The sequence below is a fragment of the Kitasatospora sp. NPDC023176 genome, assembly GCF_055560495.1.
Map to the genome: position 1 here is coordinate 2126 of NZ_JBVHIP010000051.1, position 43763 is coordinate 45888.

The window sequence follows — 43763 nt, forward strand, 5'->3', positions numbered from 1 at the left end:
ACACCCCCCACCGGCCCCCCCTAACGCCCCCCCCCCCCCCCCCCCCCCCCCCCCCCCGCCCCGGGCCGGCCGTGTATGCCGTCCCCCGGAAACCCCCCCCACGTCCATGTCAGGGCCGACCCACCGAACCTCGGCGTCGACCCTGTGCTGCCTGCCGCGGGGCGGGGAGCGGGAGAGCCGGGATCGGCTACAGCGGGGATGGTCGTCTACGTTCGGACAATCCCATGCCGGCGACTGCTCACTCCACGGTGCCGTCGTCGTCCTCATTCAGCTCTGACGCGTCAGGGTCACGCAGCGTCCAGGGCGCCGCAGATGGGCTTGCAAGGAAGGGACACCGGCTCCGGCCAGGGCGCGTCTACCAGGCCACTCCGAGGGCTTCCAGCTGCCCGAGCTGCTCGGCGGACAGCTTGTCCCGGCGGGCCTTGGTGTTGTTGAGCCAGGCGCCCAGCGACAGCCCTTCGCCGGTCTTGTACGGGCGCGGAACCCGGGCGTGGCCCTCCCACTCGACGAACTCGGCCAGCGCCGCCAAGTGGAGCTGGAACCGGTCCGCACGGGACAGCTTCGGCTTCGCCGCGGCGGCGGCCTTCGCGGCCACCAGCTCGGCGTCCGGCTCGATGCCGATCGCCGCGAGGAGGTCTTGCGCCCGTTTGCGGGGAACTCCTCCAACCCGTCCGGAGCCCTTGCGCACTCGTGCTGGGACGAAGGCGACGACCTGGACGACGACGAACGGGCCGCGCTGCCGGGTCACAAGGCGGACACCGCCCGCTACGCTGCCCACTACGGTCTTCCACCGGCGGAGACGGTCGACGACGTGATCACGCTGCTGGTGGCCGCCGGTGTCCTCCACGAGATCAAGGACGCCGAAGGCCAACTGCGCCTGCACCCGGCTTTCCCCATGCCCGCGCCGGCCGACGTGTTCCCCCTCGACGAGGAAGAGCTCGCCGTACAGCGGAAGTTGCGGATGGACATGGCCTACTCCGGCGATTCCTTCCAGATCATCAACCTGTTCGAGCCCCGGGGACAGCGCCGAGAAGAGATCACGACCAGCCTCGAACGCCTCGCCCGCGTCATCGACGGGGACCCTCACGACGCCCGCCAGGCCGTCCTGCTGCTCCTGGAAGCAGGCGACTTCACCGCCAGCGCCGACGTCGCGGTAGTCGCGCCGCACAAGGTGTTCCGGCTACGGTGCGACTGGGCGGAGTTCGACCGGGGCAGGATCGGCATCCACGGCGTCAACGAGGACGGCCAGATCCTGGTGACCCTTCCGGAGGACTGATCACCCCAGAGCCGGACGGAGCCGCGGGCGCTGTTCGAGGACGGCTTGCCCGGAAGAGTGCCTGGCGGGGTCAGTGTGTGGCGTCGACGGCGATGCCGACGAGCTGGAGGATGGCGTGGCCCCAGGCGGTGGCGGCGATCAGGACGCCGAACACGACGGCGGTGAAGACCGTGAAGGCCTCATCGACGCGGCTGCGCGCGTGGGTGGTGCGCCGCAGGCGCGCGACGATGACGACGCCGTGCCCTCCACGACAAAGCGCTCCGCGCCGTCCCGCTGGGCCCGACCCGCCAGCCGATGCCCCTCACCGGTGCCGCGTGACCAGGACCCCTGCCCTCCGTCCCGCAGTATCCGCCTCCGGCGGGCTGGCGTCCCGTGCCGCTGCCGCCACCGGGCCGGTCGTCACCGCGAGCCTGAAGGCCTGGAGATGGCTCGCCTTCTGCCACTCGGCGGGAACGAACAGGCGCCAGGAGACCGGCACGGACGCGGTGTCGGAGGCGGCATGCAGACTCACCCCCACCTGGCAGTTCGACTGCTGCCCGCTCACGCTCACGGACCGCGACCAGTACCTCGTGCTCTACAGCGCGCCGCCGGGATCCCCTGACGCCGAGGCTCTGGCCTTCCTAAACGCTCTCGGATCCGAGAGGTTGACGCGGGCAGGTCGCTCTGACGAAGCCGGACACGAGCGGGCGGTCTCACCTCACGTTGCGCTCACCGTCAGATCCGTCAACGGGGCCTGAGACAGCGGCAACAGGGGCCGGGGGACCGTGTGGAGGATCCCGTCATGGCCGAGCACGGCGGGGACCGCCAGGCCTCCGGCCCCTTGCCGCCCTTCGACCGGTCGCTCACCGAGGCCACGGCGGCGAGCTGAGGACTCGCCAGGTGGTTCGCGAGAGCCTTCCGGTTCGCTACCCATACCCAGGAATCCGGCGGATGCCGGGCGGCGGGACGCGTGGGCGAAGCTATGCGGCTCCGTCCGGGTCGTAGCCGGCTCGGGGAAAGGCGCTGGCAGAACGGCGTGGGCCGGTTGGCGCGGCAAAGGTTTCCGGCCCGGCGGCACGTGAATTCGCCCGATTAATAGGTAGGTCCCCTCGTTGACCTGGAATCCGGGCACTTGCTTTGCTTCTGCTCGGGACGGACAGCCCGGTTCAACGAGCCGGGAATCCGGGTGATTTCCACTCAGTCTTCGTTGTCTGCCGATGCCATGGCGGGCCAACGGATATCCGGGTGTGGCCGGAAGAATTCGCCGTCCTGACGGTTTCCAGAGATCGAGGAGCAGAAATAGTGCGCATCAAGAAGACGGCCGGGATCGCCTCGGCACTGGCATTGTCCTGCCTGATTCCCGCAGTCACGGCCAGTGCCGCCGATGCCGCCCCCGGGCAGGCACCTCAGCACCACCAGCGGCACGGCCTGGGCTTCATCCCCGCGTCCGCGATGCACCCGGCGGCCGTCGACCAGGAGGCCGGAAGCAGCGCCCAGGCGCCGCTCGCGCAGCTGGCTGCGGTACCGGCCAGCGCGGATCTGACCCGGTACGCGCCGGTGCCGGGTGACCAGGGCGAGGTCAACTCGTGCGTGACCTGGGCCACCGGCTACACCGGTTACGGCATCCTGATGCACGAGCAGGGGATCGGCGGCGCACCGATGGCACCGATGTACATCTACTCGCAGGTCACCGGGGGCCATGACGAGGGCACCGGCACGGACGACGTCCTGTCGATGGAGAAGAAGCAGGGCATCGACACCAGGCGCGACTACTGGCAGGGCGATTTCGACTACCGCACCCAGCCGGACGCCAAGGAACGCGCGAACGCGGCGAAATTCAAGCTGTCCGGCTACAAGTCGCTGCCCGCCCAGGGCAGCGCGGCCAAGGCCGCGATCGAGAGCGCGATATCCCAGGGCATGCCCGTGCCGATCGGAATGAGCGTGCGCCAGAGTTTCATGGACCTGAACTCGCGAGCTGCCTCCAACTACAGCTACCTTCCGGGCGATTCCGCCAGTGATCCGGTGGTCGGCGGCCACGAGGTCACCGTCGTCGGCTACAACGCCAAGGGCGTGAAGATCGAGAACAGCTGGGGCACCGGCTGGGCGCCGGCGGCTTTGTCACCGTGCCGTGGAGCTTCTTCGATACCGGCGACGTCGACGAGGTCCACGCCATGGGCAAGCTCGTCCAGGGCTGACCGACACCGCGGCCCCTTCCCGGCGTTCACCGGCCGGGAAGGGGCCGCGTCCGTGCGTCGGGGCGACGGCCCGAGCGGCCCTGGGGCCGCCGATCGGGGGCGACGTGTCAGTCCTGCCCGGTGCCGGCGAGGTCCAGCCGGGAGACGATCCGCAGTTTGCGCATGGCCCGGGCGACGTGGTGTTCGACGGTTCGCGGGGACAGGTGCAGCTGCGTGGCGATCTCGCGGTTCGTCATGCCGGTCGCGGCCAGTGCCGCGACCTCCTTCTCCCGGGGCGAGAGCTGCTCGCCGTAGGACGGGCGGCCCGGCGGGCGGCGCTCGGCCGTCGTGCGGCGCAGCAGCGCGCGCACCCGGGCGGCGTCCCAGGATGCGCCGAGTTCGTCCAACTCCGCTGCCGCCGAGAGAAGTTCGTCGGCCCCGGCGGGGCAGAGGGGATCGGCTGCGAGGGCGGCGCGGCCGGCGTACTCGGCGAGCAGTGCGGCCTCGTGTGGGCGGGGCAGGGCGCGATAGGCGGCTCTGGCCTGACGGTAGTGGGTCACGGTGGTACTCGGGTCGCCGTCCGATTCGGCGAGCAGGCCCTGGCACCATTCGAGGGCCGCGTGCGCGAACGGGATGTCGCGGCCCTCGAGTCCGGCCGCCAGTTCGGCCACCATGGCGCGGGCCAGGTGCGGCCGGTCGGCGCGGATCGTGGCCTCCACCGCCCACGGCGCCGCGTGGGCCGCCCACGCCCACACGCCTTTGGTGCGCAGCGTGGCCCAGATCGCGGCCGCCTGTTCGGCGGCCTCGGCGGTCTCGTCGCGGGCCAGCGCGAGCCGGATCCGGGCCCCGGCGGACACCGCGCGATGCGGGATCTCGCGATCCGGCGGCTCCGGCCCGGTGAAGGAGACACCGAACTGTTCCCAGTCGCCCTTGGCGAGCGCGATGACGCCCAGGACCAGCTGGGCCTCGTTGACGATGCACGGCATCCGGTCGGCGTCCGCCATCAGCGCCCGGACCCGGTCGGGCAGGCCGGACCAGCGGCCGGTGGCCCAGTCCAGCACCGCCGAGCCCAACCGTACGACCTTGTCGACGTGCGGTGCGCCGCTCTGTGCCGCCAGATCCAGGGCCTCGCCTAGCAGGTCGGCCGACCGGTCGTAGCGGCCCTGCCAGAACGCGCCGTCGGCCGCGTTGCACAGGGCGCGGGTGCACTGGTAGAGGTGCCGTGGGTCGTCGCTGGTCCGTGGCAGGTCCGCCAGGAGCCGCCAGACGTCCGGGTCGCCCATGGACATCAGGAGCGGGATCCGGCTGGCCAGGATGGCTGTTCGGGCGGCCGGGTCGCCGGTCCGGACGACGGCGGCTTCGGCCTGGTCCAGCCAGGCACGGTTCTCCTCGGCCGAACTACCCGGCAGGTGGGGCGAGGCGAGGGCGGCGAGGGCGCGCGCCGCCTGCTCGGGACGGTCGGACAACTCGTCGCTAGCCAGGACGAGTTCACCGCGGGCTTCGGCGCTGCGGTCGAGGTGGTTGAGCAGCAGCAGCCCGAGGCTGAGCCGGATCTCCCCGCGGATCATCCGGGGCAACGCGCAGTCGGCGACCACCTGGCGCAGCATCGCGGCTGTCTGCTCCGAGCTGAGTCCGGCCACCGCGCTGCGGGCCAGGATCGCGCCGAGTCGGGCCCGGACCGCTCCGGGCGCGCTCGGCTCGGCGAGGGCCTCCTCGACGAGGGCGATGGCAATCTGGTGGGCGCCGGTCCCGGCCGCCTCCTCCGCAGCCTTGGCCAGGCTGTCCAGCCAGTCGGCCGCCTGGCCGGCGGCGTGGTGGTGGCCGGCCATCCGGGCCCACGGAACCGGCTGCCGACGGGCCAGGAGCTCAGCGGCGCGGCAGTGCAGCTCCTCCCGTGTCGGCCCGGGGATGGCGCAGCGGACGGCTGTCGCGGCCAGCGGGACGCGGAACCCGTAGCGGTCGGGGCCGAGTTGGTGCAGGGCGGCAGTGCGCACCGCGGCCAGCAGCGCAGTCCGTCCGCGGGCGCCAGGCAGTCCGGCGATCTGGGACAACTCTGCGGCGCAGGCAGGGTCTTCGAGGACCGCCGCGGCCCACACGATGCGGCGCTGGGCGGGGGGCAGGGCCGCGGTGCGGCCCAAGGCCAGCTCGGCTAACCGAACTGGGGGTGCCGGGGCGGCGGTACGGTCCGGCGTCTGCGCGAGGTCTGCCAGCACGTCGGCCACGACCTGGGGAGTTCCGCCGGAGCAGTGATGGAGTCGGGCGGCGAGGTGCGGCGGGCAGGGGCCACCGAGGGCCTGTTCGGCCAGGCGGCGTATCTCGCTTACGTCCAAGGGTTCGAGCCGGACCCGGACCACGGTCAGGTCGGGCGGGTAGTCCACCGTGGCGCCCAACGCCAGCCCGGGTTCGGGGAGTTCCTCCGGCCGGTAGGTCAGCACGGTGCACAGGCCCGCCGGCGGGTGCTCCAGCAGCCGGCGCAGTGCCCGGCGCTGGGACGGATCCGCGTGGTGGACGTCCTCGACGACCAGCAGTCCGCTGGGCCGGGCAGCGAGGAACCCGCCCCACTCCTCGACCGCGGCCGGCGCCGATCGGCCGGGATCGGGTGCCGGCGTGGCCGTGCCCGGCTCCCATGCGACCGCGGCGCCGCCGGCGGAGACCCGTAGCACCACGGCAGCGGTACGTGCGGCCTCCGGCAGGCTCAGCAGGCGGCGGACGAACGTGGTCCTGCCCATGCCGGCCTCCCCCTCGACCAGCACGAGCCCGCGGCGGCCCGCGGCGGCGGATGCCATCAGCTCCCGCAGCCGCCGCTCGTTCACACCCTCGCGCACATGGACTTCCCTTCGCCGTGCAGAGCCCGAAGACGGTCCGCGAACGTTGTGGCACAGGTCCGCGCAGGCCGGGCCGCAGCCCGCCGCGAGGCGAATCACGAACCTACGGCAGGGGCGTGGCCCGAGGCTCTGGATCCATGTTTCGTCACTGTTCCTGCACCTTGGGCCGGAATTGCGCGGATCTCGCATCCGTCCGCTCGGCGGCAGCCCAAACGCGTCACGGTCAAGGCCTGTGGAACGGTGGCCGCCGTCACCGTCTGCAAGCCGCAGGCTCCCTGTTGCGAGAGAACGGGCCCCCGGCCGGAGCCGGTGACGCCCACGACCCGGTCCGGCTCCTCCACCGTCATATCGATCCGCTGGCCGTGCCCGTTGCCGACCGGCGCTACCAGGCCTCGGGATGTCGCTTCACTGTCGGCGCCGACTGGGAAGCTGGCGTCATGGACGACGAGGCGCTGATGCGAGGCCGGGTCTACGGAGCCGACCACGACATCCCGACCCCGGCCCGCAGCCCGCAGCCCGGCCACGAGTACCGCGCCCCGGGCCACCGAGGCCGAGCATCATGACGCCTGCTGACCCGCCGCGCCGCAGGATCCGATACGGTGTCAGCGGCACGAAGCGCACGCCGTTCGCCGTTGCCGTCCTGCCCGCGCTGGGACGGCTGCGTCGGCCAAGGTCTCCCGGGGCCCGCTCACCTTCCGCACGCATCCTCTGCGGACAGGCGCGGGCTGTCCGGAGAGAGACGAGCGATGCCCAAGAAGCAGCCCACACCGGTAAGAAGGCCCGCGCCCTGCAGGCGTCGACCGGCGGGAAGTACACCACCGCCCTGCGCGCTCAGACCCAGGCCGGCGAGCAGAACCTGCAGATCCGGACCCTCGCCGCCGCGCTGCGGTCGGCCGGACTCACCGCCGACGCCCGGCGGCTGATCGGCATCGCCGAATGGGCGGAAGAGCGCACCCGCCTGCTCGGCTTCTCCAACGTCGCCAACGAGGCATCCCACTGCGGGCGGAGGATCCCGGCGGCCGTGATGCGGCAGCTGCAGCGCATCGAGGATCAGACCAGCGCCGCCCTCGACGCGCACATCGATGGTGACTATCTCCGCGACGACCGCGAGGTTCTGCGGGCCGCGGCCCTGCTCCTGGCGGTCATCGCCGAAGGGGCGGAGCGCAGCGACTTCGCAGACGCGATCAGCGGCGCTCTCAACGGCTTCGAGCCGAAGATGGCCGCCGACGCCATCCGCGATCTGAAAGGTTCGCTGGCGGAACCGGCCGCCGAAGGCCCCGACACCCCGGCCGCGAACACCGCCCGGGCCGCCGCCTCCTTGCTCGCCCAGGCCGCCCGGATGCCATCCGGCGCAGATGAACACTGGCTGGCCTGCGCCACCCTTATGGAGGAGGCCTTCAGCCTGGTGAGGACGCTGGCCCGCACCCTGGCCATCGAGCCGGAAGAAGACATCGCGTGCTGCGACGTCGATGAGGAACTGCTGCTGAGCCTGCGCAAGCGGTTCGACCTGGCCACGCCGGCCGGTGTGAGCGAGGCACTGCGGGAGTTGACCGAGCGGGCATGGCAGGCCGATGGCGTCCACTGGACACGCGGGACTGTGCACGTCGTGTACCTGACCGCCGAGCGGATCTACGACCTCGCCAGGGCTGATCAGCGGTTCGACGCGCAGGATCGTGCGATCCTCACCGGCGCCTTCGTCATTTTTGAGCGTGAGGCGGAACAAGCCCAGCGGTACCACGACTGAAAGGCTCCTGGCCTGGATCGCGGCGTCTGACCGGCTGCGTCAGCCATAACCGCCTGCTGCGCTGCGCCGGGATGACGTCCCGTCGCCGCGCAGCAGGAAGCGGTCCAGGCCGCTCGTAGTCGCGGCCCGACGCCGGACAGGTCGGACATCGGGCCGCGACCGGCGCCGACCGGTTGCACGGCCTCGATCGTGGCGGCCGGGAGAGGTCAGCCTGCGGCGCGGGCCATCTCGAGGTCGGCCCGAGAGAAGGCGCTCATCGTGTTCTCCGGCGCGTTGCGGACGAGCTTGACCAGCCCTTTGGGGGGAGTGTCCTGGTCGTACCGGACGGCAGGGGCGGTGATGTCGTCCAGGAGACGGTTGAGCAGCTGGGCCAGGGCCGACGTACCGCCGGTGCCGCCGCCCTGGCTGTAGCCCAGGCCCTCACCGGGGACCTGCGGCGCCAGCCAGAGGCCGCCGTCGTCGGTGCGCACCCACACTGTGCCGTAAGAGAAGATCACCTCGCTGAGACGCGACGTGGTGGGCAGCCGCTGGGAGGCGGGCGCAAAGAGCGTGACCCGGCCGCGGGCACTTTCGGTCCGCACGACCGGCAAGCCGGTCGCCGGGTCGTGCAGCAGCTCACCTTCGTCCCGGTCGGAGAGTACCCAGCGTTGCAGCACCGTCAACGGCCGATCGACGGGTGCCGGCTCCAGGCGCTTGGCGAACTCGGCCGCCGGCGCACTGCTCTGCGGGTACAGCTCGCAGATCTCTCCTGAGGGCCAGTCGGCGCCGCCGTCCCACCGCTGGGCGTACAACGCCGCCTGGTATGCCAGCTGGTCGGTCCGCTCGGTGATCTGCGCCCAGCCGGCTCGCCGGATCACCTCCGCCGGCTCCGGCTCGCGCTCGCGCCCCAGCGGTGCCGGGCGGGCCGCTACGACCAGGCCCTTGCACCCGTCGAACGGAGACTTGTCCTCGTCGATGGACTTCAGCATGCTCAACGCCGCGGCGGTGTCGCGGCGGTGTACCTCGCGGGCCAGCCACAGGCACACCTGACCGGCCGGGGAACCGTCCGGCTCGTACGCCGCCAGGCGCAGCAGCGCATCCTCCGCCGCCCGGGTCTGCGGGTACTGCGCGGCAACCACCGCCGCCGCCGCGCCCGGCCTCCAGGCCAGGATCGCCTTCTCGTCGCGCAGCGAGCCGTGCCAGTACGGCACCTCCGTGCCGAACAGCCTGGCCAGCTGCGCCCAGGACGGCTTGTAGGGCCTGCCGGTGTCGTCGGGCAGCAGGTCGCAGGCTTCCAGGTGCGGGGCGTCCAATCCCCACACGCTGTCGCTGACGACGACCGCCTGGTAGTGCTCGGCAGCCTTTCGGCCGTACTTCTCCCACAGGGCTGCGAGCAGCGCCCTGGGCGAGGAGTAGGCCGGGGAGAGCGCGTAGCCCATGGCGACCCGGCCGACCGCGGTGTCCCAGGACAATACGGCGAAGCGACCGATCAGCTCGGCGCCCTGGAAGGCCGCGGCCGCACCCGGACGCGGGGCGGTGGTGAGCAAGCCCTGCGGCTCTCCATCCGGCTCAGGCTGCGCGGCGCTGTTGCGACCGAAGTTCACGAAGTGCTCCCCTCCTGGTGATGCCCGGCCGATCCGGGCCAGTCCCCAGCCCTACCCACCGGGCCAGGTGGTCAGCCATCCGACGCGGAGCGCAGCGGCACACCGGGCGCCCCTGCGGTTGGCCGGCGCACTGGCCGCGCTGTCGGTGCCAGCTGCGATCGTGGTGACGCATCGTCATGCCATGCTCACTGGAGGTCGGCGTGGAGTACCGCAGGATGTCGCCGGAGGCGAAGGCTGCCTTCCTCGCCAAGCAGGGTCTCCAGGTCAGCCTGGCTGGTGCCGAGGAGAAGCTCAGCCAGCTCGATCGGGGTCACGGGCAGCATACGGCCGTGGACCTTGGCTTCCCCACCATGCGTGGTGATCGATGAATCCACGAGGGTGGACTGCCGCATGGTGCTCAACCAAGATCGAGAACCGATTCAAAGAAGCGTGCATCAAACGCCCTTCAGAACACGATCGAGCGCTGCCCGGCCAGCGGGCCCCCACGTCGGCTTGCCGCCCGGAAGGCTCCGATCTCCGGCCTGGCCCATAAGGATGAGGAAGAGGCTCTTCATGGCGGCCAGCCCGCGGGCACGCCGGATCGTCGCCTCGTCCGCATGCGCGTACACGTCGAAGAACCGAGAGGCGGCGCCCGAGGGAAGGAGCACCCATGCGGCCGCGAGGTCCCACGCCGGATCCCCGGCGAACAGGGCATCGAAATCGATCACGCCCGAGAGCGTCCCGTCCGAGACGACGACATTCGCGGGATGGAGGTCACCGTGCAGCCATACCGGCGGGCCCGCCCACTCGGGGGCCGCAACGGCATCGTCCCAGACGTCCCGGACAGCCCGAACGTCGGCGGCAATGCCGCCGGGGGCAATGCCCTGCAAGAACTCCTCGAAGCCGGCCGTGCACTCCTTAGGGTGAGCGCCGCGGTCCGACATGGTGGGCGCCTCGGCGGGCGCCTCCACATGGAGCGCCCTGAGGAAACCCGCCAGAGTGTCGGCCGCGTGGTCACCGCGGCTGATCGAGGTGCAGTCCAGCGGCTCGCCGGGAACCCACGTCATCACGGTCCAGTGCTTGGGGAAGCGCGCAGACGGTTCACCGGACCGCACCGGGGTCGGCACCGGGAGCGGCAGACGCGGGGCCAAGACAGGCAGCCATCGGCGCTCCTTGAGCTGGAGCTCCGGGGTGGGGGCCATGCGCTGCATGCGCACGGCCAACTCGTCCCCGAGGCGCCACATTTGGTTGCCCCAGCCGCCCGCCACCTCGCGGATGGCCAGCCTTGCAAGGTCTGGATGTTGCTCCCGCAGTAGGTCGCGGACCAGGTCTGCGGTGATCTCGATCTCGGTGTCGGTCATGCGAAGTCATAGTAGTAAGGCGGCAGACGGAGTTAGTTTGGAGGAGGGCCCCTGTGCGGCAGCTGCAACACCATGGAAGGCCAAGGCAAGGAGTTCCTCGCCCGCCAAGGCAGCGTGCAGCACCTCCTGAACTGCAACGGCTGCCGTACCCACCGCACCCTGCCACCGCACCACCGGCTCGCCGCACTGCGCCGCCATCTTCATCTCGAACGTGGCGTTCGTGACTGTGACTGGCCGATGCACATGTGCGTGTCCGTCACCGAGATCGACGGCGGCGGGTACGAGTGCAAGGTGAGATGCCCCGGGCAGAGACGCTCCTCGAACCTGCAAATGACGGAACCCGACGCTGACCACATCCTGTCGCTGATGATCGAGTCAGGGATGAAGCCCTGCGATCCGGGCCCGGGGACCCTGTAGACGGCACGCCTACGCGTCCCTGCTCACGTCCGCGAAGAGACCGGTTGGCAGGGCCCGGGGCAGTTCTCAGCGGCGTGTGGGGTTGAGGTGATCACATAGCCTGCGTTGGTGGTAGGCGCCGGCGACGCCGGTTCCGACGGCCGTCCAGAAGGGTTTGGCGGCGTGCATGTGGCCGCCGAGGGTGTGCCAGGCGAGGTCTGGGTGTTCGGTACGCAGCCGGGCGAGGCCGGCGGCGGCCAGGCCGAGTCGTTGGTAGGCCTCGTGGGTGTGCGGCTCCTCCACCCAGCCGACGCGGCAGCGGCTGCAAATCCGGTAGTCGACTTCGAAGACAGGTTCACCGTTGAGGTAGGCGCTGCGGCAGCGCCACGTGGAGCGCAGGGGCGAGGGAGTGTCCTGCCAAGGCGTGCCGAGCTCAGGAGCCGCATAGGGGCCATACCGACGCCCGAGCCGGCCTCGGGTGAGCCAGCGCAGGGCCGCCCGTAGTGGTTCGCGGCCGGAGTCCCGGCCAACCTCATCGATCTGGGAGAGGAGTTTCCTGGCTGCCTGCAGATCCTCTTCTAATGCCATGTGCTGCACCTTGCCCGGGCGCCTTCGATGCAACCTTCCGGCGCTGAACCGGCCGGACCGCAGAACTGGCTGCCGCTCCCGGCCGGAGCGCTCCGCCTGACCTGACGCTCACGAGGCTGCGGCCGAGGACTCCAGCGGCGGCGACACACGAGCCTCATCCTTCTCTGCTGTGGCGGGTCTGCGCCGCGGTGGCCATTTCGGAACTGGAACAAGGCGGCCTCGACTTGGTGGTCGTCTCGGGCAGCATCGCCAAAGCCGTCTACTCTCGGCAGATGGACATACCATCCCAGCAACTGCCGGTGCTGCGTCGCTGGATGGGATCCGCACCAGGTCATCCGCTGCGCCGTCTCATGGAGCTGCCCAGCCCCGATCCGGAGGTGGTCTACGCCTGGTGGCGTGACCCAGTGCTGGTCGTCCTCGAAGAGATACTTACCGTCCTGGAACAGGCCCATCCGGTGGGTCTTGAGTCGATCGCGCGCACCTTTCGTGCCTTCGACGATCCCTCCTGGGACGGGATGGAGAAGTTCCTGCAACACCGTGCTGAGCTGGTCGTCGCCGCGCTCTTGGCCGAGTCCGGGGTGCCGTTCCGTTTCAACACAACGGCGGGTCCTGACCTGCTGTTGGACGGGGCTCCCACCTGCGCGATCGAGGTCAGCTCGCGAAGCCCGAAGAGCCTGTTCAACCTCAACCAGGTCCTCGGCGAAGGCCTACGGGCACGCGGGTTTCCCGACACCCTCACGATCACCGCCGAACCCATCCCGCCAGTGGAGATCCGCAGTCAGGTCCGGGACGCCATCGTGCAGCAGTTCCTTCCACCAGACGGAAGCCCCGGCGTGGGACGGCTGCGGGCGATGGCGGCACCGTCCCGCCCCGACGACGGTATCCCGGCATCGTGGGTGACCGTCACCCGTGGCGGCTCCGGAATCACCTCCTACTCGGCGCCGTACGACAGCCCGCACATGACCGCCCTGGCCCAGTCCGTCGCGACGAACGTGCTCCGCGACAAGCGGAAGACCTTCGAACGCATCTGGAAGCCGCACGACGCCTTCCTCGGCCTGGCCGCGCTGGTCGCGGACCCCAACCAGCGCACCCCCACCCTCACCTTCTCCATCAACCCCTACGCCGATCCGGAGCACGTTGCCCACCTCGCCTCCGGAGTGAGCGGGTGCCCTGCCTTCGGAGTACTGCAGGACCTGATCTGACTGGCACCGCCGGTGTCGGCTGTCGAGGCCGAGGGCGATGGTTCCGGCTGCGCTCGCCGCCCGCCGCGGGCAGGATCAAGGCGGTTACTGGTCCGCTGGGTAGGCCATCGTGAGGGAGTGCTGCAAGAACGCCATACGCTTGTCTTCCATTTGACCGAGCGCCTGGCTGACGTCGGCGCCCAGGTAGCCGCCCCATGTTGCGATGCCGGACTCAAGCGCGCCCATGACGACCATGACCGCGGTCATGACCGTGGCAGCCGACACCCGCCCGGCCCGAGCCCTGCCCTACGACCTCGTCGTCAACGAGGAGGAGACCGACACCCGCGGCCAGCTCCACCTCGACCTCGAAAACCGCGGCGAGGCCGGCGCCTGGCTCTACGTCTACGACCGCACCGCACCCGCGGCGGCCCCGCGCCGCTACGCCGTCTCCGGCGGCGACACCCTCACCGACTACTGGACCCTGCCCGGCTCCGGCCGCTACCACCTCGCCGTGCACGGCCCCAACGGCTCCCTGCAGGAGTTCGAGGGCGAGGCGGGCACCGAACTGGTCGCCCGCTTCGACCCCCGCGGCACCAGCGTCCACGTCCGCAACAACGGGCCCGCGCCCCGCACGGTGAGCGTCGCCGACGCCTACGCCAAGGGCTCCGCGAGGACCCGTACCCTGCGCCCGGGCGCCTCCGTCCAGCTCACCTTCGACGTCGACCCCCGCAGCCGCTGGTACGACGTCTCGGTCACCGTCCCGGGCACGCCCGTCTTCCGCCGCCGCTGGGCCGGCCACCTCGAGAGCGGCCGCCCCGGCACCAGCGACCCCGGCCCCCGCTGACCGGCCCCCGTCCTGTCCCGCCCCGGCGGGACGGGACAGGCCGCCGGGCCCACCGCGCCGGGCACGCGTCGCCCATCGCACGCATCGCCATCGCACCAATCGCATGCAGACGCATCGCGTGCAGATAATGTTCGCCGGCCGCACCGCGGAACGAAATTCAGCAGGAACCTGACACCCGGGCCGAATCCCCGCACCCGCGCGCGTGCGCGTTCGAGGAAAAGACCGCCACGATCACGGGTCAGCAAAGAATTCCAGCCAATGATTCCGCCACAGGACCGCATGCCCTAACGTGAACACGCCCTCCATGTAAGAAACATGAGGGGCCGTCATCTGCGCCCGGGCATGCGCCGCCGGCCACCCTGGCAGGACAGTCGATCGTTTCCGCGCCGAGGCCGAGCGCCTTCGGGGCATTGGGAGTCGGGCATGCCTATACGAGCCATCGCTGGGCCTCGGACCGGGGAATCCGGCCAGACTTTCGCGCGGGCAACCGTGGAGAACATCGAGATCGTCGAACGCTTCCAATACAAACAGGAGATCTCCAACAATCGCGGCCACGAGAACGCAGGCGTCCCCACCGGAAAGATCACGATCTCCATTCCGTACGACGGCGGCCAGTACTTCACCCGCGAGGCGATCGCCGACACCGAAAAGACCGCAGCCGCCCCGGGCCCCGACGCCACCGCCCTGGTCGGCCACCTGCTGCTGAGCGACTACGACAAGACCGACCTCGGCTCCGCATCCGGCCTGGACGGCAGCTACGGAGCCGTCCGCATCGAAGTGCCGATCCACGGGGGCAGGAAACGCCTCGCCGCCGACCGCCAGGAGTGCGTACTGGAACACGAGTACGCACCGGACCCGAACTGCCTGCACGCCGAACCGATCACGGTACTCGCCGAACTGTTCGACCCGGACGGGGTCACCCTGCTCCCCTTCGACAGCCAGACCGACGAAACATCGCGCGCGACGGGCCTGTCGACCGGAGACGAGGGAGCCGGCAGGCTCCTCCTCGACAAGCTGAAAAGGCTCCCGTCCCTGCCCTTCGAGGAACAGCAGAGGATCGCCGGCCTGGTCACCTACGCCGCCGAGAACATCGCCCAGCAGGCCAGCTTCCGCTCCTACCTGCAACTGCGGCTGCGCGTACGCCTGGTGCTCCCCAGACAGGACGACGGCAAGCACACCGACGCCCCGGTGCTGCGCCGGGTGTCGGTCGCCTGGCCGACCATCACCTCGCTGCGCGCGGTACACCTGCACCTGCTCGACGCCTCGGCCGACCCCAGCCCCGTCATCACCTACAACCCGGTCACCAAGTGCCTGGAGTGGCACGACATGCCGCTGCGCTCCAGCGCGATGGACTCGGAAGACAAGAGCCTGCAGGGTTACGAGAGCTCGACCATGGTCCTCACCATCGAGCAGCCCGGCGAGCTCTACCTCGCCCCCGAACTCCACGGACGCGTCGAGGTGGACGTGCCGGACCGGCTGCTCTCCGGCACCGACGCCCGCCTCTTCACCGCGACCGGCATGCAAGCGGCGCACGGCCCCCGGCTGAAGACCCAGATCGAATCGGAGTTCAAGCTCGTCCTCGGCGACGCGTTCACCAAACGCGTGCAGAGCCCGTGCCAGCACCTCTACTTCGACGAGGTGATCCCCGACCGCGCGCGGATCACCGACATCCAGGCCGCGCTCGAGACCCGCGGCTACGACGTGTTCCATTGCCACCTCGGCGGTGACGGCTCGGCCGGCGGGTCGGCCCTGCGCTCGTTCGTCCTCGCCTGCCGGACCGAGGGGCCGGACCAGATGGCGCTGTGGATCTACGTCGAGGGCCGCCACCTCACCACCGAGCGGCAGTCCCAAGTCGACGGCGGGACGACCTACACCACCCAGCTGAAGAGCGGCGACCTGCGGCTCTACGTGCGCGGCACACTCGCCGGCCACCGACGGGAACTCGTGCTGGAGATGAACGCCCTCCAGAAGGCGCTGCGGGACCAGTTCGCCCGCATCCGCCAGCTCACCTGAACCCCGCCGCAGCATCAGGAGCCCATCGTGCAGACCTACATCAGGGACCGTGCCCCCCGGCTTCGCTGCCGGGACTGCGGCGGACTGCGGAACATCAGAAACGTGTGCCACCACTGCGGCGGCGCGCTCTGCGACGAGCACGCCGTACGGTCCACGGACGCCGAAGGCCGCAACCTCACCTCCGAGTACGCCGACCTGGACCTCGACACCACCCCCGTCATCCACTGCCCGGCCGACCACCACGTGGTCAAGGGCCCGCTGAAGAAGTGGCTCTGGGGCGGCGCGGGCGGCGCGCTGCTCGGATTCCTCCTCGTCATCCTCGACGCCAACCCCTTCACGCTCCTGGTGTTCCTGGCAGGCGCCGGCACGGCCGCCTACGGCTACTACGGCGAACAGCACCGGATCCGGCGCATGCTGGAGAGTCGGCCGAAACTACCGCTCACCCCCGGCCTCGACTCCGTCGAGATCGCCGAACGACTCTCCGGCGAACTGCTGTTGAGCACCGAGGGCGTCTACACCTCGGCCGTCGACCCGGTGGACGGAGGCGTACAGCTGCGCCTCACCTTCGGGCAGAAGGACCGCGACCGGCTGAAGTGCTACCGCGCGAAGTACCAGCTCGGCCCGGCCGCCGAGGCCGACTTCTCGGCCGGATACGTCCTGCTCGCCGGAGAAGCCGGCCTGCGCTTCAAGGACCCCGCGCTCAACGGATGCGTGATCCCGCTGGTCGGGCGCGTGAGCGACCATCCCTTCCTCGACACGGCCGCAACCTCCGCCGGCGCCCAGTGGCAGGCCTCGTTCCCGTACGCGCTGGACGCCACCTCCCAGCCGGACCACCTGCCGCTCTGGCTCACGCCGTCGCTGGTGCCGGAGCAGGACCGGCGCACCTTGGAGCTGGAACTGCAGTGGGTGCCGTTCCGCAGCGGCGGCGAGGCGGACCTGCGGCTGGAGTCCGTCCACCTCCTGCGGCTGGAGGTGCCGGCTGCCTGGGGGAACGTGGAAAGCGTCTCCTCGCCGACCGCCGGGAACTCCATGCGCCACTACACGATCTCGGACGTGATCATGCCGGACGGCCGGCCCCCGTACCGGACGATCGAATGGGTCCAGGCCGCGACCAGCACGGAGGAGCGGACGAAGAAGCGGCTGGTCGTCTCGGTCCGCTTCGAGAAGCAGATCAAAACCACCGACGCGGTCAAGGGAAGGATCGAGGCCCGGTTCGGCGGCACGCTCTCCGGCCTCACCGGGGTGTCGATGGCGCACCCCCTGGGCGGCGGCGTCCAGCAGCCGGCCAGCGACCGGCGCGCGCACGCACAGCCCGGCCGGAAGACGACCGCCCGCACCGAGGTGGCGGCGGAGTTCACCCTGAACCTCGCACTCGTCCGCTACCAGGACGTGCGCAAGGTGCCGGACCGCAGGGTGGAGGACGACTCCGCGCGGGAGGAGAAGACCTCCTTCGGCGGGGTCATCCCGGACCACGAGACCGTCATCGCCCTGACGAACGCGCTGGCCGAGCACTACTACATCAAGCGGGTCCTGGAGAACCCGCCGCGGGGCAGCGGCCGGGCGAACACGGTGAACCGGTACTGGGACATCGCCGGCCGGCTCTACGACGGGGTGCTGCCCATCGACTTCCAGATCATCCTCACCGGCGTGGAGACCCGCCTGGGCGGGATCCGCGCGGAGCGGGGGGACGCCGAGGTGGGCGTCACGGTCACGGCCTCCTACGCCAACGAGGCGATGAAGGAGACCATCGGGTCGGCCTGGGACGGCCTCAACCACCGGGTCGGCGAGGCGCTGAAGCACGCGCTGGCGTCCCAGCCCCGCACCGTAGCGCAGCCGCCGCAGCGCGAGGAGGCCGTCCTCGACACCGGGAGCGTGCCCGGCCCCAGGCCACCGGCGGACCGGCCGGCCGCCGGCACCGACGCCGACGCCGCCGAAGCCAAGAAGAAGCGCCGACAGGACCTGACCGACGCACTGCTCGCCGGCCGGATCTCGGAGGCGATCTACCTGACCTTGCGCGCCGAGATCGACGAGGAGCCCTGAGCGATGACGTGGAAGTGCGTGGACTGCACGCAGGAGGAGAAACCCGACGGATCGGTCCGGATCGACAGGATCTGCCACCACTGCGGCAAGCCGCTGTGCGCCGAGGACCAGGTTCTCGTCCACGACCCCGGCTTCAGCCCGTCCGAGGACGGCCTCCTGCTCCCGCCGGCCGTCCACTGCAAGTCCTGCAAGCAGGCGCACCACCCGCGGGCCGCCGCGGTCGACCCCCCGGCGGCTAACAGGTGAGCGACATCCACGCTGAGATCACCCCGACCAGGCTGACCGAAGGGCGCATCGCCGAGCTGGTCGTGCGCCTGACCAACGACGGAGAGGGAGTCTGCACCGACATCGTCTTCGTCCTCAGCCTGCCGCCGCAGCTGAGCCTGCTGGCCGGCGGCTCCCGGATGGAGCTGGCCGAGCTCGCGCCGGGGGCCGGCGTCGACCACCGCATCCAGGTGCGCTCCTCGAAGCCAGGCGCCTGGACGGCGACCAGCCGGAACTTCTCCTACCGCGACCGCGCGTCCCGCCCGGTCCGGATCCCCGACTTCGCCGTCACCCTGGAAGTGCTGCCGAGCTCGGCGCTCCCGGAACCCGAGAAGCCGAAGCTGGCAGTCGAGGTGACGACGACGAACCTGCCGTGGAACGAGGCGACGGTGATCCGGGGACGGGTGGCCAACCGGGGGACCGTGGCGGTGCAGACCCTCGAAGTGGCCCTCGGCGGGCCCTTCCGGGTCGAAACCCGGGGCTCGACCGGCACACTGGGCGAGCTGCCGCCCGGCGCGTCCACCGAGTTCCTGTTCTACGCCAAGGCCCTCGACCGGGGGACGGCGGTCCCCCTCCACGTGGAACTCGACTACGCGGACCGCCACGGCCGCAGCTTCCACGTCGCCCACACCGTGGCGGTCGGCGTCAGCAGCGCACCGCTGCACCGGCCACGACCGCCGCGCCTGAAGATTCTCCACCTGGAGGCCCTTCCTGACCGCCACCGCCAGTCCTCGCGCCTCGACCACGAAGTGCGCGCCATCCGCGAGGAGATCCGGCTCTCCGGCCACCGCGAGTCCATCGAGGTCGAGAGCGAGCGGGCCGTGCGCGCGCGGGACATCACGCGCGCGCTGCTGCGGGAACGGCCCCGCATCGTGCACTTCTCCGGTTACGGCGACCCGAACGGGAACTACCTCGTCGAAACGGACGACGGCGGCGTCCACCCCCTGCCCCCCGCCTCCCTCGCAGGGCTGTTCGCCGCCGCTGGCCACGGCACCGAATGCGTCATCCTCAACTCCTGCGGCTCGGACGCGACCGCCGAGGCCGTCGTGGAGCACATCGGCCACGTCATCGGGATGCGGGAGGAGATCGGCGAGTCCTCCGCGATCGCGTTCAGTGTGGGCTTCTACCAAGCCCTGGCGGCCGGCTGCACGATCGCCGAGGCCTTCGAACTCGGATGCGTGCAGATCGCCATGACCGCGTCCAGGCCGGCCGAACACCTGGTCCCGGTGCTATGGATCCGAGCGAACAAGAGGTGAACGACGTGGCCGCGATCTTCGAACGCTACACCCAGGAGATGAGGAAGGAGTTCGGCTACCTGTCGGCATGGCTCCCGACGACGCGGATCGACGTCGGCGACGTCGGATACCTGGACCGCGCCCGCTTCGACCGGCACACCAGCCTGCCAGAACTCGGGATCGACGCGGCCACCCAGCCCGGCCGCACGCTGGCCGACCTGGACTACGCCTCCCGCGGCAGCGTCGCCGTCACCCTGGAGGAGTCCGCGCGCGGCCTTCCCGGCGGACAGGACGCGGAAGTCACCTTCAGCCGCGAGCACGGCGTCCTGTTCCAGGCCCGCAAGTGCCGCACCACCCGCATCGCCGACCTCCAGGCACTGGGACGCGCCGTGCTGGCACTCCACCGCGAGGGCAAGTGGGACGCCGCCGCGGTCGTGGTCACCGAAGTGGTCCACTCGGGACCGACGGTGATCCTCGTCTCGAACCAGCGCGGGGCCCGGATCGGCCTGCGAGCACACGCCGCCGCCCCGCTGGCCGGCGCGCTGGCCCTGGCCGACGCGGCAACAGGACTGAGGGTCGTCAGCACCCAGGGCATCGGCGTCAAGATCATCGAGCCGCGCGGGCTCACCCCGCTGTTCCGCGTGTGCGGCATCCGCCGCCGCCTGCTCGGCGACCCCGACTTCGAGCACCGCGGCGAGCCGACAGCCACAGCGGAGCACACCGGTGAGCAGTGGTACTTCTCGACACTGACCTACGAGGACCTGGGCGCCTAGGGGCTGTGTGATGTTGTGATCAGTCTTCGGGTTCCGCCTTCGTTCGGGGGCGGAACCCGGTAGGACTGTGCCTGTGACGCGCAGGCAACTCACCGATGATCAGTGGACGTTGATCGAGCCGTATCTGCCGGTGGGCAGGTTCGGTCCGTACCCCGAGCGGCTGCGGGAGCAGTTCGAGGGGGTGATCTGGCGGTTCCGCTCCAGTGCCCAGTGGCGGGAGATGCCTGCCGAGTTCGGGCCTTGGCCGACCGTCTACGGCCGTTTCCGGGTCTGGCGGGACGCCGGCGTCTTCACCGCCCTGCTTGAGGGTCTGATCGCGGAGGCCGCCCGCGTGGGGAAGGCGGACATGTCGCTGGTCAGTGTGGATTCCACGTCCGTGCGTGCTCACCAGGATGCCGCCGGGATGCTCCTCGACGAGGACGTCATGGAGGCCCTGGAGGAGGCCGCGCGCGAACAGGAGGAGGCCCGGAAAAAGGGGCGGCCCGCAGGAACAGAACGGACAGGACGAGCGGCGACGCGCCCGGCTCCGGCGCAAGCTCCGCCTGAAGGAAGCCCTGCTCGGCCGCTCCCGGGGCGGGCTGACCAGCAAGGTCCACCTCTCTGCCGACCGCAGGTGCCGACCGTTGTCGTTCGTCCTGACCGAGGGGCAGGCCGCCGGACAGTCCGCAGTTCATCCCCGTCCTCGCGAAGGTGCGCGTGCGCCTGCCCGTCGGCCGTCCCCGCACCAGGCCCGGCGCGGTCGCCGCGGACAGGGCCTACTCGTCCCGCGGCAACCGCGCCTACCTGCGCAAACGCCGAATCAAGGCCGTCATCCCGGAGAAGAAGGACCAGGCCGCCAGCCGGCAGAGGAAGGGCAGCATGGGTGGCCGGCCGGTCGGCCATGACGCCGAGCTCTACAAGGAGCGCAACACCGTCGAGCGCCTGATCAACCGGCTGAAGGCGTGGCGAGGCATCGCCACCCGCTGCGACAAGAAGCCCGAGAGCTACCTCGCGGGCCTCCACCTCCGCGCCTCGATGATCTGGATCGACGACCTCCTGCGGACAGCCGACTGATCACAACATCACACAGGCCCTAGTACGAGGACCTGGGCGCCTGGAACGACCGCGCCCCACCCGATCAGCCGGCGGCCCGACGGTCTTCCCACCGGGCGCGCCATCCGCCGTCCTCCCCGTCGCGGAGGATCAGGGCGACGCCGAAACAAATCGGTGGGCAGCCGCCCAAGGCTCGGCTACGGTCGGCGTGTTGGCGGCTCCGCGGCGAAGTGTGGAGCGATATCAACTGCCCGTGGTGCTACATCGGCAAGGCCCGGTTCGAGCAGGCCCTGGCGGTGTTCCCGCACCGCGCGGAGGTGGAGGTCGTGCACCGCTCGTTCGAGCTGGACCCGAACGCGCCCCGTACGGCCCGTCCCGTGATCCCGCTGCTCGCCGCGAAGTACGGGATGAGCCTGGAACAGGCCGAGGCGGCCGAGGCCCGGATCGCGGAGAACGCGTACGCGCAGGGGCTGCCGTACCTGGACAGCGGACGGGACGCGGCGAACTCCTTCGACATGCACCGGCTGCTGCACTTCGCCAAGGAGCACGGCCGGCAGGCCGAGCTGCTGGACGCGCTGTACCGGGCCAACTTCGCCGAGGAGCGCTCGGCGTTCGACGCGCAGCGGCTGGTCGAGCTGGCCGCCCGAGGCCGGGCTGGACAGCGGGGCGGCCGCCGCCGTGCTGGCCGATCCGCAGGCGTACGCGCAGGCGGTGCGCGAGGACGAGGCGACGGCGAGCGCCCTGGGAGCGACGGGCGTGCCGTTCTTCGTCCTCGACCGGCGACTCGGGGTCTCCGACACGCAGCCGGCGGAGACGTTCACCCGCGCGCTGGAGCAGGCCTGGGAGAGCCGGCTCCCGGCACCGCTCATCCCGGTCGGCGGGGCCGACGCGCAGGCCTGCGGACCGGACGGCTGCGAACTGACCCGGCGGTAGGGCCCGACGCCAGCCCGCCGCCCCCGCCGGCCACCTCGCGCCCGAAAGGCGAATCCGCGCGGTTCAGCGCCCGAATCCGGGCCGTCGCTGGATTCCGACAACCCTCTTTCTCCCTGCCTTTTGTCGGTTTGTGGTCGTTGTGGTTGCGGTCCGGGTGCGCTCGTTCGCGGGTTTCGCGGACGGAAGCACCCTGACCGCTTGACCCTTTCCCGTTGCGTCCGGCATGGCCGGCCGCACGCCCGCTCAAAGGCGGGCCGGGGTGGTGGTTGGAGAGGGAGCGGCGCGCGGATCCGGAACGGGCTTGGCGGCTGTTAGGAGCGCCGGATATCCCGAAGAGGCAGCAGCGGCCACGACACCGGTAGTAGCCCGCGAGCACCCCTCAGCGCCCCGCCCAGCCCGACAACCGCGACGGACCAGGCCGCCGCCGCCGACCAGCTCCGGCGCCCCGGCGTGGTGACGAACAAGGCCCGGACGCGGTGCTCCAGGCTTCGGAGATCGGGGTGCCGGTCCTGATGGTCGAGGTCGACCGTTCCACCATGGCGCCGCAGCGGGTCGCCGTGAAGTTCACCGCCTACCGCGAGCTGTTCCGAACCAGGGTGAAGAGCACCGACCCCGCGCTGGCCGAGCAGGACCCGGCCGACCGCACGGTGCATTGGTGGCGCCGTGCCTGGCCCGGCCACACCCGGGCCGGCTACCCGCCCGTCGCCCTGGTCGTCACCGGCGCCGGACCCGTCGCCCCTGGCAGGCCGCCAGGAGGCCGTGGCGGACCTGTCGGCCGAGTGCTGGCGCGGGCAGTGGTGGACCGTCCCGCAGGACGACAACGACGGCGACGGCTGGCGCGAGTACGACGACGCCGTGCCCATCCTCGCGACCACGCTGGAACTGCTGGCCGAGCACGGCCCCCTCGGCCCCGTCTGGTGGCGCTACGGCCGCCCCGGCCGGCACTCCCTGCTCGACGCGCTGGAGAACCCGAACAACCGCGCCGCCTACGACCAGCGCCAGAAGGCCCGGGAGAAGAAGGCCCGCCAGGACCACCGAGAGTGGATGCGCACCCTCGCCTGCGCCGACTGCGGCGACGTCCCCAAGCAGGAGAGCACCTGGCACTACGGCCCCGACGGACGACAGGTGGAGTGGACCCGCCAACCCGGCGGCCGCTGCTGGACCTGCCACCAGGAACACACCGAGCGCCTGGAACGGGAGGCCCAGGAACGGCTGGAGACAGCCCGCACGGCCAACGCCGCGCTGCGCCCGTGCTGGACGTGCCGGGGCTCGATCGGCGGGAAGGAGGGCTCGAAGCTGGAGCTGCGGGAGACGGCCGGCCCGGACCGGCTGGAGTGCCCACAGTGCGAACAGGACCGCGCCGTCAAGGACTTGGGCCCGCTGGTGCTGCCCGCCTTGACCAAACGCGAGCAGATGGCCGCACTGGTCTCCACCCCGGATGACCCCTGGTGGGAAGACCGGCTACTGCACGCAAAGCTCTACCCGGCGAGGGACCGTCGGGTGTGACCTGTTGTTGGTTGTGGTGGGGGTGGAATGGCTCTGGATGGCGGGTTGTCCGGACCTTTGGTCGTGCCTGTTAGTGGTGCGGGTCGTGGTTGTGGTCCGGGCTTGGTGACTGTGTGTGGTGACTGTGTGTGGTGACGGGGTGGGGTTGGGGGGTGGTGTGGGTTGTTTTTGGGGTGAATTCCGCTGGTTATTCCGTGTGATTGTTTTGGTGGATTGGCTTCCGGGCGGTGGTGTGGATTCGGGTTGGGATTGCGGTGGTGTGGTGGTGGCGGGGGCCTGAGGACGGCTCGTCAGCACCGGCCCCACCCGCTACGCCGACGCCTTGGCCGCCGTCGTGGTTGGCCGCCAGGCCGCCCGGCCGCTGCGCCCGTGCCCGCCCTGGCCGTCCGGTGGCGCGCCCCCTGGCCGGGCGGCCGCCCCGGCGGCCAGCAGCCCGAGTAGCGGCCACACCCCGACCGGGGAGTACACCGTGCTCGCCCCCGCTGCCTCGGCCGTCTCGGCCCACCTCCCGCCCAGCGCGTTCACGGCCCCGACCACTGCTCTGCTGCTCCTCTGCTCATCCCGCCCCCCAGCTCTGCCTGTCCCGAGTGCGCCGAGCCTACGGCCCTCGGCCGCTGCTCCGGCACTGCTTTTCCGCCGGGAGGCGGGCCCCCGGGCTACTTCTTGGGCAGCGCCACCAGGGCGTTGGGGAGGTGCCGCTCGTAAGGGGCGTTCTGGTCTGGGGTGCCCCAGCCGTTCATGGGGTTGTTGTAGAGGACCCCGTTGATGAACATCGCGGTGTCACCGCCGCAGCCCATCGACAGGGCCTCCTGCGCACCCAGGGCCTTCATCAGCTGGGCCGTCTCCAGGATGGACATCCCGATGCTGGTGTCCGCGTCGCGGCCGTCCACGGTGACCAGCATGAGCTTGTGCTTGCCCGTCTGCGGGTCCGGGGCCGTGACGCCGACCATCGTCCGGGGGTGGCGCTCGGCCGACTCGTTGTTGATGAAGCCGGGCAGGTTGTAGCCCCGCTCGTCCGCACCGAGGATGCCGTCCGCCTTCATGCTGAGGTAGACCCCTTCCTTGTCGAGCAAGGACGGTCCGCAACCGCCGGCGAGGACGCCCAGGTTGGCGTTGGTGATGGATTTCCCGGTCGGGGTGTCGGTGATGTCGGCGGAGGGCGAGAGTACGGTGCCGCGCTGCGCGTACTTCTTCAGCCAGGTCGCGCTGGCGCCGAGGCCCTGGAGCACGATCTGCCCCGGGGGGATGACGTCACCGGACGCATGGATGCCCTGGACCACCCAGTTGGCGTCCAGCAGGAGCTCGAAGGCGTCCGCGTTCAGCTTCGGGTCGACGGTCGGCGTCGTTGGGCCCCACTCCGACCGGAAGGCCGTGAGGTCGTTCTTGTCCTGACAGTCTCCGTAACGCATAACCGGGGCGTACTCGTCCGGCCCGTCGCCCTGGTACCCGCAGCCGACGATGTGGCCGGCCGGCCGGTCGACGCCGAGGATCGTGCGCGGGTCGGGCTGGTGGGTGGCAGGGTCGGTCGCGGTCACCTTGATCCGGGTGGAGACCTGACCGATCCGGACGTCGGTGATCGCGCCGTTCGGGTCCGCCGGGTCCCTGCCGTTCAGGATGAGGGCGCTGCGGCCGTTGTTGGCCTCGCTGAAGATGCCGTCGTTCCGCACCTGGACCCCTTGGACGTCACCGGTGTAACCGGCGTCAGCCGCGTCCTTGGCCACCACGCCTGGCTCCCTGCCGACCGGCACGCCCTCGGACGCATTGATCGCGACCGTGGCCCCGGTCACGCCGACCATGTCCCGTAGCTTGTCCGGGTTGGATATCGTCCCGCCGAAGGTGCTCTGGAGGTCATACTTGGCCGGGTCGACGGTGACCACGCGGATCGACCACGGACCGGTCGTTGGGGCGCCGTTGACGGCGTCGTAGATCACCTCGGCCGTCCAGGAAGCTGGCTTGCCGGTGACCTCGTCGATGTGCTGAGTGCCGTCGGCGTTGTGAACGAAGCCCAGCGTGTCGGCCGGGTAGTCCACATGGGCTGCGGCGTCCTTCTTGGCCGCGTCGGCCTCGGCCGTCTTCTTGGCCGCGTCGGCCTCGTCCTTCGTGTTGTAAGTCCCGAGCCGGAGGGCCCAGGCCACACCTTGGCCGGCGAAAGTGACGTCGGCCCTGGTGCCGCCGGCCGGTGCGTCGATCTCGTCGATGTGGGTCGGGTCCTTCAGCCCGGACAGGTCCTTGCCGAACTGCGTCTGCATGCTCTGCGCGTCCGTCAGTTGTCCCCGCTCGCCCGGGGTCGACCCGGCGAACAGCGCGAGCGTCCAGTGGTCGCCCTTCGCTGTGCCGAACGGCGCCTGCGAGCGGAAGCCCTGGGTGTACGTCTGGTAGGTGATGCCGTCGGCGATGGTCTGCGGGGCCGACCCGACGGTCCGGGTCCTCGGGCCTCCCGTGGCGTACTGGCCGATGGGTATCTGGACGTCCGAGGCGCTGGCCACGGCGGAGCTGGACGGTGCTGCTACGGGCACCAGGCCGAGCGCCAGGACGGCGGGCAGCAGGGGACGGATCTTGCGCATCTCGACTCTTCCCGATCTGAGCGGCAGCGGGCGGGTCTGCCCGGGCCACAGTGTTCGTCCAAGATCTTCTCATCGCTCTGACACGTACTCACCGCCTTTTGATCACTCCTCGCTGAAGTCGCCGCTACGGCGATCCGGCCGGCCGCCCGCGGCCCCCTCGGCCCCGTCTGGTGGCGCTACGGCCGCCCCGGCCGGAGTCGCGGCCCGGTGCGCGGTTCTGCTCGACGGCGTGTCGTGCCAGGCAGTGGCGGGTGGACCAGCGGCTGCGGAAGCGGGTGGCGGCAGAGCTGAGCGGGGCCGGGCGAGTGGAGTGCCCGGAGTGTGACGCGTGGTGGGCGGCCGGGGTGGACCGGCGTTCGAACGCCCGGTACTGCTCGCGGCGGTGCGTGATGAGGGCCTGGAGGGCCCGGAACGAACCGTTCGCTCAACGGTCACAGTGACCGTTGAGCGAACGCCGAGACGGTCGCGATTCGTTCAACTTCGTTCATTCGCAAGCTAGTTGTTGTAATCACCACATTCCGGGCCGGACTCTGCTGCGCGGAAGCGGACCGGTCCCGTCGCGGCCAACTGCCGTGCCCGGTAGGCGAGTTGGTGGTGAGATTCCACATGGCTCAGGAGACCGAGAAGGTCGGAAGTGTTAGCGTCAGCCGCTACGAGGAGATCGTGGCCAGGCTGCGCGAGGTGGTGGAGAGCCAGACCAGGGGCCAGTTCGTGATCGGCGACTACGCGCTGGAGATCGAGCCGATGCGGGAGGTGGGCGGCTCGGCGCCGGCGAATGAGATGTTCTCGGTGAAGGGTTCGCTGGTCCGGCTGGCGGAGGACATCGGCCTGTCCTACGCGTCGATCAAGGACACCCGGTGGACGGCCTCACGCTGGCCGAAGGAGCGCCAGCAGCGAAAGTGTCGTTCACGGTCCACCGCATCCTGGCGGGCATAGCCGATGAGAACGAGCGGTTCGCCGCGATCCTCACGCCGCCGGAGGGCAAGTCCCGCTGGACGGCGGACGGCGCGAACCGGCGGGTCGGCCGGCAGGTCGACGTCCCGGTGACCCCGCAGGAGAAGGTCAGCGCGATCCACACCCTCGCCCAGGACGAGGAAGTCGCCGCCACCGTGACGGGCGATCTCCTGCGGCGCCCGACCGTGGTCGCGCAGGTCAAGCCGGAGGACAAGGTCCGGGTGGTGGAGGAACTGACCCGCGACGACGACGTCGCCGCCGCGGTCGCTCCCAAGTTCCTGCACCGGCCGGCGGTGGTCGCCCGGGTCACGCCGGGGGAGAAGGTGAAGGTCGTCGAGGAGCTGACCCGCGACGACCACGTGGCGGCGGAGGTGACCACCGGCCTGCTGCGGCGTCCGGACGTCGCGGCCCGGGAGATGGCCGACGACACCGCCCGCCACCAGGTCAACCACGCCCAGGTCGAGCGGGGCCGCCAGGCCCGCGAGCACTTCGAGGAGAACAGCCCGCTCGCGCCGGCGGTCCGCAACATCGACCGGACGGTGGAGTTCCTGGACCTGGTGACCGCCTGCCACGCGTTCGTCGCCGCGGCCGGCCGGGTCGTTCCGAGCCTGCGCGACCGCGAGCTCGGCGACGACGAGCGCGTGATCGTCCACGAGAACGTCGCCCGGGTGCGGGCGACGCTCGACTGGATCGAGACCGCGGTCGACACCGGGAAGGTCGACATGGACGGCGAGCTGGCCCGCCTGCTCCAGGGTGAGTAGGCGATGCCTCGCGCCTCCGAGCGCAGGTCGGCGGCGGCCGAGCGGCACGCCGACACCGTCCGCAAGGTCCTCTTCGAGGCCCGCCCCGCCGGGCTGGCCTTCGACCAGCTCACCCGGGCCTCGGCGCTCAGCAAGAGCCAGGTCAGAGCGGGGCTTGCCTGCCTGCGCGACATCATCGCCGAGCGGAACTGGCCGCCGCTGATCTGGAGCCGGGCGGACGGCTACAAGTTCTGCTCCGACCCCGTCGAGCTCCAGGCATACGAGGTCGCGGTGATCCGCGAGAAGCTCACCGAGATCCGCCGGTTCATCACCGGCGTCGTCGCCCCGCACGCCGTCCTGCAGCCCAAGGGCCGCTGGATCAAGCACCTGAACACCCAGCTCAGCTCGGTGGAGTCCACGCTCGACGTGATCGCCGACTACATCGACGCCTGACCGACCCCGGGCCCGGCCGCCGGAGGCGGCCGGGCCCGCCAACTGCCTGCCCTGAGATACGAAGGGGGAGTTCGTGACGCGCCGCCGCTGCTACCCCTCGGACACCTTCGACGACGAGTGGGCGCTCATCGAGCCGCTACTGCCGACACCGGCCTGCGAGACGAAGGCCGGCGGGCGCCCGGAGAAGCATCCGCGCCGGGAGATCGTGGATGCGATCCGCTACATCGTGGACACGGGCTGCAAGTGGCGCGCGCTGCCGAAGGACTTCCCTCCCTGGCGGACCGTCTTCGGGTTCATGGCCCGCTGGGCGGCGGCCGGGGTGATCGGCCAGCTCCGCGCCCGGGTCCGCCGCGACATGGGCCGGGCCCCCGGCGCGGTCGCCACCGTCATCGACTCCCAGTCGGTGAAGGCCGCTGAGACGGTCGGCCGCGACTCGCGCGGCTACGACGCGGCGAAAAAGATCAACGGCAGGAAGCGGCACCTGGTGGTGGACACCAAGGGCCTGCCGCTGTTCGTCATGGTCACCCCCGCCGACATGACCGACCGCGACGCGGCGAAGGAGGTGTTGTTCCGACTGCGGCTGATGCACTCGGAAATCACGATCGTCTGGGCCGCCTCCGCCTACGCCGGGCAGTTGGTCGGCTGGGCGAAGAAGTACCTGAACCTCACGGTCAAGACGGTCAGCCGGCCTAAGTGGTCGGCTCCGCAGGTCCTTCGAGGGTTGACGTAGAGACAGGGCTTGTGCTGGGTGCCGGTTAGAGGTCGGTGGTGGTGAGGTAGAGCTCGCAGGCGCAGTCGAGGGCCCCTCGGTGCGCGGGGCTGCCGACCCGGGCTTAAGCCGCTGGTCGCGCCTGGTGTTCCCGCGAACGCGGACCTGACCCCCGATCAGCCCCGCGCGTGCTCCACGAGCGGCAGCACCGTGCGCGGGTCACCGCCCGCGAACCACACCCCGATCACGAACGCGGCGGTGGCTTCCACGTAGCCGGCCCGGTCCAGGCCGCCCGCGTCCAGCGGGATCGCGCCCAAGTCCGTCACCAGCGCGCGTACCAGGTCCAGGGCGCCGGCGTCTTCCCCGCACAGCGGTACCGCCAGGCCGTCCGGGTACCGGGCCCACACCTCGGCGGCACACACGTTGAACGCCTTGACCACGTGCGCGCCTGGCGCCGCGTCCGCGATCCGGCGGGCCGCGGACGGGCCGCCATCGGTGGTGAGCATGAGCCCGCCCGGCCCTGGCACGATCGGGTTCGAGCAGTCGATCACGGCCCGCCCCGCGAGCGCGTCGGCCAGCGACGCGACCACGTCGAGCATCGCGGTGTGCGGAAGCGCGGCGAGCACCGCGTCCCCGTGTGCGGCGGCCTCGGCGAAAGTGCCCGCGCGGGCCCCGATCCGGGCCGCGAGATCCGTCGCCCTGTCCGCGTCGCGCGCTCCGACCACAATGTCGTGCCCGGCCTTCGCCCAGCCCGTACCGAGGGCCTCGGCCATGGCGCCCGCACCCATAATTCCGATCCGCACATCGATCCCCTTTGCTTGACCTGCCGGTTCGTTCGAGTGAATCTAGACCGGCCGAAAGGAACCGTTCGGTTCCCGCCGGGGAACCATAATCGGGGGAGTGATGGGGCACAACGGCGAGTATCTGGCGGACTGTCGGGCGCGTGTGGGCTTCGACCTGTTGACCAATCGGTGGAACAGCGTGGTCGTGTTCGCGCTCGTGGACGGCCCGATGCGGCCCGGGCGACTGCGCGCGGCCATCGGCGGGATCAGCGCCAAGGTACTCAACGAGACGCTGCGCCGCCTGGAGTACGACGGGCTCGTCACGCGGCGGGCCTACCCGGAGGCGCCCCCGCGCGTCGAGTACGAACTGACCGACCTGGGCCACAGCTTCATGGTTCCGATCCGCGCGATGGGCGTGTGGTCGGCGGAACACGGCCATCGCGTCCTGGAGGCCCAGGACCGCGCCGACGAGGCGTCAGCCACGGGGTAGGCGGGTCTGGGCATGGCGGCCATCCTGCCGGATCGTCCCGGCCCGGATGCGGCAGGCTGCGACCCGTCGTGATCCACTTCTCCCGATCGGCCCGCCTGCCATGCCCGTTGCCCCGGCCCGCCCGATATTCCCGACCGCCGCCGAGCGCGAGCGATTGAAGAAGATGGCCTACGGTCACAAGACCCCGTACCAGCTCCGGCGACGGGCAGAGGTGGTGCTGCACGCGGCCCGCGGACGCTCCAATGCGCGCATCGCCCGCGAGACGGGCCTCCACCTGGACACGGTTCGTGCCTGGCGCGGCCGGTTCGCCGACGGTGGGCTGCCAGCCCTGGCCGATCGCAAGCGCTCAGGGCGCCCCGCCCGTTTCACCCCCGTGCAGGGCACCGAGGCCAAGGCGCTGGCCTGCCAGTTACCCGCCGAGACCGGCGTGCCGCTGTCGCGCTGGTCCTGCCGGGAGCTGGCTGCCGAACTGACCGCGCGCGGGATCACCGACAGCGTCTCCGCCTCCACGGTGCGCCGCTGGCTGCGCGAGGACGCGCTTAAGCCCTGGCAGTACCGGTCCTGGATCTTCATCCGAGACCCGGACTTCCGCGCCAAGGCCCAGCGTGTCCTGGACCTCTATGCCCGCACGTTCGAGGGCGTCCCGCTGGGCGAGGACGAGTTTGTGATCTCCAGCGACGAGAAGACCTCCGTCCAGGCCCGCTGCCGCTGCCATCCGACCTTGGCCCCGGGCCGGGCCCGGGCGATGCGCGTCAACCACGAGTACGGCCGCGGCGGAGCCCTGGCCTACCTCGCCGCCTACGACGTCCACCAGGCGAAGGTCTCCGGCCGCTGCGAGCCCACCACTGGCATCGTGCCGTTCATGAACCTGGTCACCCAGGTCATGACGCAGGAGCCCTACGCCGGCGCGAAACGCGTCTTCTGGATCGTCGACAACGGCTCCTCGCATCGCGGGAAGCGGGCCATCGACCGTCTGACCAAGGCGTTTCCGAACGCGGTCATGGTCCACACCCCCGTCCACGCCTCCTGGACGAACCAGATCGAGATCTTCTTCTCCATCGTCCAACGCAAGGTCGTCCAACCCAACGACTTCACAGACCTCGTCGAGGTCCGGGACCGGCTCCGAGCATTCGAAGACCGCTACAACGCCATGGCACAACCGTTCCAGTGGAAGTTCACCACCACCGACCTGGACGATCTGCTGGCCCGGCTCGACCAGCACACACTCACCGACCGACAAGAAGAATCCTCCAACGCACGGGCCGCTTGATCAACCCCCGAAGGACTTCGAAACTCGACCACTAAGGACGCGAAGGGGTTCGTGGTCCTGCCCCGCCGCTGGGTCGTCGAGCGAAGTCACGCCTGGGCGATGCACGCGCGTCGGCACGCCCGGGACTACGAGCGCCTCGTCCAGCACTCCGAGTCGCTGATCACCTGGGCCGCGATCACCTTGATGACCAGGCGCATCACCCAGCGGCAGTCCAAGCGGTCGGGACAGCCTGCCTCCCGCGAGGCCCAGCGGGACTGATCGTTCTCACGGTCACCGCCACCACCCTGGCCCGATCCCGCCCGGGGCGCCGTCCGGCAGTCACTCTCCCACGGCCGCCGACTACCCGTCAGCTTTCAGGCTGCTGTGCCCAGAACAGGATATGGCCGCCATCGCCCTCGGGGACGAACTCCTCGCGCGACACCTCCAAGCCGGCTTGCAACAGCCAGGACCGGTTCGTGTCCGCGTCCGCGTGACTCCACCACATCGCGGCTCCGCCTCCAAGCCAGTTCTCGTCGGTCCCGGTCCAGGCCCGATACCCGGTGGTGACCAGGAACCAGCCTCCCGGCCGCAGCCACGATGCGATCCGTTTCAGCAGGGCCGGCTGTTCTTCGACAGGAATGTGGATCAGCGCGTACAGGCAGATCACAGCGTCGAAGGTTCCCGACGGGAACGCCAGGGTCGTGGCGTCCGCTCGAATGAACTCGGCCTCCGGCACCAGTTCCCGAGCCCGCTGGACCTGGACGTCGCTGATGTCGACGCCAGTGACACGGTGCCCCGCTGCGGCGAGCGACCGGACCACGGGGACTCCGGTCCCGCACCCTACGTCCAGCACGGTGCCCGCCTCCGGGAGACGCCCGAGCAGCTCTTCGATCCACGATCCGTACTTCGTCTCGCTGTTGAACACTCGCTCGTAGTGCACGGACAGCAGGTCGTACCCACGCCGGACCAAGTCCTTCGGATCTCCAACATCCACAACGGCGCACCGTACCGGTCAATGACTGGTGGAGCGACACCTTTTCCGGCTGCCTCTGGCGGCTATCACCGGCCCAACAGATCATCGGGCTGGCTCGCCAGCCGACCCTGACCCCGGCGTTCGATTTTTGACCTGGGCAAATGCCACTGGGAGCTTTAGGAACAGGTACTCAGCTTGTGCTTTAACCAACGGTCGCATCGCAGCCTGCCCCGGGCGGTTCGGCCCCATCCGCCGAAGGTAGGTTGGCTTCTGTCGGCGGTGGCTGATTGACGTAGTGGCGTGAAGGGGGCTGGTGTGACGCACGAGATGGACATCCAGGTTGGGGCCGATGTGCGGATTACCGGTGGGCCGTTCACGGACTTCACGAGCCCTGTCGTGGCTGTTGACCATGTTCGGGGCCGTGTCGAGTTGACGGTGGACATTTTCGGCGACGCGACCAGGATAGATATCCCGTTGTCGGATGTCGTCAGGGTTGTCTGATCTTGTCCCTCACGGTCTGATCCGGTCGCGTTCGCTAATGCTCTCCGGGCGGCGGACGGTTTTGCCCACGTCATAGCGGGTGGCCGGTCGCTGGTTCTTCGACCCGAGTGGCCTACCGGGGCCTGGCCGTGAGGGTTTCGGCGCACGGGCCGGGCAGTGCAAGGCCGGGCGGAGGTTTCTGAACCCCCGGCGGACCCGGGCCGGGGTGAGCCTGTTCGGTTCCATCGGTCGCTCCCAGGGCCGGCGGACGTCCTCGGCGAGCGGACGGGCAAGCCGTAGCTGGGTATGCGCGACGATGATCAACCACGTCCACCGGTCCGCCGCTGCCGGGGTGCGGAGCTTCGGCCGGGTCCAGCCGAGGGTCTGCTTGATCATGCGGAACGTGTGCTCCAGGTCGAAGCGCCGCAGGAACGCCTGCCAGCGCAGATCGATGTCAGCGCCCGTCAGGCCGGTGGCGGAGGACCACAGCCACAGCGGCAGCGGGTCGCCGCCGCCGGTCAGGCGGTCCACCTCGAGACGGATCAATGTCCCTTCGATGATGGGGAGTTCACCGTCGTGGTCGATCCAGGCGGAGCGGGTGGTGAGCCGGGGGTGGAGACGGTCCCAGGCCATCGCCCGGGCTGTTCCGTAGCGGTCGGTGACCTGGACGGTCGCCGTGTGCGGCTCGCCCCAGGTCTCGGGCTTGGCGAAGCGGAACTCCTTGCCGTGCTTGGGAGGCCGCCCGCCCCGGGGATAGGCCCGGGAGTACTCCAGCTGGGTGGGTGTCGGCCGGCGCATGACGCGGTCCGAGCGCATCCGTCCCAGGACCTCGACGGGCAGCCCGTCGAGGAGGTAGGCCATGCGCGGGGCGTCGTAGCCGGCGTCGAAGACGACCAGGATGTCCGGATCGCCTTTGTGCCAACGGCCGGCGGTAATCAGGTCCTCGACGACACGGCGGACCTGGACGGCGGTGACCTCGGCGACGTCGTCCTCGGGGCCGAGCCGCACGGCGTCCAGCAACTGGCACCAGGACGTGCGGCCCGCCTCCAGTGCGGCGACGAACGAGTACGGCCAGCCGGGGATCATCAGGTGCTGGTCGCGGCCGAAGGTATGGCAGAACAGCCTGTCCGCGCTGCATTCGGCGTCCGGCCGCAACCAGTTGCTCACGTCCACGGCCAGGACCAGCCGGTCATCGGCGGCCTTCGGCTGGGACAGCGCGGCCAGCGTCCGCCGCAGCCGCCGGCGACGTCACCGGCCCGTCCGCACACAACAGCGCGTCGGCCAGCTCGAACAACACGTCGCGCCGACCGGTCAGACATGCGTAGAAGTCACCCCGGAAGCGTGACGCCTCCGCAAACGCCTCCCCGCAGACAGCATCAGGCAGCAGACTCACCCTCACGGCCTTCGTCGAGATCACGTGCACCTTGGTCGGAGCACAGGATCAGACGAAGGCCGCCCTCACGTCCGGCGAATCCCCATCCGGGTGATCACGTTCGAGCCGACATTCGAGCCTGATGGATAAAGCACAAGCTCAGGGGTTCCGCAGGCCGTTGGCCACCCGGAGGAGCTCGGAGGTCGAGAGCGCCGCGTGGCGCGGGTCGATGCTCACCACGGTGAAGGTGCTGACGCCGTCGGACCAGGTGAGGGCGCGTTCGGAATCCGTGTCGCACACGAGGGATGCGCTGTGGCCGTTGACGGACATCGGTGGACCGGCATGGGTGCCCGGTGCCGGGTCGTGGGTGCCGGCTGCGGGGAGGTTTTGGGTGATGCTCAGCGCGGGTTTGCCGACGGTCGCGTAGTAGCGGGTCCAGGAGGGCATGGTGTCGCTGCGGTTGTACGGATTGGGAGTCCAGGGTCCGGCCACAGAGCCGAAGACCTGTGGGACGTCCGATATCGCGGTGAAGCCCGGGGGGAGGTAGCCGATGTCGGCGAGCCGGGCGGCGGGGAACGGGACGAAGGGCTTTCCCGTGTTGGCCTCCGACAGCTCTCTGGTCCCCAGAGGGGCGTGGAGTGTGAGTCTGACCAGACGGCCGGCTGAGGGGCACTCGTGGGTCTGGTCCACGGTGCGCCCAGTCTTCAGATCCGCGGCGACCGTCTGCGGCGTCTCGCGCGCAAACAGCCGCGGTTCGGCCTCCTGACACGGTGCCCACATGACCGGTGTTGTGAGGGTGCGGCCGTCGGCGCTGAGGAGCACCTGGCTGAACAGCCCCGCGTCAGCTCTGGGTTCGCGGTCCGCATAGCGCACCACTGCGGACAGAGCAGCCAGGGCGACGACGGCGCCAACGACGAGGAGGGCCTTGCGGCGCCCCGGTGATGGCATTCGACCACTCCACGTTCGACGGCACGGCCTGTCCTGTTCGACCCGATGTCACCACAGTTCCAGCGCTTTCGCGGTGGCCCGCCCTCCGGCGAGCGACCGTGACACTGTTGGGCATTGGGCGCGTCGGATGATAGTACAAACGTCCCCGTGGAGCGCCCGGCGCAGGTGTGCCGGGGCGGGGGGAAGACGTTCGGTGGTCGGGGCGGGTGCTGGCCTGCCAGGTGTCGGCTGCTCCGGTGCCCGGCACGCGATGGCGGTCAACGAGACGATCGCCGCGTTCGTCCTGGGCGGTACCGCGTCTGGGGCCGCGACAACGATCCGGCCCTGGCCGACCGGGAGCTGCTCGAGCCGCTCCGCATGGTGCACTGGTGGCGCCGTTCCTGGCCCGGCCCCCATACCCGGCCCGGGTACCCGCCGGTCGCGCTGGTGGTCACCGGGGCTGGACCGGTCGCGCTGGCCAACCGGCAGCAGGTCGTTGCGGACCTGTCCGTCGACTGCTGGCGCGGCCGGTGGTGCAGGGGGGTCCGCGACGACAACGACGACGGCTGGCGCGAGTACGACGACGCCGTGCCCATCATCGCGACCACGCTGGAGCTGCTGGCTGCCTGCGGGCCGCTCGGGCCGGTGTGGTGGCGCTTCGGCCGCTCGGGCCGGTACTCCCTCATCGAGGCGCTGGAGAACCCGGACAACCGGGCCGCCTACGACCTGCGCCAGGCCGCCCGCGAGGACGAGGAGGACAAGGCCCGCCAGGAGCTGATGGACTTCCTGGTCTGCATCGACTGCGGGGAGGTTCCCGAGGAGGAGAGCACCTGGGAGTACGGCCCCGGGGGACGGGTCGGGTGGACCCGCCGCGCGGGTGGCCGCTGTTGGCCCTGTCACCAGGACCGCGAGGAGCGCCTGGAACGGGAGGCCGAAGAACAGTTGGAGGCTGCCCGCACGGCCAACGCCGTGCTGCGCCGGTGCTGGAGGTGCCGGGGCTCGATCGGGGGGAAGGAGGGCTCGGAGCTGGAGCGGCGGGGGAAGGCCGGCCGGACCGGTTGGAGTGCCCGGGGTGCGTGCGGGACCGTGCCGCACGGGCGTTGGGCCCGCTGGTGCTGCCGGTCCCGGCCAAGCGTGGGTTGGTGGCGGCGCTGGTCTCCGTTCCCGACGATCCGTGGTGGGAGGCGCGGGTACTCCACACGAAGCTCCACCCGGCCAAGGGCCGCTAAGTGTGACCTGTTGGCGCGCGGGGGCGTGGAATGGCGGGTTGTCGCATCCGGTGCCACTGATCAGTGGCGCATGCCTGACGGCGGGGCCGTCCATGAGGACGGCCCCGCCGTCAGGCGCAGGTTGGCTGGGTTACCAGTGGTCGTGGCGCTCGCAGCGCTCGTCGTGCTCGTGGCGCTTGATCGTGGTGGGGTCGGTGGCGGTGTGGCTGGCGGTGTCGCCGCCGCCGATGGCGGTGACGGTGTTCGTCACCTGGTCGCGGGCGCTGCAGGAGACGTCGACCTTCAGGGTGATGGGCGGGTAGCTGCTCCCGGCGGCAAGGACGTCGTTACGGGTGCAGGTGAGGTTGTTCAGGGTGCAGTTCCATCCCGTGCCACTGATGCTGTCGGCTCTGAGTCCGTCGGGGAGGGTGTCGTACACGGTGACCGTGGTGCCGTCGGTCGGGGCGGCCCCGGCGGCGTTGCCGGCGGTGATGGTGTAGGTGCCGTCCCGTCCCTGGGTGAAGTGCCTGGTGTGGGTCTTGGTGACGGTCAAGGACGGGAGGGTATAGGAGATGGTCACCTGGCCGTTGTGGTTCGCCGTTCCGATCGTCGACGGCGCGTAGGACGTGGGGATACCCGTGGGGGTGGCGAAGCTGCTGCCCCCACCGCCCCCGCCCCCACTTGCCGAGGTGCCGAGGTTGTTGACGGCGCCGCTGCCGCCGCCCCCGCCGGCGAAATACCCACCTCCACCGCCCCCACCGGCACCGGTGATGGTGAGGGCGCAGCCGCCGCCGATGCTGCCGCCGGTGCCGCCGGTGCCGACCGTGGCACCGGAGAACCCGCCTCCTGGCCCACCCTGCGTAGCGCCACAGGATGGAACGGTGCCGGCGGCCCCGCCGGCACCCCCGGTACTGGTGCTGCCGCCGCCCCCGCCCTGCCCCGGCGAAGCCCCAGGGCCGGTGGCACTTCCCGCGGTACCGCCGGTGGCATCCGCTGTTCCGCCGTTGCCCCCGTTCCCCCCCGCAGAGCCCGCTCCGGTGCCGCCGGCGGCACCGCCGCCCCCGGCGACCACCAGCAAGGGGCCGCCCGCGCTGACGCTGGAGGCCCCGCCCCCACCCGGACCTTCGTCCCGAAAACCACTGGCCGGGAAGCTCCCGCCCGGGGCGCCGCCGTTGAACCCGCCTGCGCCCCCCGTCCCGGTGCCGTTGCAACCTTTGCCGCCGGTGCCGCCGACGTTGATGGTGAAGGTCGTCGGGGCGGTGGTTTGCGGCAGGGTGGTCACGACCTGTGCGCCCGTCCCGCCCGTCCCCGTGACGGAACAGGCGGTGCCGGTGTTGTCGGCGCCGCCGGCGCCGTCCGCGGTGATCGTCACCACCGCCCCCGCCGGGACCGTCAAGGTCTGCGCAGCGCCGGTGAAGGTGAAGGTCTGCGACGGATCAGCCCGCTGCGCCCGCACTGGCATGGCCTCCACTGGCGCGGCGGCCACCGGTGGAGCCGTGGCCGCCAGCAGCGCCATACCGGACAGCAGCGCGCTCCCCACCGATACCGCCCCCACGCCGCGCTCCCCACGCCGTCCACCCGAGCCGACCGGATCGGACGCGACGACGGCACCAACCGGGGTCCTGTCGAACAAAGCCACGGGCCACTGACGGCTGACCCGGTACCACGGCAGATCGCCCTGTCCGCGAGTACGAGCACTCATCCGCGGGTTCACCTCTCCTCACAGCGAAGCGCCCTGCGCCCTCACGCTACAAGGCGCGGGCATGACAGGACGCCTGACAAAAAATACAGGACAAAACATCATTAAATGCCCTGATCCGATCACTTTGAGGTAGCGAGGCGATGAGATACCACGTGTGTCGCAGCGGGCCGTGCGGCTACGAGAAACCGGCATCGGCGTCGTCCCGGCCGTAGAGAGCGGGCGGTGACTCGGCCAAGGAGTGAGTAGGTCGTCTCTCTGGTGAACGGAGACACACGGAAGATCCCGGGAACCATGGCCCCAGCCTCGCGGAGAACAGCAGAACCCGAAGGCAGTTCCCTCCTTCCCGCGCCCAGCCTTCTGCTTTTACCGCCCTGTCACCAACAGCACGCGCCCAGATCCCCCGTACGGTGAACGCCGTGCTGCGCCCGTGCTGGACGTGCCGGGGCTCGATCGGCGGGAAGGAGGGCTCGAAGCTGGAGCTGCGGGAGAAGGCCCGCCCGGACCGGCTGAAGTGCCCGCAGTGCGAACAGGATCGCGCCGTCAAGGACTTGGGTCCGCTGATGCTGCCGGTCCCGACCAAGCGCGAGCTGGTGGCCGTGCTGGTCTCCACCCCGGATAACCCGTGGCGGGAGGCAGAGCTGCGACGCGACCTTCCCGGCGAGGGGCCGTCGGGTGTGACCTGTCGCCGGGTGGGTGGGTGTTTTTGAGTGTTTTGGGGGTTTGGGTGTTGTTGGTTGGACCAATTGTCGGGTGGTGCCGGGGTGTTGCGGTGGTGTGTGGCGGGGCTCGTTTCGGTTGCTGTACGTGCTCGCCGTGAGCATGTCATATGCGGGGGGGTGGGGTGTCGGGGGCGGGGAATTGCCGGTGTTTTTCCGGGGTTCTCCGGTGTGTTTCCGTGGTCGTGTTCCGACTGGTTTTCAGGCTGGTTTTCCGGGTGCTTTTGGGAGCGTGGTCTTCCCGGGTTTCTGCTGGTCTTTCGGGCGGGTTTTCCGGCGGGTTTTCCGGGGGTGGTGGGTGCGCGTCACGGGCAATGGGGTGTGACGCGCACCGGGGTGTCAGCCTGTCAGGGCGGTGGTGGGCGGCCTGTCATGGGGCCGCTGTTCGTTGTCCTGGCGTTGGCCGTCCTGGCGTTGCCCGGGCCCCCGGCCGCGCTCCGGCGTCCTGCCCGCTGTCCGCCCGGACGCCGTCCTCGCCGCCGAGCGGGCGGCCCGGACGCCGTCGTCCAGGCCGCTCGCCCGCCGTCCTCGCCGCCGAGCGGGCGGCCCGGCCGCCGTCGTCCAGGCCGCTCGCCCGCCGTCGTACCGAGGTCGCCGTCGTCCAGGCCGCCGGCCGCCGGGTGGGGGCCGTCCCTGGTGCAGTGCAGTGCAGCGCAGCGCTGCATCGCACCGGCCCCGTCCCGTCCGCGGTGCAGCGCTGCGCGGGTACCCGGGGTACCCGCTCCGTCGTCCTCGCCCCCGCCCGCCGTTCCGGCCGCTGTCGACGTCCTGCTGCGCCGGGCCGGTGCTGCCTGGTGTCGCTGCCGTTCGCCGGCCTTGGTGGGGATGGCTCGCGCGGGTCATCGAGCCGTCGTCCGGCCCGCCGTCCTCGCTGTCTCGGGGCCTGGTGGTGCCGTGCCGTGGAGGGGGTGTCCCAGCGGTGTCCCAGCCTGTCCGTTGTGTCCGTTTCGCTGGGACGGTCTCAGGCCGTCCTGCCTGGTGGGAGCGGTGAGCCGTCTGCTGTCCCAGCCCGGCCGGTGCGGGCGGCCCCGCTGCTGATGTCCTGTGACGGCAAAGTCGGACCGATTGCCACAGGGGTTGGACCGAGGGCCCTTTGTGCCAGTGAAGATGGACCGCCTCTGAGTGCTGTCGCAGACAGCCGATTCGCAGCGGTGTGGGCCGGTGAACGGGTGCGCCGGCCCCTTGCGTGGTGGCGGGGCCGGCGCTGGCCGTGGGGGGCGCGGTTGAGCTACGTGTACTGGAGGTCGATGACCTGGTAGAAGGCGTTGCCGGTGTCGGCGACCTCCCACACGGCGAGCAGGACCTGGTGGCCGGCGTTGCGCTGGGGCAGGCGGAGGGTGTGGGTGACGGGGTTGCCCGGGTTGAGCTGGTGCTCCCAGTAGGGCTGCTCGGTGAGCTGGACGTTGTGGAAGGGCTCAGCCTCGAACTGGGCGCGTGTCAGGGGCCGGCCGGGATTCCAGTCGCTCTTGGTGAGGAAGTAGTTGAAGCGGCGGGTCTTGTGCTCCGCGTGGAACCCCCAGGTGATCTCCAGGTTCTGGCCGGAGGTGACCTGGTGCTTCTTCCAGTCGGTGTCGACCGCGTCCAGGGATGTGGCGAAGTCCATACCGGCGCTGGCGATCTTCCCGTCCGCCGGCGGCTGGGCGTTGACCACGTCGTCCGGGGCGACGGGATCGGTCAGGCCCGCCTGAGTCGCGGGGAAGAATTTGCCGGCCTCCAGGCCGTTGGCCTGCCAGCCCTCCAGGTAGAGCTGGGCCCGGGAGGGGGGAGAGCTGACCGCTCCGTGCATGATGTCCATGAGACGATCCTCACGCTATGTGTGCAGATGTGCACTAAAAGTTACAGCCTCACCTCGGGTAAGCCGGTATCCGACCCGATCCACGAACTCGCGGCGCGGGCTGCCTCGGCTCTCGACACCAAGCACGAGATGCTCAGGCGCCTCAAGGCACCTACCGCGCTGGCCTGAGTCCGACCAGTCCATCTTCGGTGTCACGAACGGCTGTCGATCCAACTTCGGCGGCACGCCGTCCACCTTCGCTGTCACAGGTCAGCTGACCTCTGACAGGTGATCTTGACTGTTTGCCAGGCGAGTCTTACCGCCTGGTCCAACAAGCAGGTCCCAAGTCTCTTCGGACGTGAACCGGTTCCACCGGGGCTGGCAGTCGTGCGCGCACCGTAGCGTCTGCGCCCGATTACAGGCTTCCCTGTTCGAGCGACCCCACGTGAAGATGGTGTCCCCCAGGGGCGCGCGGCCGCGCGCCCCCGCCGCCGCTTGGAGGGATCCGTGCCCCAACCCGCGCGGCTGATCTGGGCCAACAACCTCGACAACCCAGCCGGCGTCACGCTCGCCGGGACCGGCCACTCCGAGCCCATCGACCTGACCGCTGCGGAGGCGGTCTTCCTCTCCGTCGTCGTCGGCGCGCCCCCGCAGGACTTTCTACAGCGGCACATCGAACACCCGCCCCATCTCATCGTCAGGCTCCAGGTGCGCGACGCCGGCGGCACCTGGCTCCCCATCGCATCTGTGGAAGCCCGCCTCCCGTATGGGCCGGAGCCCGGGTCCATCGCCCAGCCCAATGGTTATGTCTCCGTGGGACTCTCCCTTCCCACCTACGAGGGCTTCGGAAAGACCGTGCCGATCGTCCTGCCGCCCACCGCACGGATCCGCTGGGACGCCCACCGAGCGGAGCGGCCGCACACCTATCAGCCCGTGCCCTTCGGGCAGACCGTGATCTCCCTGTACGGACGCTGACCGCACCGTCAAACCTGCCCGCGCACCGCACGGACACCAGGGCCGCTGCAGAGAGCGCCACCCTTCCCTAGGTCGAGATCAAGCAGCAGGGGCCCGCACGCCGTCAAGATCACTTGGCAAATGGTCAAGATCACCTGTCAGAGGACAGCTGCCTCGCGCGAGTCATCAAGGTGACGCCCGTCCTCGCTGGCGTCCCGCTGCGTCGGGCCGCCGTCCGGTGCGGCGCCGCGCGCCGTTCTCGCCGCCGCCGACGTCCTCGGCGCGGCCTCGGCCGTCCGGTGCGGGGGTCGGCGGTCCGGGTCGCTTGGGTCGCTGCGCCTGGCCGACGTCCTCGCGGGATACCTCGCGCGTCGCATGGAGCCGGGACGGGTGGCCGTGCTCCGCGGTCGCCCGCCTCGGAGCCGTCCAGGGCGCCGTCCCGCCACCAGGGCGGTGGTGTGGGTGGCCGTCAGGCCGCCGTCCAGGAGCCGGCGAGCCGCCCCCGGGGGGCCTCGACGGGAGGCCGCACCTGGCCCTGCTCCGCCGGTGCTGCTCCACCTCGGCGCACCCGCGCCGCCGGATACGGTGCCCCCGTCGCGGACTTGGCCGGTACCTGCCCGGGGGTGCCGCAGGCGCCACCAGGACGACCTCGGCGCCGGGGCCGCCAGGCCCCACACCGAAAACCCACCACCCCTTCTTCCGGTGACGCCGCAGGCGACACCCACAACCCCTTTCGAGGGGCCGCCAGGCCCCGGCCCACCGCCAAAGACCAGCCCTCTTTCTGATCCCCTTTCCGAGCCGTCCTTTCGGTGTAGAGCACCAGGTGTTCCGGAGAGCACTGGATGGCCTTTATCGGCCGATAGGAGCGGGCGTCAAGTGAATTCCTGCTGCGACATCAAGGCGGGATTAAAGGTGGCTGGCAGGCGCGTTTCCTATCGGGTACCGGGTCGGGATTACCGACTGATTCCCGCGTGTCTGCCCGGCAACATTCGAAGCCCGCGATCAGGTGACAATCCCGTGCGCATCGAGGGCCCCCTGCTGCGCCCTGCCCGAGGGCTTTTTGACCGAGTGTGGTGTGACGGCTGGTGGGATGTCTTCGCGGCCTGCCCTCGGCCTGATTGCGGGAGGTGGCGAGGGGGCAGGGTCGGTGACAGCTCTTGCATCTTCGACGGGCCCGGTCCCGCCGCGCCCCGGTACGGGGCGCCAGGCCTCGGAGGGCTTGCCCGGGGAGCCCGTGCCGAGGGCGACGTCGGGGGCGACGGAGGGCCTGGCGGTGGAGGCCCCAGCAGGGTGATGAACGGCATTTGGGTTGCGATGTCCGGGCGTCACTTGTTTTCAGCGGTCGGTTTCGGCTTCGTGCTGGTCAGGGCTGGGCGTCGCTGAAGGGCGGTGTCGCCTTCACGCCGAAGGGGGGTGTCGTAGACCGGTGAAGCCGTGGGGACACCCGCCACCCCGCTGCGCCCGGCGCCGCAGCCGTCGGGTGTGCCTGCCCGTTGGCGCCGGCCGTGCTGCGCCGACGTCGCCGGGGCGCAGCCCCGGTGGCCCGTCAGGGCCCTCGCTCCCTGGGTAAGACGCTGCCGTCGGCATTTCGCGTCATATCGTCAACGGGTGCCGCTCTGGATATTGCCCTACCCGTCAGGGGAGGGGCTTCTACCGGAAATTCACGTCACATCGTCAACACCGGGGCCGCCCGCAGGGGGAGGGCCTATACCCGAATTTCGTGTCACATCGTCAACGCTGCCCACGGCGGGCCGCAGGCCCGTGCCAAACCACCGCGAAGTTGAGGCCCCGCCAGGGGGCCGCCACCCGCCCCCAATTCGCCGCAGGCGAATGGGCCTCAGCCACCCCCGCCCGGCGCAGCCGGGCCCCGAGGCGCAGCCTCGGGCCACCACCCACGGTGACGCCGCCAGGCGGCACCCCCGCACCTGGCGGTGCGTCAGCACCGCCGCATTTCCGCCAGGAAATGCCTAAGCCGTAGGCTTCCGCCCCC

General features: G+C 70.6%; 34 protein-coding genes and 7 pseudogenes. 26 read left to right on the plus strand and 15 right to left on the minus strand.

What is annotated here, in order from left to right:
- Positions 1–355: 355 nt before the first annotated feature.
- Positions 356–748: a helicase associated domain-containing protein gene (locus tag ACZ3YL_RS38815; protein WP_188309880.1), complete on the minus strand. Its 393-nt coding sequence runs from the start codon at positions 746–748 to the stop codon at positions 356–358.
- Here ACZ3YL_RS38815 and ACZ3YL_RS38820 point away from each other — a divergent pair.
- Positions 638–1276, plus strand: coding sequence for a DUF6042 family protein (locus tag ACZ3YL_RS38820; RefSeq protein ID WP_223243592.1), 639 nt, complete (start codon positions 638–640; stop codon positions 1274–1276). The two genes, ACZ3YL_RS38815 and ACZ3YL_RS38820, sit on opposite strands and share 111 nt — an antisense overlap.
- A 436-nt stretch (positions 1277–1712) precedes the next feature.
- On the opposite strand, the pseudogene ACZ3YL_RS38825 reads toward ACZ3YL_RS38820, so the two are convergent.
- Positions 1713–1814, minus strand: a pseudogene (locus tag ACZ3YL_RS38825) (transposase); the annotation flags it as partial.
- Between the two features lie 1175 nt (positions 1815–2989).
- Here ACZ3YL_RS38825 and ACZ3YL_RS38830 point away from each other — a divergent pair.
- Positions 2990–3301: pseudogene (locus ACZ3YL_RS38830) on the plus strand (C1 family peptidase); the annotation flags it as partial.
- A 256-nt stretch (positions 3302–3557) separates the two neighbouring features.
- Here ACZ3YL_RS38830 and ACZ3YL_RS38835 read toward each other — a convergent pair.
- A complete protein-coding gene (locus ACZ3YL_RS38835) occupies positions 3558–6254 on the minus strand; it encodes a LuxR C-terminal-related transcriptional regulator (protein WP_465662283.1) in 2697 nt (898 codons plus the stop codon).
- 437 nt (positions 6255–6691) lie between these two features.
- Here ACZ3YL_RS38835 and ACZ3YL_RS38840 point away from each other — a divergent pair, with 437 nt between their 5' ends.
- Positions 6692–6817 (plus strand): hypothetical protein, encoded by a 126-nt coding sequence (locus ACZ3YL_RS38840; protein WP_262986125.1) that lies wholly within the window; start codon positions 6692–6694, stop codon positions 6815–6817.
- On the plus strand, positions 6814–7998 hold the full coding sequence (locus tag ACZ3YL_RS38845) for a hypothetical protein (protein WP_465662285.1): 1185 nt from the start codon (positions 6814–6816) through the stop codon (positions 7996–7998). Before ACZ3YL_RS38840 ends, ACZ3YL_RS38845 begins: the two co-directional genes overlap by 4 nt.
- Before the next feature lie 206 nt (positions 7999–8204).
- On the opposite strand, the gene ACZ3YL_RS38850 is transcribed toward ACZ3YL_RS38845, so the two are convergent.
- A complete protein-coding gene (locus ACZ3YL_RS38850) occupies positions 8205–9581 on the minus strand; it encodes a hypothetical protein (protein WP_465662287.1) in 1377 nt (458 codons plus the stop codon).
- Between the two features lie 200 nt (positions 9582–9781).
- Here ACZ3YL_RS38850 and ACZ3YL_RS38855 point away from each other — a divergent pair, with 200 nt between their 5' ends.
- A complete protein-coding gene (locus ACZ3YL_RS38855) occupies positions 9782–9949 on the plus strand; it encodes a hypothetical protein (RefSeq protein ID WP_465662289.1) in 168 nt (55 codons plus the stop codon).
- A gap of 66 nt (positions 9950–10015) precedes the next feature.
- Here ACZ3YL_RS38855 and ACZ3YL_RS38860 read toward each other — a convergent pair whose 3' ends face one another.
- The gene (locus ACZ3YL_RS38860; RefSeq protein WP_465662290.1) at positions 10016–10921 is read right to left on the minus strand and encodes an aminoglycoside phosphotransferase family protein; all 906 of its coding nucleotides are present in this window, start codon (positions 10919–10921) and stop codon (positions 10016–10018) included.
- 72 nt (positions 10922–10993) lie between these two features.
- Between ACZ3YL_RS38860 and ACZ3YL_RS38865 the strand changes: the two genes are divergently transcribed.
- Entirely contained in the window at positions 10994–11338 is a 345-nt protein-coding gene (locus ACZ3YL_RS38865; protein WP_188309871.1) for a hypothetical protein, read from the plus strand.
- A gap of 66 nt (positions 11339–11404) precedes the next feature.
- Here the strand turns inward: ACZ3YL_RS38865 and ACZ3YL_RS38870 are convergent, their stop codons facing one another.
- Positions 11405–11905, minus strand: a complete 501-nt coding sequence (locus tag ACZ3YL_RS38870; RefSeq protein ID WP_223243591.1) for a hypothetical protein — start codon at positions 11903–11905, stop codon at positions 11405–11407.
- A 188-nt stretch (positions 11906–12093) separates the two neighbouring features.
- On the opposite strand from ACZ3YL_RS38870, the gene ACZ3YL_RS38875 reads away from it, so the two are divergent.
- The gene (locus ACZ3YL_RS38875; RefSeq protein WP_465662293.1) at positions 12094–13107 is read left to right on the plus strand and encodes a hypothetical protein; all 1014 of its coding nucleotides are present in this window, start codon (positions 12094–12096) and stop codon (positions 13105–13107) included.
- Positions 13108–13191: 84 nt separating this feature from the next.
- Here ACZ3YL_RS38875 and ACZ3YL_RS38880 read toward each other — a convergent pair whose 3' ends face one another.
- Positions 13192–13353, minus strand: a complete 162-nt coding sequence (locus ACZ3YL_RS38880; protein ID WP_188309869.1) for a hypothetical protein — start codon at positions 13351–13353, stop codon at positions 13192–13194.
- On the opposite strand from ACZ3YL_RS38880, the gene ACZ3YL_RS38885 reads away from it, so the two are divergent.
- The 9 genes and pseudogenes from ACZ3YL_RS38885 (at position 13352) to ACZ3YL_RS38925 (ending at position 23726) form a co-directional block, all read left to right on the plus strand.
- Positions 13352–13930, plus strand: coding sequence for a phospholipase domain-containing protein (locus tag ACZ3YL_RS38885; RefSeq protein WP_465662295.1), 579 nt, complete (start codon positions 13352–13354; stop codon positions 13928–13930). The two genes, ACZ3YL_RS38880 and ACZ3YL_RS38885, sit on opposite strands and share 2 nt — an antisense overlap.
- Positions 13931–14419: 489 nt before the next feature.
- Positions 14420–15943, plus strand: coding sequence for a hypothetical protein (locus ACZ3YL_RS38890; RefSeq protein ID WP_188309867.1), 1524 nt, complete (start codon positions 14420–14422; stop codon positions 15941–15943).
- A gap of 27 nt (positions 15944–15970) precedes the next feature.
- Positions 15971–17983 carry a hypothetical protein gene (locus ACZ3YL_RS38895; RefSeq protein ID WP_465662297.1) on the plus strand — a complete coding sequence of 671 codons (2013 nt, stop codon included), beginning with the start codon at positions 15971–15973 and terminating at the stop codon, positions 17981–17983.
- A gap of 3 nt (positions 17984–17986) precedes the next feature.
- Positions 17987–18229: a hypothetical protein gene (locus ACZ3YL_RS38900; RefSeq protein WP_188309865.1), complete on the plus strand. Its 243-nt coding sequence runs from the start codon at positions 17987–17989 to the stop codon at positions 18227–18229.
- Positions 18226–19503, plus strand: coding sequence for a CHAT domain-containing protein (locus tag ACZ3YL_RS38905; RefSeq protein WP_188309864.1), 1278 nt, complete (start codon positions 18226–18228; stop codon positions 19501–19503). Before ACZ3YL_RS38900 ends, ACZ3YL_RS38905 begins: the two co-directional genes overlap by 4 nt.
- Before the next feature lie 5 nt (positions 19504–19508).
- The gene (locus ACZ3YL_RS38910) at positions 19509–20255 is read left to right on the plus strand and encodes a hypothetical protein (RefSeq protein ID WP_465662300.1); all 747 of its coding nucleotides are present in this window, start codon (positions 19509–19511) and stop codon (positions 20253–20255) included.
- Positions 20256–20328: 73 nt separating this feature from the next.
- Positions 20329–21308: pseudogene (locus tag ACZ3YL_RS38915) on the plus strand (IS5 family transposase).
- Between the two features lie 149 nt (positions 21309–21457).
- A pseudogene (locus ACZ3YL_RS38920) lies at positions 21458–22220 on the plus strand (DsbA family oxidoreductase).
- A gap of 759 nt (positions 22221–22979) precedes the next feature.
- On the plus strand, positions 22980–23726 hold the full coding sequence (locus tag ACZ3YL_RS38925; RefSeq protein ID WP_465662302.1) for a hypothetical protein: 747 nt from the start codon (positions 22980–22982) through the stop codon (positions 23724–23726).
- Between the two features lie 309 nt (positions 23727–24035).
- Here ACZ3YL_RS38925 and ACZ3YL_RS38930 read toward each other — a convergent pair whose 3' ends face one another.
- Positions 24036–24263 carry a hypothetical protein gene (locus ACZ3YL_RS38930; RefSeq protein ID WP_188309861.1) on the minus strand — a complete coding sequence of 76 codons (228 nt, stop codon included), beginning with the start codon at positions 24261–24263 and terminating at the stop codon, positions 24036–24038.
- Positions 24264–24382: 119 nt separating this feature from the next.
- A complete protein-coding gene (locus ACZ3YL_RS38935) occupies positions 24383–26290 on the minus strand; it encodes a phosphodiester glycosidase family protein (RefSeq protein WP_465662304.1) in 1908 nt (635 codons plus the stop codon).
- A 606-nt stretch (positions 26291–26896) separates the two neighbouring features.
- On the opposite strand from ACZ3YL_RS38935, the gene ACZ3YL_RS38940 reads away from it, so the two are divergent.
- The 4 genes and pseudogenes from ACZ3YL_RS38940 to ACZ3YL_RS38955 form a co-directional block, all read left to right on the plus strand.
- A complete protein-coding gene (locus tag ACZ3YL_RS38940; RefSeq protein WP_465662306.1) occupies positions 26897–27226 on the plus strand; it encodes a hypothetical protein in 330 nt (109 codons plus the stop codon).
- Positions 27190–28005, plus strand: coding sequence for a DUF6192 family protein (locus ACZ3YL_RS38945; RefSeq protein WP_465662308.1), 816 nt, complete (start codon positions 27190–27192; stop codon positions 28003–28005). The genes ACZ3YL_RS38940 and ACZ3YL_RS38945 overlap by 37 nt, the downstream gene beginning before the upstream one ends.
- Positions 28006–28008: 3 nt before the next feature.
- Positions 28009–28437 (plus strand): RacP protein, encoded by a 429-nt coding sequence (locus ACZ3YL_RS38950; RefSeq protein WP_465662310.1) that lies wholly within the window; start codon positions 28009–28011, stop codon positions 28435–28437.
- A gap of 73 nt (positions 28438–28510) precedes the next feature.
- A pseudogene (locus ACZ3YL_RS38955) lies at positions 28511–29152 on the plus strand (IS5 family transposase); the annotation flags it as partial.
- 170 nt (positions 29153–29322) lie between these two features.
- Here the strand turns inward: ACZ3YL_RS38955 and ACZ3YL_RS38960 are convergent.
- Positions 29323–29949: an NADPH-dependent F420 reductase gene (locus ACZ3YL_RS38960; protein WP_465662312.1), complete on the minus strand. Its 627-nt coding sequence runs from the start codon at positions 29947–29949 to the stop codon at positions 29323–29325.
- Positions 29950–30049: 100 nt separating this feature from the next.
- On the opposite strand from ACZ3YL_RS38960, the gene ACZ3YL_RS38965 reads away from it, so the two are divergent.
- The 3 genes and pseudogenes from ACZ3YL_RS38965 to ACZ3YL_RS38975 form a co-directional block, all read left to right on the plus strand.
- Complete coding sequence (locus ACZ3YL_RS38965; RefSeq protein WP_465662326.1) at positions 30050–30418, plus strand: winged helix-turn-helix transcriptional regulator; 369 nt, start codon at positions 30050–30052, stop codon at positions 30416–30418.
- A 46-nt stretch (positions 30419–30464) separates the two neighbouring features.
- The gene (locus ACZ3YL_RS38970) at positions 30465–31688 is read left to right on the plus strand and encodes an IS630 family transposase (protein ID WP_465662314.1); all 1224 of its coding nucleotides are present in this window, start codon (positions 30465–30467) and stop codon (positions 31686–31688) included.
- A gap of 24 nt (positions 31689–31712) precedes the next feature.
- A pseudogene (locus ACZ3YL_RS38975) lies at positions 31713–31946 on the plus strand (transposase); the annotation flags it as partial.
- 88 nt (positions 31947–32034) lie between these two features.
- Here ACZ3YL_RS38975 and ACZ3YL_RS38980 read toward each other — a convergent pair.
- Complete coding sequence (locus tag ACZ3YL_RS38980; RefSeq protein WP_188309940.1) at positions 32035–32661, minus strand: class I SAM-dependent methyltransferase; 627 nt, start codon at positions 32659–32661, stop codon at positions 32035–32037.
- Between the two features lie 294 nt (positions 32662–32955).
- Here ACZ3YL_RS38980 and ACZ3YL_RS38985 point away from each other — a divergent pair, with 294 nt between their 5' ends.
- Complete coding sequence (locus tag ACZ3YL_RS38985) at positions 32956–33141, plus strand: KOW domain-containing RNA-binding protein (RefSeq protein WP_188309857.1); 186 nt, start codon at positions 32956–32958, stop codon at positions 33139–33141.
- 9 nt (positions 33142–33150) lie between these two features.
- Here the strand turns inward: ACZ3YL_RS38985 and ACZ3YL_RS38990 are convergent.
- The 3 genes and pseudogenes from ACZ3YL_RS38990 to ACZ3YL_RS39000 form a co-directional block, all read right to left on the minus strand.
- Positions 33151–34513: pseudogene (locus tag ACZ3YL_RS38990) on the minus strand (NF041680 family putative transposase).
- 138 nt (positions 34514–34651) lie between these two features.
- Positions 34652–35440, minus strand: coding sequence for a hypothetical protein (locus tag ACZ3YL_RS38995; protein ID WP_465662316.1), 789 nt, complete (start codon positions 35438–35440; stop codon positions 34652–34654).
- A gap of 1338 nt (positions 35441–36778) precedes the next feature.
- Positions 36779–38341, minus strand: a complete 1563-nt coding sequence (locus tag ACZ3YL_RS39000; protein ID WP_465662318.1) for a hypothetical protein — start codon at positions 38339–38341, stop codon at positions 36779–36781.
- Between the two features lie 395 nt (positions 38342–38736).
- On the opposite strand from ACZ3YL_RS39000, the gene ACZ3YL_RS39005 reads away from it, so the two are divergent.
- Positions 38737–39036: a hypothetical protein gene (locus ACZ3YL_RS39005; protein WP_465662320.1), complete on the plus strand. Its 300-nt coding sequence runs from the start codon at positions 38737–38739 to the stop codon at positions 39034–39036.
- A 1237-nt stretch (positions 39037–40273) separates the two neighbouring features.
- Here the strand turns inward: ACZ3YL_RS39005 and ACZ3YL_RS39010 are convergent.
- A complete protein-coding gene (locus ACZ3YL_RS39010; RefSeq protein WP_465662322.1) occupies positions 40274–40840 on the minus strand; it encodes a lytic polysaccharide monooxygenase auxiliary activity family 9 protein in 567 nt (188 codons plus the stop codon).
- Positions 40841–41326: 486 nt separating this feature from the next.
- Here ACZ3YL_RS39010 and ACZ3YL_RS39015 point away from each other — a divergent pair, with 486 nt between their 5' ends.
- On the plus strand, positions 41327–41794 hold the full coding sequence (locus ACZ3YL_RS39015) for a hypothetical protein (protein WP_465662324.1): 468 nt from the start codon (positions 41327–41329) through the stop codon (positions 41792–41794).
- Positions 41795–43763 lie beyond the last annotated feature (1969 nt).

Bases quoted from the DNA above. Each gene is read 5' to 3' on its own strand.
- ACZ3YL_RS38840 (WP_262986125.1), top strand. From the start codon at position 6,692: ATGGACGACGAGGCGCTGATGCGAGGCCGGGTCTACGGAGCCGACCAC.
- ACZ3YL_RS38845 (WP_465662285.1), top strand. From the start codon at position 6,814: ATGACGCCTGCTGACCCGCCGCGCCGCAGGATCCGATACGGTGTCAGC.
- ACZ3YL_RS38860 (WP_465662290.1), bottom strand. From the start codon at position 10,921: ATGACCGACACCGAGATCGAGATCACCGCAGACCTGGTCCGCGACCTA.
- ACZ3YL_RS38865 (WP_188309871.1), top strand. From the start codon at position 10,994: ATGGAAGGCCAAGGCAAGGAGTTCCTCGCCCGCCAAGGCAGCGTGCAG.
- ACZ3YL_RS38870 (WP_223243591.1), bottom strand. From the start codon at position 11,905: ATGGCATTAGAAGAGGATCTGCAGGCAGCCAGGAAACTCCTCTCCCAG.
- ACZ3YL_RS38885 (WP_465662295.1), top strand. From the start codon at position 13,352: ATGACCGTGGCAGCCGACACCCGCCCGGCCCGAGCCCTGCCCTACGAC.
- ACZ3YL_RS38880 (WP_188309869.1), bottom strand. From the start codon at position 13,353: ATGACCGCGGTCATGGTCGTCATGGGCGCGCTTGAGTCCGGCATCGCA.
- ACZ3YL_RS38900 (WP_188309865.1), top strand. From the start codon at position 17,987: ATGACGTGGAAGTGCGTGGACTGCACGCAGGAGGAGAAACCCGACGGA.
- ACZ3YL_RS38935 (WP_465662304.1), bottom strand. From the start codon at position 26,290: ATGCGCAAGATCCGTCCCCTGCTGCCCGCCGTCCTGGCGCTCGGCCTG.
- ACZ3YL_RS38940 (WP_465662306.1), top strand. From the start codon at position 26,897: ATGGCTCAGGAGACCGAGAAGGTCGGAAGTGTTAGCGTCAGCCGCTAC.
- ACZ3YL_RS38950 (WP_465662310.1), top strand. From the start codon at position 28,009: ATGCCTCGCGCCTCCGAGCGCAGGTCGGCGGCGGCCGAGCGGCACGCC.
- ACZ3YL_RS38965 (WP_465662326.1), top strand. From the start codon at position 30,050: ATGGGGCACAACGGCGAGTATCTGGCGGACTGTCGGGCGCGTGTGGGC.
- ACZ3YL_RS38970 (WP_465662314.1), top strand. From the start codon at position 30,465: ATGCGGCAGGCTGCGACCCGTCGTGATCCACTTCTCCCGATCGGCCCG.
- ACZ3YL_RS38995 (WP_465662316.1), bottom strand. From the start codon at position 35,440: ATGCCATCACCGGGGCGCCGCAAGGCCCTCCTCGTCGTTGGCGCCGTC.
- ACZ3YL_RS39010 (WP_465662322.1), bottom strand. From the start codon at position 40,840: ATGGACATCATGCACGGAGCGGTCAGCTCTCCCCCCTCCCGGGCCCAG.